This window comes from Fructilactobacillus sp. X7R9C1 (genome assembly GCF_059901005.1).
This window is the reverse complement of sequence record NZ_JBWXVG010000001.1, coordinates 115,343-173,013: the sequence shown is the minus strand read 5'-3', so window position 1 is coordinate 173,013 and position 57,671 is coordinate 115,343. Positions and strand designations below refer to the sequence as shown.

Here is a 57,671-nt window from a genome sequence, read left to right as displayed (position 1 = left end):
GTAATGTAGCCAAAATGATGGATAACATCAAAATTTATCCTTTTAATTCTGGAATTACTGTTGATCCAATGGCTGCTTTAGTGAAATATGCAGCTAATTTAGCACAAAATAATGTTCCTCCAGAAGAAATTATTCAAAAACTTAAACTTCTTCGGTCAACCATTGATGAGTTAATTGTTGTCGATGATTTAGATAACCTAGTTAAGGGTGGGCGTTTATCAAATGCAACAGCGTTTGTAGGTGGACTATTAAACATAAAGCCCATTTTAACTTTTGATAACCAAACTGATGAGATCGTAGCATTTGATAAAGTTCGTTCTAAGAAAAAGGCACTTAAACGTGTTGAAGATTTATTTTCTCAAGCAGTATCAAAAGCCAATTATCCAATTGAAGTTGCTGTAATTGATGCCAATAACCCCAAAGAAGCTGATGTTTGGCAGAAATCCATTCAAGAAAAATATCCAAATATGAAAGTTACCCGCGGATCATTCGGACCAGCAATTGGAACCCATTTAGGTAGCGGAGCTCTTGCATTGGGATGGATCAAAGATATTAATAGATAAAATAAGTTGGAAATTAAAGAACACCAAAAATGGTGTTCTTTTTAATATATATTTATAGAGGGAAACACTTAATTATTTATTCTTTTTTCTAGTTTACATAATATATATTATACGAAGTAGACTTAATATTAATAAAAGAGCAATTCATACTTATTTTAGATTATCATCATTTGTATAACTTTAAATTGATTTTGCAACTTCATCATTTGGATTCAAAATAATTTGATCTGACTGTAGATTCATCTACTTTTAAAAGTTTTCGCGAGTAATTCTTGATCGTTACTATCGTTTCCAAACGCAATCTAGTTTCTAATAGTTGCTATCGGTTATAATTCTTAACGTACTGAATTTGTTAATATTTTGAGCTGTCAGATCAATATTCTTTTCGCCAAAATGACGTATTTTGTTTAATGAATACTGTATTTTATCAATTAAGTCACTATTTATGTCCAATAAAATGATTTTAACGGCTTTTTTGATTGATGAGATAGCTACATTTTCAGCTAATTGATTTGAGTCTAGTTGCTTAAATATTGGATTTAAAGCGCTTACTTTATCACTGTAATTCCAATTATCATCAATTATGTAATTTAAATCGTATTTTTTAATGATATTTTTAGTCAATTGTATATCACAATTACTAATGGGTTTTATTGAATAAGTATGACCATTTCTTGATACAAGCGCCCCGTTTGCACCTACTAATGTCTTATTTTTAAATGTTGGTACGCTTGAAATTAGATATCTGATTGGCCTGGTTTAATCAAAGATAATTTCATTACGTTTTGCTAGTTGTTTAATTGCATTTACAATTTCTGAATTTATTTCAACACCATTAAAGCTCAACGTTCGGTCAACATCAAAGTCTTATTTAAATAGTTTCTATACTCAATGATACGCTAATAATGAGTGCTTTTAAATAACCTTCATTATTGGCTTGCTTTCAAAAAAATAACAACAGCATTTGTTGTTATTTCATCGATTAAATTTTTGATTATTTTCAGTGGTTAAAACGGTCTAATCTAAATGGTTCTAAGTTATAAGGATTTGATTTTCCAAGAGCTTGATCACTTAATAGTTTACCAAGTACACTGGAAAATTTGAATCCGTGTCCACTTAATCCAGTTACAATTTGAATCTTATTCATGGATGGAATCCGGTCAATAATAAAATCACCGTCAGGAGAAAGATCATACGAACATGTACCACCATGGTCAATACCATCAGTCCCTGTCAAATGATGCTTTAGTAATGGATCGATTTCATCTAAATCTTCAGAATAATCGCCAAAATTGCCCCTTTCTTTTCTATTTTTAATCTTTTGACCACCCTGGTGACGTCCAATTTTAATGGTGCCATTACTTCCTGGGAAACCGTAATACTGAATAGCATTTGCAAGTTCTACCGTAAAAGCTGGGAACCCTTCATTTTCATTTAAACCGTTATCGGCGACGTTAAACCATGCAAATACCTTTCTTGTTGGCGTGATTGGTAAATTTGGCAATAGTTGTTTGACCCAGGTTCCTGCTGATAAAATGACATTTTTGGCATAAAAAGTATGATCTTGTGTTTTAATCTCAACAATTCCATTGTCTTGCTGATCAATCTTTCTAACAAAACTATCAAAGCTTTGGGTAACGCCATTATTTTTAGCACCTTCGATATATGTTTTAATAATTTCCTCTGATTCTAAATACCCTGCACCTGGCTCTAAAATCCCTTCGTATTGATCGTTAAAATTCCAGTTATGCCATTGATCGTGAATTTCAGTTGAAGTATAAGGAACAATATCAATATCGTAGTCATTGGCAGACGCTTTGATATTATTTAAAAATGCTGAATCTTTTGGCCCAACGGTCAGAACGCCAGTTTTATGGAAAAGACGTTTGCCCGTCTGTTTCTGGAGTTTATCCCATAATCTTTGAGCTTCTAGTAGTAGCTGGATATACTTCTCTCCCTCACCATAGGCATGCCGGATAATTCTAGTCTGCCCGTGATGTGATCCTAGTGTATGTGGGGGTTTAGCAATATCCAGCTCTAAAATATTGCTATTATTTTGACTGGCGTAATATCCTGCCGCCGAACCAACTGATCCTGTTCCAATGATTGCTAAATCAAAAATATTATCAGACATATTATGCCTCCGTTGTTTTATTATATTAAAAGAAAATACAAAAAAGCCCTTGAAACTTTTGTTTCAAGAGCTTGGACGAATAAACGCGGTACCACCGAGCCTTGATTGTCAGTTTTCTGCCAATCCTCAGTAACATTGCTAATTATATCTAGAATAAATTAAGCAGTGTATAGCGCTCTAATGGACGCCATCCAAATATGACTTGTAAATAACTTGTCTATATATGCTCCAAGACCATTTTCCTAAATGCCAATATGCAAGCATCTCAGCGTCGCTTGCTTCCTGTATCATGGTTGGTTCATTACTCATCTTTTCTTAGCATTTTCTTTAGACAGTACATTATGCTTAACCAACGTTTTTGTCAATAATAATTAATAAATAATTTTTAAAAATTTACTGATGACTAATTCAAATCCCCATCAGCAATATTTTCAAGCATTGGTCTTGAAGGAATGAAAAACGTTTGACCAGTCAATAAGGTTGAGAACGTTAACAAGAAATCATCTTCATCAACCATCTGTTGAAGCATACCCTTAATAACGTGCCAGTATCGTGAATACGCAATAAAGTAAGTTCCTGTATCATTATTAGCAGGATCAGAATAAGGAACATTCATTCTGACAATTTTTTGTTCAACTCCGTCAACGGATGTGTTTGAAGTTACATTATGGGCATTTTTAAATTTTTCTTCATCTGGTAATTCTAAGTCAGAAAATTTTTCTCTCCCAATGGCTTTATCTTGAGTAGTAGTATCTAGGTGATTCCAATAGTCCATGTTATGGTGCCATTTTTGTGCAAAAGCATATGAACCATTGATAAATTCAGGATCTTCATCACCAATAAGCGCGTATGGAGCAACATCTTCAACTTGTGGAACTTCAGTCCCATCAATGAAACCGATAATAGCTCTTCCCTCTAAATATCTAAAACCATGAGTTTCGTTCACTACTTTAGTAAAATCTCTTAAAAAGAGCATGAATTGAGTAGTAACTTCGTATACAACGGCTTCAGTATTAGCACGAATATGAAGAAAGATGTCTCCTTCAGACGATGGCATCGAATAGTTTGGACCTTTAACACCAGTAAAATCTTCTAATTCTTTAGGTTTATTAGCCTTCGGAAACAAGTAGTCCCAAGCTTTGCTACTAAAGCCAATGGAAACTCGAAGGTTTGCTTCAGGTTCTCTAATTCTCATTGATCTAATAATGGATTGTGAACGATCAGCAAAATCTTGGATTCCTTCTTGAGCCGCCTTTTGATCTTTTCTAGTTAGCTCTAAAGTGGCAAATTCAACGTTTTCACCGGTATCTTTCCAAACGTCTTGCGATTTATTTGGTCTTATCTTTTCTTCAGTCATTATAATACCTCCCAGAATATACTCAGTATTAGTATGAGATTAGAATCACTTTATTACTAATCTCATACCACTTTTATTTTACTACATATAACTAGTCATTAAAAAAGAATGTCAAATTGACATTCTTTTTGTTAACTTATTTACTTCTTCCAATGATCATCAATGAATTTTTTCCGTCCGCCACTTTCTTCGATGGCGTATCGAAGTGGATTCTTCTTGTAGAAGTCTTGATGATAGTCTTCAGCCGGATAAAACGGTTGAGCGTCTTCAATTTTCGTTACAATTGGTTCATCAAACTCGCCACTATTTTCTAACTCTTTCTTAGATTCTTCAGCAATTTTACGTTGTTCGGGACTATTCACGTAAATTACGGGACGATAAGAATCACCACGGTCCTGGAATTGCCCCATTGCGTCGGTTGGGTCAGTTTGATGCCAATAGATTTCAACTAATTTTTTATATGAAATGATGCCCGGATCAAAAGTAATTTTAACTGCTTCGGTGTGACCAGTAGTACCTGAAGCAACTTGCTCATAAGTTGGATTTGGGACATGACCACCTGTGTATCCAGATACAACGGAAATAATTCCTGGCATCTGATCAAATGGTTGGACCATGCACCAGAAACAACCACCGGCAAAAATTGCTGTTTCTTTTTTTTCACTCATTAATAAAGACCTCTATTTCAGTTATTTGTATTATTCAACAAACTTTTTGTATTTGCCATACCCTTCTTCGTCCATCTTATCATAAGGGATGAACTTAAGAGCAGCAGAATTAATACAGTAACGTAAACCACCCTTATCTTGCGGTCCATCTGGAAAAACATGTCCTAGATGGGACTTAGAGTCTGCGCCACGAACTTCTTGTCTAATCATACCAAAAGAAGTATCAGTATCATTCTTTAATTCGTCTTCACTAATTGGTTTAGTAAATGATGGCCAGCCACAACCAGCGTCATACTTATCAGCAGAACTAAATAATGGCTTACCATTTACAACATCAACATAGATTCCCTTTTTATAAAAATCATCATATTTGCCAGTAAATGCAGGTTCAGTTCCAGCATTTTGAGTTACGTTGTACTGCTCAGGTGTTAAGCGGTTTCTCAAATCATCTTTATTATTTTCAGCCATAATATAAACCTCCTATTTGTTTCTATATTTAATTTATATCTTATCCAATTAAATAGCAAACAATTTGTTTTAAACCAAAAAATCCACAATTAAGTGGATTTTTTATAACTATTCTTTTTCTAATGCATCAGTTAATGGGGGGACAACTTGCTTCTTTCGAGAAACGACTCCAGGCAAATTCATAATGTCATCATCATTGAATTTGTTATCAAAAGCTTGTTCGACCACACTCTTTGGTTTCCCAACAACAATTAGTTCTGAATTACTATCAAGAATATTGGTTACAAGCACTAAGAATAAATCATAGTCCTTATCCTTAGATTCGGCCTTCATAGCTTTCTTAATATCATCAGCACGTTTGGTAATATCGTCTAAATCAACAACGTTAATTTGGTCGATCCTGACATTTTTACCACCTAATGTAAATGACTTAGCATCTCCGTCAATAAGCTGTTGGTCAGTTTTTGCGTCAACGTTAGTCCCGGCCTTAAGCATTTTAACGCCATAATCTTCATAATCATCGATTCCGGCAATGTCCGCTAAAGCTTTGAGTGCATCGCGATCAAAATCAGTAGTAGTCGGTGATTTTAACAATAAAGTGTCAGAGATAATAGCTGACAACATTAAACCGGCTAATTTCTTGGGAATTTTAATACCCTCTTCTGAAAACATCTTAGTAATAATTGTACTGCAGCATCCATAAGGTGCAGCACGATAATACAAAGGTGCAGCAGTGTTAAAACCATTAATTCGGTGATGATCAACAACATCAGTTACAGTTAATTGATCAATATCGCTTACACTTTGTTGAGGTTCGTTGTGGTCGACTAGCATTACTTTATCAACTTCAGGTTTTGCACGTTCAATCACACGTGGTGCTTTAGTATCAAAGTAATCAAGCACATACTTAGTTTCAGCATTGGGATTACCTAAAGCGACTGCTTCTACATCATACCCGTCTTGTTTCTTCAAATATGCGAGTGCCATTGCAGCCACAATTGCATCCGTATCCGGTACTTTATGTCCAAAAACTAGTTCTTTACTCATGATTCTCTCTCCTCTTTTTCCATATTTCCAAGAGTCTCTGACGATCTCTAACTTCTATATTAATACTACTTAAGTATACATCTTTAGCCTGCTCATATTCTCCTACAAAACCACTAAATTCGTCAAATAATTTATTTAACCGCGGAATACCATCTTTAGTATCACGATAGACGGCAACGGCTTGAAGAGAAAAATCAGGAATAATATCAGTATAATAAGTATTCTTTTGAGCCATTTTAGTTCGATCACGTGTCATCATAAAGGTCTTCGGTAGAATGGTATTTAACCCAGATGATAAAGCAAATTCTATGATTTGTACTGGTCTTGTAAAACATGCTTCCATTTTTGGCATTTCATAGCGCTTGGCGCTGTAAATGTTCTTTAAAAATTGATTAAAGTAATAACCATTGGGAAAACCTACCATTGGTCCAACAACTTTTTTAAGATTGATTTTACTTCCAATTTTACTTTTATCATGATGAACATAGCACAAAGTATCGTGAGTAATCGGTTTAATGGCCATTCCCTTCCAATTATGCAATTTCTCGTTTGGTAGGTACATAATGGCTAAATCAATTCTTCCACTTTCAAGATCAGAGATTAATGTTTGTTGAGTCAACATGTACATTTCAATTCGCAAATCTGGATTCTTTTCATAGAAATATAGGGCAAAATTTTCAAATATTTCATCTTCAATTGCAGAAAGAATTCCAACCTTAATTGTTCCACGGATTGAGCTTGAATATGATTCAATTTCATCAGTAGCATTATCAAGGATTCCATATACTTCCTCGGTAGCATTTTTTAAAGTATAACCCGCATCAGTTAAATGAATTTGTTTACCAACAGAATAAAATAAGTTAGCATGGAGCTTATTTTCTAATTTTTTAATTTGTTGGGATAGTGCAGGCTGTGTAATTCCTAAAATACCCGCAGCTTTTGTATAGTTCAGCGATTCAGATAATTGTAAGAAATATACCAAAGCCTTGGATGAAAATAATGATTCCCTCTTAGATTCTCTCAAAACTAATACCTCGCACTAACATTTATTATTATATTGTGTATATTATCACGAAATCACTATATTTACTATAGCAAATTATCAACTTGAGATTGTTTTAAAGTGTCATGAGCAATCAAAATTGGAGTTCCAATCATCTTCGTATTCATTACGGACGATCCGTTTGACAAACGACCAGATGTTCCATAGTCACCCAAGACCACTTCGTGTGAAGTCGCGTGATCAGTATAAATTTTAAGCGTTTCATCACTAGAATCAATTTTGATAAAATCAGCTAACAGGTTACTTTTGATTTTAAATTCTTTTAAAACTTTAATTCCTTTTCGTGCACGGCTAGTCACTGGAATGTCGCTTACTCTCATCTTTTTAAAGTTCCCATTTTGGAAAACAACTCCAATTTCAGACTCATCATTTACAAATTGCATGTTAACGACGTGATCATCATCAGCTAAACTAATTGCTTTCACTCCTGTGGTCCTCGGACCATTCAACGAAACTTCCTGCAAGTCGTATCTAAGGGCCATTCCCTTTTCTGTCATCAATAAGACACTACCAGGATCTTCAACCCGATTGTATGAGACATTGACTACTTTTGATAGCGGCCCCTTCAACTTTTCATACATTGCAGCACGACTTTTATAGGTACGACTAGGAAGTAATTTGCTAAATTCAGTGCGCTTAATATGGCCAGCACTAGTTGTAATTACAAATTCACCATCTTGTTTACTTAGATCAGAGAAGTCATAAACAGCAATGATTTTCTCATTGGCATCAAGCCCATTCATTCTTGAGATATGTTCTCCCGTGTCTTTCCACTTAACGTCTTCGACTTCATAAACACGGCGATAAATCATATTACCCTTGTCAGTGAACATAAACAGCGAATCACGAGTGTTTAATTCATTTAAGTAAACGGCATGGTCATCGTCTTTTAAGCCGTTATCAGTGATCTCAGACGCATTAAATGAGCGAAGACTACTGCGTTTTAGATAACCATCATTACTTACCATTACCATTACATTTTCATCCGGAAGCGTAACTTCCTCACTAACTTCCAGATTTTGAATTTTGTCTTCAATTTTAGTACGACGTGGATTACGGTAACGTTTTGCAATATCTCTAAGTTCGCTTCTTAAAACAGAGTCAAGTTCATCTGGACTCGCTAAAATAGTCTCATATTCAGCAATTTTAGCTGCCAAATCAGCGTTTTCTTTTTTTAATTCAGTAACATCTGTATTAGTTAAACGATACAATTGTAAGGCAACAATCGCATCCGCTTGTTTTTCGGAAAAGTCGTATTCAGAAATTAAATTATTTCGCGCATCTTGTTTATCTTTACTAGCACGAATGGTTTTAATCACCTGGTCTAGGATTGATAATGCCTTAATCAAACCCAAGACAATGTGTTGTCGTGCATTGGCTTTATCTAAATTAAATTTAGTTCTTTTAGATATAACATCGCGTTGATAATCCAAGTAAGCAACTAAGATTTCTTTTAGAGAAAGCCTTTTTGGTGCCATATTGCTAATAGCAACCACATTAAAATTATACGAAATTTGCAGGTCAGTATTTTTGAACAAGTAATTTAAGATACTAGTACTATCAACGTCTCGCTTTAACTCAATTGCAATCGTCAATCCTTCGCGATCTGATTCGTCTCTTACTTCGGCAATTCCATCGATTTTTTTGTTGATCCTAACTTCGTCAATTTGTTTGACTAATTGAGCCTTATTAACTTCATAAGGAATTTCGGTTATCTTGATCATCTGTTTATTTCCACGTAATGCTTCGATTGAAGTTTTAGAACGGATCATGATGCGTCCTTTACCAGTTTCGTAGGCCTGTTTAATTCCGTCAAGTCCCTGAATGATTCCGCCAGTTGGAAAGTCTGGTCCTTTAACGTACTTCATCAGACTATCAAGTGTGGCATTTGGATGCTTTTGTAGATAAATTAATGCATCAATTACTTCACCGAGATTGTGTGGTGGAATTTCGGTGGCATATCCCGCTGAAATCCCAGTAGCACCATTTACTAGTAAGTTAGGAAATCTAGAAGGAAGAACGACAGGTTCATACTCCGTATCATCAAAGTTTAAAACCCAATCAACGGTATCCTTATCGATATCCCGTAACATTTCATCAGATATTTTACTTAAGCGAGCTTCTGTGTAACGCATGGCTGCTGGAGGGTCACCATCCATTGAACCATTGTTTCCGTGCATCTCAATCAACGGTTCCCGTAGTTTCCAGTCTTGACTCATACGAACCATAGCTTCATAGATTGAACTATCGCCATGAGGATGAAAATTACCCATGACGTTACCAACTGATTTAGCTGCTTTTCTAAATCCCTTAGAAGAAGTATTGCCATCCTTATTCATGGCATACAAAATCCGTCTTTGAACGGGTTTAAGCCCATCACGGACGTCTGGTAATGCTCGCTCTTGAATAATTGATTTAGAATAACGACTAAACCGTTCGTCCATAACTTCTGAAAGAGTTAAATCTTTAATTTTAGATCTATGTGCCATTTCATCACCTCCAAGCTAATTTTTCTCAGTATTATCTAAAATACTTCCGTCTTCTTCGAGATTAAATTGAACGTTATTTTCAATCCATTTTCGACGTGGTTCTACTTTATTACCCATTAAAGTTGATACTTGTCGTTCTGCATCAGCTGCATCATCGATTCGAACTCGAATTAAAGTCCTTTTGGCAGGATCCATCGTAGTTTCCCATAATTGATCCGCGTTCATCTCGCCCAAACCTTTGAAACGCTGTAACGAATATCCTGATTTAAAATCTTTAATGTCTTGATCACGTTCTTCATTGGTCCAAGCATATTCTACTTTGGATCTCTTCCCTTTACCATGTTGCAATTTATAAAGTGGCGGTAACGCAATATATACCTTACCTGCTTCAATCATTGGCCGCATATATTTATAGAAGAAAGTCAGAAGGAGGATCTGAATGTGGGCACCATCATCGTCCGCATCTGTCATGATAATGATTTTGTCATAATTTGATTCCTCGATCTTAAAATCAGTTCCTACACCCGCTCCTACTGTGTAGATAATCGTACTAATTTCCTCATTTTTCATAATATCGGGAAGTTTAGCACGTTCAGTATTTAGAACCTTACCACGTAACGGTAAAATTGCTTGATGCTTTCGATCTCGTCCTTGCTTAGCGGAGCCTCCGGCCGAATCTCCTTCAACTAGAAATAATTCGTTTTCACTCGTATCTTTTGACTGAGCTGGGGTCAGTTTCCCAGAAAGGAGTCGTTCTCGTTTCTTTTTCTTTTTACCGTGTCGACTCTCTTCCCGAGCCTTTTTAGCAGCCTCACGCGCTGTGCGCGCATTAGTGGCCTTTTTAATCAAAGTTTTAGCGAAGTCGCTATTTTCCATTAGGTAGTAGAGTAATTGTTCTGAAACAACACTATCAACAACTGACCTTGCAATCGGGGTTCCCAATTTTTCTTTAGTTTGACCTTCAAATTGGAGCAGTTCTTCAGGTACTTTTAACGCTACGACAGCAGTTAACCCCTCACGAACATCGTTTCCCTCCAGATTTTTGTCCTTGTCCTTTAATAAATCGACTTTACGGGCATACTCATTAAAAGACTTGGTCCATGCACTCCTAAAGCCAGCTTCATGACTTCCACCATCTTTAGTTCTAACATTATTAACAAATGAAAGCATATTTTCGGTATAGCCGTCATTGTATTGAGCAGCAACTTCAACTTCAATGCCATCTTTTTTCCCATCGAAATACATAACTTTTCCAAGTGTACTTTTGCCTTCGTTCAGATAGTCAACAAATTCCTTAATCCCATCTTTGAACTGAAATTCATCTTCACGAATCTTTCCGGGTCTTTCATCTTTAAGCGTTATTTTAACGCCCTTCAGCAAAAAGGCAGACTCACGAAGCCGTTCTGCCAAGATATCATAATTATAAGTTGTAGTAGTAAAGATGTCCGGATCAGGTTTAAATGTGACAGTCGTTCCGGTATGTTTATTGGTTTTTCCAATTTTTTTTAAGGTTCCAACAGGATGCCCACCATTCTTAAAATCTTCTTGATAAAGAGTACCATTACGGACAATTTGAACCGTTAAATGAGTTGAAAGTGCATTAACAACACTTGACCCAACTCCGTGCAATCCCCCCGAAGTTTTATATCCTCCTTGGCCAAATTTCCCACCAGCATGAAGAACCGTTAAAATTACTTCAGGAGTTGGTTTTCCAGAAGAATGCATTCCAGTTGGCATACCACGCCCATGATCAACCACTGTGATACTATCATCTTCGTGAATGGTGACGTTGATTTCATCACCATAGCCAGCTAATGCTTCATCGACTGCATTGTCAACAATTTCGTAAACTAAATGGTGCAATCCCTTTGAATCAGTAGAACCTATGTACATACCAGGTCGTTTTCGAACTGCTTCTAAACCATGTAAAACTTGAATTGAAGAGTCATCATACTCTTGCTTTTTTGCCTGTGTCATTAGGAAAGACTCCTTCTTTTAGTCATCGTTTTTAATAATAACCTATTTAAACTTGATTGCAAAGACGTTTTAAAGTTAGCTCATTTTCCCAAACTAAATTTTAAAATCATCTTTTTAATGATAAAATAAACTTTTGGGACTTATATATTACATTAATAATACGGAGGAAGATATGGTTAAATTTATTATTCTCCTAATCTTTGCTTATTTATTGGGATCAATTCCCAACGGAATTTGGATTGGCAAAGTATTTTTTCATATCGACATTAGACGACATGGCTCCAAAAATATTGGCGCTACCAACACTTATCGGGTACTAGGATGGTTTGCAGGAACCATTGTGATGATTCTTGATATTGCTAAGGGCGCCATTGCTACTTGGTTACCAATGCAGTTTGGAATCCATTCATGGTACCCACTCATTTTTGGACTGGCAGCGATCTTAGGCCATACTTATTCAATTTTTGATCATTTTCGTGGTGGTAAGGCAGTTGCAACTAGTGCCGGGATGCTTTGGGCATATAACTTCGTCTTTTTCTGCATTGCGGCCGGAACTTGGATTATCTGTATCTTTGTTACTAGTATGGTAAGTCTTGCTAGTATGCTAGGCTTTACCATTATTGTTATTGCATCATTATTTGAAAACGATCCAGCACTGACAATTCTAGCAATTTGTTTAACAATCTTTACTTTCTATCGCCACCGTAACAACATCATTAAGATTATTCATGGAGATGAAAATCTCGTTCCGTTTGGTCTTTATTACTGGTACTTAAAATACGTAAAGAAATCCATTCCTTCAAAAAAACAGCATAAATAAGGGGGCACTCAACGAGTGTCCCTTATTTAATTTAATCTTATTTAGAAGAAAGTAATATCAAAATTAGCATTTAAGCTTTCGTTCGGGTCAAGTTTGCTTATATCGGCCTTATCTTTTAAAAATCCAGTACTGCCTTCCTCATCAGCAATTCCCCACCATGGTTCTAAACACACAAAGGGAGCATTTTTAGGATAAGTTGACCAGATACCAATGTACTTACAGTCGTAAGCAGTCAAAGCGACTCCATGCTCGGTGACATCTGATTGGAGCATAACGGTAGTTTGCTCATTATCAGATACATCAAGCACCTTTGCATCATGAATAAATAGGTCACGATTTAACTGTAGTGGATTGTTCAGCGTTTTTTCAATTGGATGTTTAATATTACTGTATCCATTCTGATCAATTCTAACAGTTTTATAGTCATGCTTTGGAGCAATCGAGACCGAATAATCATCAAATGTTTCTTTCTTAGGAAACAATGGGACGTTGAATCCTGGATGAGCTCCTAATGAGAAATACATTGGATCTGGATTGATATTTTCTACTACCATTTCAACCGCAATGGTGTGTTCATCTAGCTCATAGTGAATGGATAAATTAAAGTTAAAGGGATAAATCTTTCTAGTAGCCGCACTCGAATGCAACATAAAATTGACTTCGGTTTGGTTGTGAGATTCGATCTCAAACTCACTATCTCTAGCAAAACCATGCTGATACATATGATAACTGTTTCCATCGTAAATATAATCATCATCTTGAAGTCGACCAACGATTGGAAACAAGATCGGTGCATGACGCTTCCAGTACTTTTTATTAGCACCCCAAATATATTCAGTACCGCTTTGATCCTTAACCGAAACAATCTCAGCACCTTTTTGATTAATTCGAACCGTTAAGTAATCATTTTTTAGTGTAACTGGCAATTTAATCCCTCCCTTTCTTTATATATTATTTCACAAAATGTAGAAACTATAAAATATATCGTGCTATATTTTCATCAGCCGCAAGATTACCAACTTTGTCTTCAACGTATTGTTGGTTAATCGTAATATCACCCATATGCATATCTGGTCCTTCATACAAAATATCTTCAAGTAATTTTTCTAGAATTGTGTGAAGCCGTCTAGCCCCGATATTATCAGTATCATGGTTAACAGAATATGCAATATCAGCAATTTTTTCAATTGCTTCCTTAGTAAAAGTTACTTTAATATTATCCGTCCCAATTAATGCTACATATTGCTTAATTAATGCATCACTCGGTTCAGTTAAAATTTTAACAAAGTCATTCTTACTTAGATCATTTAATTCTACTCGAATTGGGAATCGACCTTGCAGTTCAGGAATTAAATCTGAAGGCTTACTATCAGCAAAAGCACCGGAACCGATAAACAAGATGTGATTGGTATTTATGACTCCATACTTAGTATTTACATTTACACCTTCAACGATTGGTAAAATGTCTCGTTGAACACCTTCTCTTGACACTTCTCCACGAGTTTGTTTGTTTCCACCAGTCAATTTATCAATTTCATCTATAAAAATAATCCCGGTATTTTCGGCACGTTTAATTGCTGAGCCATTCACTTTGGCATCGTCAATTAGTGTTTCTGATTCTTGATTGATTAATGCTTCACGAGCTTCTTTTAACGGAAGTACTCTTTCAACTTGCTTCTTTGGCAGCATACTCTCTAATCCCTGCAAGTTAATTCCCATTTGTTCCATTTTGCCGTTGTCCGCGTTTAGTGCAGCCGCTGGGTCATCAATGGAGATTTTAACTTCATGGTCCTCTAACTCGCCTTTTTCAATTTGATTTAAAATTTGATCGGCATCGTTTTTAATTTTATTCTTTTCGTCATTATCCATGAAGGGATCTTTTTGAGTTAACCAAGATAGATCTATTGGTTTCCCCTTCTTAAACGCCTTATTAAATTCTTTAACCGTATCTTCTAATTTTTTATCATTATTTGCCATTGCTTCTGGATCATCTACGTGGTTTTCTTCGCGTGAAATGATCTCAGCCAAGTCCTTATTCGCTTTCTTTTCAGCTTCACGTCTAACGTTTTTAAACTCAATTTTCTTTTCCATTTGAACTGAGCTCTCAACTAAATCACGAACCATTGAATTAACATCTCCACCAACGTATCCAACTTCAGTGAATTTGGTTGCTTCTACTTTGACAAATGGAGCGTCTACAATCTTAGCCAAACGACGTGCAATTTCTGTCTTACCAACTCCAGTGGGACCGATCATCAATAAGTTTTTAGGAGTAATGTCCTCTTGCATCTGTGGGCTTAATTGAAGACGACGGTAACGATTACGCAACGCGATTGCTACAGACTTCTTAGCATCGTCCTGTCCAACAATATAATTATCTAATTGGGAAACAATTTCTTTTGGTGTCATTTGTTCTTCTTTTGTCATTAATTAATACCTCGGTTTATAGTTCTTCAGAAATTACATTGTGATTAGTAAAAATATCAATGTCAGCAGCGATGTTAATAGCAGCTTTGGCAATTTCTTCAGCTGACATTTCAGGCGCCTTATGTTTCATTGCAGTGGCTGCTGCTAATGCAAAATTACCACCAGATCCAATTGCTAAAATATCATCGTCTGGCTCAATTACTTCTCCTGAACCAGATACTAAAAGCAAATTATCATGATCGGCAACAATTAGCATGGCCTCAAGTTTTTGTAACTGTTGATCGCCGCGCCATTCTTGAGCTAATTTTACTGAAGCTCTTTTTAAGTTGCCGCTATATTCTTTCAACTTTTTTTCAAACTTTTCTTCTAGGTTAAATGCATCAGAAACACTTCCAGCAAAACCGACTCCAACTTTCCCATCAAAGATCCGACGGATTTTATGTGCGGTTCCCTTCATGATAACTTTTTCTCCCATAGTAACTTGACCGTCACCAGCTAGTGCAACGTGACCATTATGTCTGATGGCGCAAATTGTGGTAGCTTCAAATTTTACTGTCATAATTAAATTCCCTTCAAAAGTTAGTTTGGATTATCTTCATCAGGACGCTTAAAGAACTTCTGGTAGTTCTTAAGTAGTCCTTCTTTGGTAACATGAGTATAAATTTGGGTTGTAGATAAATCAGAATGACCAAGTAATTCCTGAACAGTTCTAAGATCAGCTCCATTATTCAACATTTGAGTGGCAAATGTATGACGAAGCATGTGAGGATGAATTGAACTATTAAGACCACTTCTTTTCATAATTCCATCTAAAATGTATTCAATACCGCGGCTTGACAGTTTATCACCATGCTGATTGATAAATAAGTAAAGATGGTCTTTATGATATTTACGCATAATTGGCGTTCGGCATTTCTCCATATATCGTAAAATAGCACTTTTAGCATACCTTCCAAATGGCAGATAACGTTCCTTGTTTCCCTTACCTAAAACAAGCATGATTCGATTATCAAAATCAATGTCGTTAATATCAAGATTGGAGCACTCACTGACTCTCATTCCCGTCCCGTATAGAACCTCGAGAATGGCACTGTCACGAGTAGCAATTCGTTTGTCTTGATTACTTGCGGCTGTTTCAAAAAGAATGTCTAATTCTTTTTGATAAAAGAATCTTGGTAAATGCTTATTATGCTTTTTTATGTGAACATATTCAAACGGATTGTCCGAAATTAGTTCATTGTTTAGCAAAAAATTAAAAAAAGACCTTAATGAAGAAATTTTACGAGCGATGGTGCTATTCTCATCTCCTCTATCGTGCAAAGTACCTAAGAAAACTTCAACGTCAAAATTGTCGATATTTTTAAAGCTTTTAGCATTTCCTGACGTCTGTAGAAATACATTAAATTCCTCAAGATCGTCTTCGTAAGCTTTAGCCGTGTCTTTTGAATATTGACGTTCGTTTACAATATATTTTACGAATAGTTCGATTAGTTTTTTGTTTTGCATTATTTTTTCCTAAGTTAAAGTAACTTTTTACATTTTACCTTATAAATAAAACCGTTCCGAGGAACAGCTATTTTAATTATTTCTGAATGTCTTCTTTATAATCGCCGTTTGGACAAATAACTTGCATGCCACCACGAACCTTTTTTTCAACCAAGAAATGACCACACTTTGGACAATCTCTTCCAATTGGCTTGTCCCAAGAAACAAAGTCACATTCAGGATAACGTGAACACCCATAAAACAACCGATTCTTTTTTGTTTTACGTTCAATAACTTGGCCCTTCTTACACTTCGGACAAGTTACACCAATTTCTTTGACAATTGCTTGAGTATTGCGGCAATCAGGAAAGCGTGAACAAGCGTAAAACTTGCCATACTTACCCATCTTTACGACCATCGGCGCACCACATATCTCACAGTTAAACCCGGCTAATTCATCCTTAATTTGAACATCTTCCATAAGCTGTTCCGCATGATCCACTTCTTTTGAAAATGGTTGATAAAAGTGATCTACAACTTCAACCCATTTTTCTTTAGCTTCTTCGATCTCATCCAATTTTCCTTCGACATCAGCCGTGAAATCAACGTTGACAATGTCAGGAAAGTACTCTTCAATAATTTTATTTACAATCTCACCGAGTTCGGTTGGTTCAAATCGTTTTCCAACTAGTTTAACGTAATAACGTTTTTGAATTGTACCTAATGTTGGCGAATAGGTAGATGGACGTCCCACTCCATTCTCTTCTAAAGTTTTAATCAGATTGGCTTCAGTGTATCGAGCTGGTGGTTGAGTAAAGTGTTGGTCTGGATTATTTTTAGATAATTTAACGGTGTCACCACTATTTAAATCAGGCAAGATATTATCTTTCTCTTTCCCATTTGAATAGACTTTCAAAAAACCTTCAAATTTCATCTTTGAGCCGTTAGCACGATACGTTACACCATTTTGTTCAATGGTTACTGTTTCAGTATCCATAATTGCTGGAGTCATTTGACTAGCTACAAATCGTGACCAAACTAAATTGTAAAGTTTATATTGATCCTTAGTAAGATATTGTTTAATGCTTGCAGGAGTCCGATAAACGGATGTAGGTCGGACTGCTTCGTGCGCATCCTGAGCACCCTCTGGCATTTTCCCCTTAATTGGTTTATTAGCAGAGTATTCTGCCCCATACTTTTCATGAAGAAAGGTAGCTGCCTCATGCTTAGCAATTGATGAGATTCTTGTTGAATCAGTTCTCATATAGGTAATGAGACCCTGGCTTCCTTCTTTGCCAATATTAATTCCCTCATAAAGTTGCTGGGCAGCCATCATTGTTCGTCCAGTCTTAAAATTTAATTTCCGGTTGGCGTCTTGTTGAAGAGTACTGGTTGTGAATGGTGCGTTTGGTTGTCTCCGTCGTTCTTTTTTAGTGACTTTTGTAATATCAAAATCAGCTTTTGGATCAATTTGTTTTAAAACTTTTTGCACATCATCATTATTCGCAAGTTTCGCTTTCTTGCCATTAAGACCGTAGAAACTGGCTTTAAACTTTGAACGACCAGACTTAAATTCAGAATCGATTGTCCAGTATTCTTCGGGCTCAAATTTTCTAATCTGACGTTCCCGATCAATCACTAACCACAATGCCACTGACTGCACCCGTCCGGCACTTAAGCCCTTTTTTACTTTTTTCCAAAGCAGTGGAGAAATTGAATATCCCACTAATCGATCCAAAACCCGACGTGCTTGTTGGGCATCCACGAGATTCATATCAATCGTTCTTGGATGTTTGAAAGCATCCTTAACGGTATCTTTGGTAATTTCGTTAAAGACCACCCGATTTTGATCATTAACGTCAAGATTCAATACGTGAGAAACATGCCAGGCAATTGCCTCACCCTCACGGTCAGGGTCAGATGCTAAATAAATCATCTTCGACTTCTTAGCCTCAGACTTTAGCATTTTAATTACGTCACCCTTCCCCCTAATTGAAATGTAATCAGGTTTAAAATCGTCTTCAATGTCCACGCCCATCCTACTCTTAGGGAGATCACGAACGTGTCCTTTACTTGCTACGACCTTATAGGTACTTCCTAGATACTTTTGAATTGTCTTTGCTTTAGCTGGCGATTCGACAATCACTAACTTTTTCTTTCTTGAACTTGCTTTACGTTTTTTTGTTTTAGTTGTTTTCTTTGTCTTTGCTACAGAAGTTGTGGCCATTAAAATTATCCTCGTTATTTTTTTCTTCATTAATACATGATAATTTCCGTTTAAATTTCTTCCATATCATATTGCAGTTTTAAAGACCTGTCAAACTAAAGAATCTTCCAAAACATCATTATCACTCAAACAAGGACGTGCTCCAGAAGCAATTAATTGATTACAACCCTTAGAAAGTGGAGAAGTAATATTACCTGGTATGGCAAGGACATCCCGATTTTCGGTCAAAGCCAAACTAGCAGTAATTAAACTTCCTGACCTTTGCTTTGCCTCAACAACAATTAATTTTTCGCAAAGACCAGCAATAATGCGATTTCGTTCCACAAAATGGTATTTTAAGGGTTTACTTCCTAATGGATACTCACTGATAACCAGGTTGGTCCTCATCAAATTATCCTGAAGCTGCGTACATTCAGCGGGATAAAAACGGTCGAGGCCTGTTCCAATCACCGCAATGGTACGGCCATCATGTGCTAAAGCGCACTGATGACTTAAACAATCAACTCCCTTAGCCAGACCAGACACAATCGTAAACTTTTTAAGTACTGGACGCGTAATAATATCCTTAATTGCTGCGATTGAATAACTTGTACACTGTCGTGCACCTACCACAGAAATCGAACGTGTTGTAAGCAACGACACATCTCCAACGTAAAAAAGCACAATTGGCGCACAATAAATATCAGCAAGTTGTTCAGGATAACCATCATCAAGAATGGTCATCCAATGACACTTTTGGTTCAAACGAAAAGATCGCTCTAACTCACTACTTAAAAATGAATTCTTAAACTTCGTTGTCTGCAAATGATGACGTTTTAATAGATTGATTAATTCACCTTCAACCTCAGATAAAGACATGTTTTCAACTGAAGTCCCCTTAACCCACCGTGCAAGAATTGCTTCGCCTTTAATCCCAATCCCACGACATAACTTGATTCTAAGCAATAATTTCCGTTTATCCATTTTCTACCTCCTGGTTTGTCTATGGATAAATACGTAAATTAATGATTGATTGTTTTTAATACTGGTGAAAAAGTCTTGCGATGAATTGGGGTCGGACCAAGTTTATCTAAAGCCCGTAAATGTTCTTTGGTTCCATAACCCGCATTTCGTTCGAATCCATATCCAGGATACTTACGAGCGTATTCATTCATTAAATCGTCTCGAAAAACCTTAGCAAGGATACTAGCAGCAGAAACACTAACTGATTTTGAGTCTCCCTTAATCAACCTAGTCTGCGGAATACTGTCATCAATTGCCATGGCGTCCACAATAATATGATTTGGCTGTGGATCTAACATACTAATTACGTTTTTCATGGCAATTCTAGTTGCTTCATAAATATTGACTTGATCAATCATCTGACTTGAAACCGCAAAACAGTTGTAAGCAATCGCTTCCTTTTTGATTTTTGGAACTAGTTCTCGTCTTTTTTCATCACTTAATTTTTTGGAATCATTGACGTCAATAAGATCAAAGTCAACTGGTAAAATTGCCGCACCAGCGACTACTGGACCAGCAAGCGGCCCTCTGCCCACTTCATCAACGCCAGCAATATACTTCACCCCGCGTTGCCATATTTCTTTTTCATATTTAAATCTGGTTAAAAAATCACGTTTTTTCTCGGTCTGGGTATTAATTCGCTTCAACGTTCTCTTAATAATTCTTTGAACTCCAATTCGTGGATCATCCCCAAAGCGGACAAAAAGCGGATCACTAACATTATCAACGTTAGCAAACCGCTCAGAAATTTCTCTAATCGTCATTACCATACTCATTTCTTTCCACCAGTTCAAGGGAATCTAACGTAAAACGTCCTAATTTTCCCTTTTGAACATCATTAATAATCCTGACGCTGGCTCGGTCGTAATCGTCTTTCATTCCAATCTTTTCAGTAATTTTAAGTAATAACTCAACATCACTTAGGTTTAAATCGAACGGACCCAAATGATAACGTTTCAAGATCTCGTCGCTATGGTGACTACGAAAAAAATGAAGCGCAAATAAAGCAATATCATCAGGATGATAAATACTCTCCTTAATTGCTCCCGTTAACGCTAATTTATCAGCAATCTCTTGATTTTGAAACTTTGGCCACAATATTCCGGGAGTATCCAATAATTCCATCGTTTTACTGGAGGTTAACCATTGTTGACCCTTAGTTACTCCCGGACGATTGCCAACCGCTGCTGATCTCTTACTAACTAACTGGTTCAACAAAGTTGACTTACCAACGTTCGGAACCCCAACACAGACAGCCTTAATGATATCTTTTTTTAATCCCTTTGCTTGCGATTGTTCTAACTTATCCTTCAGAACTTTCCGAGCAGCAGTCTCAATCTTATTTCTGACCCCACGTGATTTTGAATCGATTGAGATGGCCGATAATCCCGTACTATTAAAGTAATCTAACCATTCTTTAGTCATCTTTGGATCAGCTAAATCAGATTTAGTTAAAATAAACAAGCGTGGTTTACTACCTGATACTCGCTTAATCTCTGGATTAATCGATGAATACGGAATCCTTGCATCAACCAATTCAAAAATAATATCAACAACGTGGACATTTTCCTCAAACTGACGAATAGCTTTCGCCATGTGTCCAGGAAACCATTGTATATTACTTCCCATTTACTGCTCCTTTATCGTTAATCGAGGTAGGCAAGATACTCTTTCCATGCATCATCAAAAATTGTCATGGATGGTAAATAACCAGCATTTTCCTCCAAGTACTTAGAAAGCCTTTCAAAATTATCCTCTTGCTTTGGAAATAATTGATCAAAGAACGCATTATTAGCAAACTCCGCAATCGGATCGGAACTCCCTGGATGTCTTCTAGTCATTAAAAATTCATAAAAACTTTTTCTCAATTTCTTACCTCTTATTTCTTACGCTTAAATATCTCAAAAGTATGCGGATAAACATTATGTTCATCAACTTTTCCAGAAATCTTCTTTTCTAATTCAAATTGAGAATAATCAATATCAATCATTTTAACATCCCCATCAAAATCATGATTGATACTAGTGCGATACAGATAATCAACAAACGGCAACAAATCTTCAAATACAGACGTTCCGCCAACCACAAAAATCATTTCATTAGGGTATCTTTTTGCATACTTCAAAAATTCATCAACCGTTTTAAAGGTCACAACCCCACTCGGAAAATCACTCTGCGGGCGGTGAGTCAAAACCAAATTTTTGCGTCTTGGTAATGGTCTTTTAAAACTATCATACGTGGTTCTACCAGCTAGAATTTGATGATCGATCGTATTACGTTTAAAAAATTGCATGTCATCCGGCAAGTGCCAGGGTAATTTACCATCTTTTCCAATGACATGTCCATTTGATTCTGCCCAAATATAAGCTAACATAATAATCTCCTATACTGCCACTGACGCTTTAATTGGCTTGTCATGGTGATAATCAACCACCTTAATATCATCCATATCATAATCAAAAATACTTTCCTTATTGGGATTTAGCCATAGATGTGGAGCTGGGTGTGGCTTTCTCGTTAACTGCTCTTTGACTTGATCAATGTGATTACTGTAAATATGAGCATCACCCAACGTATGGACAAAGTCACCAGGAATTAATCCGACCTCTTTGGCAATTAAACTAGTAAGTAAAGCATAACTTGCGATATTAAATGGAACTCCTAAAAAAATATCACCACTACGCTGATACAGTTGACAACTTAACTTGCCATCGTTTACGTAAAACTGAAACATTACATGACAAGGTGGAAGAGCCATACTAGAAATATCTTCTGGATTCCAAGCACTCACAATCATTCTTCTGGAATCAGGATTAGTTTTAATGGTACTAATAACATTTTTAATCTGGTCAATCGCCTTACCATTGCTCGTTTTCCAGTTACGCCATTGACTCCCATAAACTAGGCCTAGATCGCCATATTTTTTGGCAAAATCATCGTCATTTAAAACCTGCTCACAAAATATTTTTTTCTGCTTTTGGTATTCTTCATTAAATTCGGGATCACTTTGTGAACGCAAACCAAAATTAGTCATATCGGGTCCATGATATTCGTCAGAATTAATCCATTTTTCAAACGCCCATTCATCCCAAATATGATTATTATGTTTAAGTAAATAACGAATGTTAGTATCACCCCGCAAAAACCAGAGTAATTCTGATTTAATCAACCGAAAGGGAACCGCCTTAGTGGTTAAAAGCGGAAAGCCATCCTGTAAGTTAAAATGCATTTGATACCCAAACGTACTAATGGTTCCGGTACCAGTTCGATCTGACTTTTTATGACCATTCTCTAAAACGTAACGTTCTAGATTTAAATATGCATCCTCTAACATTTTAATCTCTTCCTTTTTTAATAAAAACAACTACTCATCAACGTACTGGCTCAAATATTCCCATCGGTTCATTAATTGATCCGATTTCTGATTTAATTCATCAAGATTTCGTTGTAACTCTGCTAACTTATCGTAATCCGAACTATTTTCTTGCATCTGTTTTTTTACATCTTTAGTCTGGCGATCTAAAGAATTAATCTTGCCATCGATCTTATCCCACTCAATTCTTTCAGCATACGTTAACTTGGTTTTCGATTTCGTGCTTTTTTTCTCGGAAGTGCTATCTTTAGCTTCATCTAATCGGCTATTGGTTTGGTTCTTACTATCATGATGAACCTGTTTCCTTTGCATTTTCATTTTTTGTAGATAATCAGTAAATTGACCAGTATAACGCTCAATTTTAGCATTCCCATCAAAAATCAATAATCGATCAGCTACTTTATCAAGAAAGTAACGATCATGAGATACTGTAATCGTTGTCCCATTAAAGTGCTTGATGTAATCCTCTAGAACCGTTAAGGTCCCAATATCGAGATTATTAGTTGGCTCATCAAGAAGAAGCACATTTGGTTGCTCCATCAATAATTTCAGTAAATAAAGGCGCCTTTTTTCTCCACCTGAAAGCTTGCGGATCAAAGTTCCATGCATAAATTTAGGAAAAAGGAACTGTTCTAATAAATTAGTAACGCTGACCTTATTTCCATCCTTATCAACCACATTTTCACCGATATCAGTTAAATAACTAATAACACGTTTGTCTTCCGGGATTTTCTCCATTTTTTGTGTATAATATGCCATTTTAACGGTTTCACCAATAGCAATGGTACCGGACTGAAGTGGAAGCTTTCCAGCAATTACATTTAAAAAGCTTGATTTCCCGGCACCATTTTCACCACTAATTCCGATTCGTTCACCATTTTGAATTAACATGCTGAAATCTCTTAGAATTGGCTTATGAGCAATTGTTAAGTTAGCGTGTTTAATGTCAATCACTTTTTTACCAAGCCGTTTTTGACCCATCGTGATATCGACATCTTCATCGATTGGATTGCCCTGATCAACATCAGCTTTTAAATCGTTAAATCGATTAATGCGGGCCTGTTGCTTAGTGGAACGAGCTTTAGCGCCTTTTTTCATCCACTTTAACTCTTGTTTGTAAAGCCGTTGCTGCTTATGAGAGGCAGCCTCTTGCTCTTCATCAAGTTCAGCTTTCCTCTGGACATAATCTTGATAATTACCGGGATACTTATAAAGTTTACCAAATGATAATTCCCATATTTGATTAGCAATTTGATCCAAAAAATAACGATCATGGGTAACAAATACTAAAGCTCCCTTGTATTTACTCAAAAATCGTTCCAACCAGTCAATCGAGTCAAAATCCAAGTGATTGGTAGGTTCATCTAATAAAAGTAAATCAGGTGACTGAATTAAAACCTGAGCTAATCCAACTCGTTTCTGCTGGCCACCCGACATGCTTCCCACCTTTTGATCTAAATCGGTAATTTTCAGTTGATTAAGGATGTTTTTAACGTCCACTTCCGCCGTCCAGGCATCCTCTTCATTCATTTTTGCTTCTGCATTCTCAAACTTTTTTTCAAAATCTGAATTTTCCGGATGCTTAGAGTAATTTTTAAGTGCATGTTCATAGGATCTGATGATTTTAAAAATCTTTTGATCACCAGCAAAAACAGCGTCAATAACGGTTAGGTTTTCATCTAAATCTGGAACCTGCTTTAGGTATCCAATTGTGTACGACTTAGAAGTGGTAATTGTCCCATTAACATCATGATCAATTCCAGAAATAGTATTTAAAAGGGACGATTTACCACTTCCATTCGTTCCAATTAATCCAATTCGGTCATGTTCATTGATAATAAAGTCAAGATTTTTAAATAAAGTCTTTTCACCATACGTCTTCGTCAAGTTTTCTGCTTTTAGTGTTTGCACAATATCTGCTCCAATTATTTTTAATCATTATTTATTTGCTTCGATGCAGAAAGTAGTGAATCTGAATCATTTTTAATTTGGCCACTTATAACGGAACGTTCCAGTTGATTAAGAACATTTCCTAATAATGGACCTGGTTTAAAACCTCTATCAATCAACATTTTACCGTTAATTTTTAGTTCACTTTTACTTTTAATCGGAAGGCGATCATATTCATTTTCTATTTGGTCAATATTGACTACCTTACCTAAGGTCATGGCTACTTGACATGCGTTATCAAGATTGATGCGACCAACTTTATACGACGTTACTGGATCTAAAACATCACTTACAATCTTGTAAGTTGCTTTAACCGTTAGTTTAACGTTCTCGGTTAACCTATTTGATCCCTTCCAACTCTTCATCAGATGTCCAATCTGTTCACTATTTAATTCGCACTGACATGCAATTAAGGACCAAACCTGAACTTCGTTATTAATGTATTCTGAAATGGGACGTGACCCTAACCTAGCTATTTCAGAAACATAATCACCCAAGACGGGAACATACTTAATTAAATTCGTTTGGATCATCTGTTTAAGCCCCCTGCCAGGAGCCATCCCTAGCATCATCTTTACAAATTCCACGTTAATTCGTTCCACAGCAATCTTTTTTAATAGATAACTATGTTTACTAATCGCGTTAAAAGTGTTCTTTTCAATTGCAAAATCCAGTTTACTAGCAAAGCGAACAGCACGCATCATTCGTAAGGCATCCTCATTAAAACGTTGTTCTGGATCTCCAACAGCCTTAATTAGATGATTTCTTAAATCATTTAATCCACCAAACAAGTCAATGATTTCACCATTTTCTTTCATGGCAAGCGCATTGATAGTAAAATCACGACGCTTTAAATCATCTTCAAGTGATCGAACAAAGGTAACTTGATCGGGACGCCGATAATCTTGGTATCCTGATTCAGTCCGAAACGTCGTGATTTCATAAGATCGACCATCGTGCACCACCGTAACGGTTCCGTGTTCAATCCCAGTATCAATTGTCTTCTTGAAAATGGTTTTAATTTCTTCAGGATACGCACTACTTGCGATATCAACGTCATGAATTGGTGAATGCAAAATAGTGTCACGGACTGATCCGCCAACAAAATAAGCTTGAAATCCCGCTTCTTCAATTGTCTGAAGAACCCTTCTAGCATCATCAAATTCACTTGGTAAGTTGTCTATTTTCATGATCCACACACCTTCACTGATTTCATTTTACCAAAATTATCATATAAAAGTTAGGCTTGTGTCTGGTTCTTGTGTTATGATTAAGTTAAAGTAACTTATTACAGGAGACAAATCATGAGTAACAATTATCCATATCAAGATCATTTTGAACGTTATCTAAGAAAAAAAGAACTCTCAAATGTAACCATTCGAGAGTATTCCAAAACCTTATCGGATCTTTTTAATTATTTATCTAATTTCAACGTGGGATACCAAGCGGATCACCGAGTTAGTCAAATCTTTGATCGAGACATCGAGCAATATCTAGATATGATCATTTCTAAGCGTAATAACGGAAACAATACCTATAACAAGGTTTTATCTCAGATCAACGTCTACTTTAAATTCTTATTTAACAACCACCTTAATACCCATCTTCCTACAATTAACATTAAAAGTAAGGAAAAAAACGAACATAATTCATACATTACCAAGTGGATCTATTCTTTACCAACTATCCTCGAAGATCCTGAGGTTCACTATTACACTAGAATGACGCTGTTACTTATCAGTAAGGGATACCAATCTTCAGAGTTTCTCTTACCTGGCTTTTATCATGAATTAAACCACGTTGACTTTTCACCTGAAGAAAAATCCTTTTTATCTAATTTTCAAAAATTTGTTACCCCGCTTCAAATTCGTCATCATTCAAAGGACCTCTTTTTAAAGCAAAGAATCGCTTCCAACTGCCATATTACATCTGCAGGTCTTCACAAATACTTAAAGCCAGATAGTGAATACCTAGCAATGAATCTTAATCCCAAATCACTATACCAAGCATTCGTCGTTAACTACCTCAATCAACATCCAAATGATAGTGACAAAACTCTTGCACAGGATTTAAGAATGGATCCAGCGTCACTAATCTATTATCAAAAATTAGCACAAAAATAAGGATCAGAGTATCAAATCCAACTCTGATCCTTATTTTGTTACTCGTAATCTTCTAAATCTTCAAGCATGTATGCCATTTCATCATCAGTCGGGACAAGTTTCACATAATGTTTTAACAGTTTAATGGTTTCCTTAATTTGACCATTCTCTCTGAACAATAAAATCGCCTCACGTAAAAAATCAGGATTATCATCAAAGTACGGAAGAGCTCGCTCATAGTACTTTTGAGCATCATCATACTTTTCAAGATGAGCATAAGACACCGCCAAATTCCAGTAAATTTGTGGATCGGTTTCTTCTTCTTTTACGTATGGGCTCAAAAAATCAACATTTTTTTGATATTCGCCCTGCTTAACGTACAAATTAGATAACTTAATAATTAATTCCATGTTATCCGGATCAACCTGATGTCCCTTATTAAGATACTTCAGGGCTAGGTCTTCTTTTGAAAGTTTAGCAGCAACGTCTGCGGCTTTAATGTACATATTGACATTATACTGATCAACACTCATACCCTCCTGATAAACCTTTAAAGCATTTTCAGGTTCATTCATTTGAATGTATGCTTCCCCTAAGTAAGGATACAGTGAGGCATACTGAGGATCCTCTTCTCGCAACTGCTTGAACATCTCAATCGCTTTAGCGTAGTTTTTCAACTGTAAGTAAGTAAAACCCGTTTCAAATTTGACGTCTGGCGTCATATCAATGGGCTTAATCTGTTCAAGGTATCCAATAGCCTGCTCAAAATGACCTGCATTAGCATATGCCACCCCTAACCTTTCAACCAAATTAACTGAAGAAATGTTCAAAACACCTTGTTTAATTATTCCCAAGTATATAGGAATGGCTTTATCAAATTGTCCGGTAGAAAAATACAATTCAGCCAGGGCAAATTTAATTACGTTTTCGTCTGGATCAATTTTTTCAGCTTCAAGTAATTTTTGTTCACTAACGTTATACATTTCCTGAGTTTGATAAAGATCAGCTTCAACCATCAAAGCATTAACATAATTTGGGGAATCAGGTTTAATCTCACTTAAATAATTAAGCGCTTTATCAATCTTGCCTTCAGAAATCAAAATATCCGCAATACTTGTTCTTAACTCGTCTTCCTCAGGATATTTTTTTAAAAGATCTTTATATATATCAATCGATTCGTTTAAAAAACCTAATGAATAAAGTTCTTCTGCTAACGAATAAATCATATCATCACTATCATTTACCTTGGCTTTTTTGATGTCATCATTAAATTGACTCATATCACCCTTTTTTAGGGCGTCTAAGGCTTGCTCTGAATAAGTCATTACACATGTCCTCCTACTAATAAAAAAACCAGTACGCATAAGCGCACTGGTTAAACTATTAAATAAAACTATTTAACAGCTTCCTTTAAAGCCTTACCGGGTTTAAAGGCAGGTACTTTACTTGCAGGGATTTGAATTTCTGCACCAGTTTGGGGGTTACGTCCCTTACGAGCGGCACGATTACGTACTTCGAAATTACCAAAACCGATCAATTGTACCTTTTCACCGTGAGTCAACTTGTCTTGGATTGAGTCAAAAACTGCATCCAAAGCTGCGGTGGCATCTTTCTTAGTTAAACCAGTTGCCTTTGCGACATCATTAACTAATTCTGCTTTGTTGGCCATGTGTATTCACCTCCTGAATAGATGTTTTTTATGTAAAAAACACCCAATAAGTTAAAGATTAAGCCAGGGGAAATGATGTACGACTACATCATTTCTAGTCTTAATTTAGCATAAGAATGGTGTCATTGCAACAAATAATGGAAGTATAATTAACATTTACTAAAAAAATTTTAATATAATTATGATTAGAAGGTTGTTACCATTAGTCATTACTTTCGACGCCTTGCTATCAAGTGAATTGGTGTCCCAGCAAAGTCAAAATTTTTTCTAATTTGATTTTCCAAATAACGTTTGTACGAAAAATGAAGTAGTTCTGGATCATTTACAAACAAGACAATCGTTGGCGGTCCAACAGCAACCTGGGTAGCATAGTAAATCCGAAGTCGCTTCCCATTTCTGGTTGGTGTTGGAGTAATTGCGATTGAATCCATGATAACATCATTTAAGGTTGACGACTGGATTCGACGTTGATGGTTTTCGTTAACTCGTTTAATCAAAGATGGTAACTGACTAACATGTTGTTTGGTCGTTGCGGATACAAAAATAATGGGTACGTAAGCCAAATACTGAAATTGCTCACGAATATCAGCTTCAAATTGTTGTTGCGAGTGATTATCCTTTTTTAAAGCGTCCCATTTATTAACGACAATGATGACACCCTTTCCAGCCTCGTGCGCATATCCAGCAACCCGCTTGTCTTGCTCTCTAATGCCTTCTTCTGCATTAAGAACCATCAATGTCACATCACTTCCATCAATTGCTCTCATAGCTCGCATTACGCTGTATTTCTCGGTCTTTTCATAAACCTTACCACGTTTCCGAATTCCTGCGGTATCAACAATGGTGTACTCTTGACCATCATTTTCAAACTTAGTGTCAATCGCATCGCGAGTAGTGCCAGCTACATTTGATACGATCACCCGATTCTCTCCTAAAATAGCATTGACAAGTGATGACTTGCCAACATTTGGTCGGCCAATCACACTAAACTTAATACTATCATCGTCAGCTTCGTTAGTATTTTCTGGGAAATTCTTAACAACAGCATCTAACAAATCCCCTAAACCAAGTCCGTGAGATCCCGAAATGGGGTATGGGTCACCAAACCCCAAAGCATAGAAATCATAAATGTCGGCCCGACTTTCGGGATTGTCAATTTTATTAACCGCCAATACAACTGGTGTATCAGATCGATACAATAATTGAGCCACTCGTTCATCAGCGTCAGTCATTCCCTGCTTACCATTTACCATAAATATAATTACATCAGCTTCATCAATCGCAATTTCTGCTTGATCAGTAATTTGCTTAATAAATGGTTCATCAGCAACTTCAATTCCACCAGTGTCGATCAAATTAAAATTGTGACCAAGCCAACTCCCATGAGCATAAATACGATCACGGGTCACTCCAGGAGTATCTTCAACAATTGAAATTCGTTCACCAGCAATTCGATTAAAAATTGTTGATTTACCAACGTTTGGTCTTCCAACAATTGCTACAGTAGGTTTTGCCATTTTATATCACCTCTTATTTTTGAGAATAAAAAAAATCCTTCATAAATATGAAGGATAATTTTCTAATTACTCATTGTCATCATCATTTAATTCATTTCCAACAATGTCACCTAACGTAAAACCATTCTCTTCTTCAGGAGCATTATTAGTTGAATTATCACTCACATTTTTCTTTGGAGTTTTTTGATCATCTCTGGGGTCTTTTTCGAGAGCTTTCATTGACAATGCTAATCGATGTTCTTCAGGTTGAACGTCAAGGACTTTAACTTTAACGTCTTCGCCAGACTTCAAAACATCACTCGGCTTGTCAATATGCTTATGTGAAATTTGTGAAATGTGAACTAATCCTTCAACACCAGGGAAAACTTCAACAAAAGCACCAAAATCAACTAAGCGCTTAACTTTTCCATCAAGGACACTTCCCTTAGGAGCTTTTTCTTCAATGTCACTCCAAGGACCTGGTTGAGTTTGTTTAATTGATAATGAAATACGATTACGATCAGGATCAACTGAAAGAACTTTAACCTTAACCTCTTCGCCAACCTTCAAAACATCACTTGGTTTGTTAACATGTTCATAAGAAATTTCTGAAACGTGAACAAGTCCATCAATCCCACCAAGATCGACAAAGGCACCAAAGTTAGTCAAACGAGCAACTTTCCCTTCAACAACATCTCCGGGTTTTAGTGTGCTCATAATTCTATCACGAGCTTCTTTACGTTCTGCTTCAGCAATCGCTCTATGTGATAAAATCAAACGATTCTCTTCAGGGACAACTTCAATAATCTTAACTTCGAGTTCTTGACCTTTAAATTGATTTAAATCATCAACAAAGTGATCAGTAATCATGGAAGCTGGAATAAATCCACGAACTCCGTCAGCATTTACCACTAAACCACCTTTTACCGCACGAGTAACAGTAACTTTGATGGTGTCACCCTTATCAGCTTTTTCCTTGATGTCATCCCAAACCTTGAGAGCCTCAAGTCTTCTGATTGAAAGAAGGTAACTTCCACCTTCCTTATCATCACCAATTCGAGATACAACAACAACCTTAACTTTGTCTCCAACTTTGTAGTTTGAAGTTGGGTTATCTTCCCTTTGTGCGGAAATTTCTTTCCTTGGAATAACTCCTTCAACACCAGCGCCTTCGATTCCCACGACTAATTGCTGGTCATCATCAATGGCCAAAATTTCACCATTAACAACATCACCAACGTTTACCTGCTTAATATTATCGAGAGCGGCTAATAAATCTTTGTTTGCATTAGTATCGTTTTCACTCATCAAACATTTCCTCCTTGCAACAACTCTAATTGCTATTTTATCTTAGTTGGAAATAAAATACCAGTTAATCGGCTTTATTATTTGAAAGTTGTTGAATTTTATTTTCGATTAATTGCGAAATTGCCGCAACCACGTCATCAATCGACATTGAAGTGGTATCAATTTCAAAAGCATCAGATGCTTTTTTTAATGGGGATATCTTTCGATGGGAATCCTTATAATCCCGTTCCTCAATATCTTTTTTAAGTTTATTGAGACTAACCGAAATTCCCTTTGCTTGATCCTCTTTATATCTCCGCTCAGCTCGCTCCGTAACACTGGCAATTAAAAAGACCTTTACATCTGCCTTTGGTAGAACCGTCGTGCCAATGTCTCTACCATCCATAACGATTCCACCATCTTTTGCCAAATCCTGTTGTCTTTTAACTAATTCGAAACGAATTGATCCAAGTGCTGAAACTGCTGAAACATTGCTAGTTACCTGAGGATTACGAATATCATTCGTAACTTCTTTACCGTCAACAAAGACCTTTTGAACTGGATCACCCGGTTCAAAAGTAATCGTGGTTTTTTTTAAAAGATCAAGAAGGGTCTTCTCATCATTTAAATCCAATCCTAGTCTAATTGCTTTTAACGTAATTGATCGATACATTGCACCGGTATCACAATATATGTAATGAAATTTTTTTGCAACTAGTTTAGCTACCGTGCTTTTACCTGCTGAAGCAGGCCCATCGATTGCAACTTGTAAGCCGTTCTTACCCAAATGTAATCAATCCTTATCATTTATTTGTAATTATTTAACCCTTAAACTTTGTCCTGGATGAATCTGGCTGGATGAACTAAGTCCATTTAATTTTAATAACTGTTGCATACTAATACCCGCATTAGTAGCTACGCGATAAACTCCCTGACCCTTTTGAACCTTAACGTAATCATTACTACCAGCATTATCAGTGCCATTCGTTGTTTGGGCTGGTTTTTGTTGCTGCGAGTTATTAGCAGTAGACGATGAATCACTACTTGGAGTCGTACTACTTTGGTTACTTCCCATTTCGTTTTGAACGGATGAAGATGAAGCCTCTTCAGATCCAGCACCAGATGAAACAGTATTATCATTTGTAGTATCCTCACTTTGAACACTACTTGAGTTTGCTTTCGGTTTCTTTGATTTCTGATCTTTATTCTTTTTGGGTTTTTCGTGGTGCACCTTACTACTCTGAGTCTTTTCACTGGTACTCCCATTTCCAACCGCACGTTCCTTAGAAAGCCCAAAAACAAGTGCAACAAGGGCAATAATTACAATAACAGAAACCAGCATAATCACGACTAATGAATTACTACGGTGGTGCTTACGGTACTCTGTCCTTGAAAGATTTCCATCTGGATCGGTGTCATCTGAAAATGAATCATCCCATGGATCATTTTTTTTGTTATCTTTATGTTTGTCGTCCCTCATAAATACATCCCTCCAAAACTTCTATGGTGATTATATCATTTTTTGCGCCTAATTATTATTAAAAAAGTTTGTCCAAAATCTCATACCAAGTACCAGTTAAATTGGACTTTTCACTATTAACGTTTTTTAACAAACCAAGACTCATTAAATCAAACTTTTCACTTCCAAAGTCACAACAATCATCAGTGTGGTCATCAAAGTTCACATCAAATAAAGAAAGCAGAAGTTTTCGCCGACAGCCAGTATGATTAATGTACCGGACAACTTGCTTTAAACTTTGATCCTTTTTAAGGGTGACCTCAGAAAAAATCTGTTTGACGTCATCATTACCATACCCATGATTTAAATAGAACTGAAGGAGTCTCTTATTCTGCTCACTCATTTTAGCTTTGGGATTTGAAAAGAAATTATCAATCTGTTGATCATTAGGAATGGACCTAACAATTAAGCTCTGTGCAATTTGTTCATCACCATTAGAGTAAAGTAACACAGCGATACTCTGTTTACCATCTCTTCCAGCTCTACCAATTTCTTGAACATAACTTTCCATATCAGTCGGCATATGGTAATGGACTACAAATCGGATGTCTGATTTGTCAATCCCCATTCCAAAGGCGCTGGTTGCACAGATAACCTGAAGCTCATTATCCATAAATTGATGCTGAATCCGATACCGATCATCGTTACTAAGACCGGCATGATAAGCTGCCACTTTGATATCAGTTTGTTCTCTAAGTTTCAAAGCAACTTTTGAAGCCTTATCTCGACTAGAGAAATAAATTATACCCGGATACTTGAGTTTTTCAATTAAATTAAAAAGATAGGCTTGCTTATCTTTTTCACTTGAACTTTTATGAACCGCAAGGAAAATGTTAGGCCGATCCACATTTTCAATTATTTCTTGAACGTCAGTTAACTTCAAATAATTAATGATATCTCTTTGAACTTTCTTTGAAGCAGTTGCCGTTAGCATTAGTGTTTGCGGATGTCCTAACGTACGAATCACCTGTCTTAATGACAGGTAATCAGGACGAAAATCAAGCCCCCACTTAGAGATACAATGTGCTTCATCAATCACCAATAAGCCAATTTTCAATTGCTTAACTCGGTTAAGCACATCAGAATTAGATAATAGTTCTGGAGAAACAAAAATATAACGAAACTGATCAAGATGATTCAATAGCCGGTGTCGCTTCGACCAATCGTTCATTGAATTTAAAGCACACACCCGCTTTTCTCCCATAAAGTTCATTCGACCAACCTGATCTTCCATAAGAGAAATAAGTGGCGAAACAATCACAACCGGACGCTTAACTAAATACCCATATAACTGGTATATTAATGATTTACCTGCCCCAGTTGGCATGACTGAAAGAACATTTGCGCCATTTAATAGTGCAGAAATGGTCTTATCTTGACCAGGCTTAAAATCACTAAAGCCAAACTTGTTTTTTAATATTTGTTTAGCAAGTTTCATCTTGTTCATTATTAATTCCCTGTTTTGTCTGTTTGATTTCAAGTAATCTAAATTGAAAAAAACTAAACTGCTCTAAAACGTCAGTTGGTAATTGATGATAGTCCCAGTCATCAACGTCCGTTCCAAGTAGAATACGCCTAACTTTTCTTTCCATTTGAAGGGAAATGAAATTTCGATAAGGAAACTTGTCATAATCAACGTAAATTGCAACTTCCAGAAGATGTTCTAGGACAGTTGACTCTCGTAGATTTCGCAGTTGTTCAACCTTTTTTATATTACCCAATCGTTCATATTCATCAAAAGTCCTTTTAGCACTACCAGAAATTGGATTTTTGAAAAGACCATTAAGTAATGGAACCATTACAGATTGATCACTTTGCTCAACAAAGTTCGCCAATTTTGCATAATTGATAAAATCAGCAATATAACTTTTGACTAACGATTGGTTTAAATTATGCGCAATCTGCTGGATTGTGAATCCATTAGTACTAAATCCAACTAATCCTTGAGCAAATAAATCAGCGTCATTTAGATCGAGTAAGGATAAAAATCGTTTCAACTCTTTCTTTAAATCTGTGCCAACTTGCTTGCGATCAATCAGTCGATAATATTTTTTAATAAAATCTTTATTAACTCCATCAACATTGACTGGATAATAGTGTCTAACGTTATGGACATGCTCTGATATAATCTGAACAAACAACTGCAATCGTTGCTTAAAACTAACTAAATCAATTCTTTGAAAAGTATGTAATGAAAAAGAAAGATTAGAATCATCAATCATTTTAATTAATTCTGCTCTTTCTTTTTCTCCTTCAGACGTTAATTTAAACTGACCATGTTCAACTTCTTCCAGCAAGTTCGCACTAATCAGAGACTTAACATCTAATTCGTTTTTATTAAAATATCGTCCAACTCCAAGAAGGTCTAAAAGACCATATCTCATCGCCCAGTATAAGGTGGCTACCGTTTTCTTGCCTAACAGTAAGTTTTCAATTAATCGAGCCCTTCGTTTTTGGGTTGCACTAAAAACGAAAAGACCAAGAGCTTCATTTGTATTATTAATCATTTTTGATAAGATCGCTTATTAATCCATTTCTGCATTTGTTTTGCAATAATCACAAAAATTAGTCCAATCACAATACCCTTGATTAAGTTAAAGGGAACTACTCCGTAAAGAATCGTTTTGGCAAGCGAAAAATCTAACTTTAAATTTGTTAGTTTCACATACAGTGGAGTACTAATGAACAAATTGGTAATACTCATGACAATTGTTAACGCCAGCGTTTCAACCAAAACAATCAAAAAGTCAATCCAGTGACTTTTAAATAAATATTTTCTCAAAAAGTAAAACACCAAAATCATTGTTAATGAGGCTAAAAGAGAGGTGGTCAACCCAATTAACTCAAGTGGTGAAAAACCCATCACCATCCAGTAAATAAATAGTTTAAGTATCACAGCTTCAATGGCTGCACCCGGTCCCAATAATAACAAACAAATCAAAATTGGAATATCCGAAAAATCCAATTTCAAATAACTCATGTATGGGATGATTGGAAATGAAATCAACATTAACAAAAATGAGATCGCACCAATCACGGCAGTTATAGTAATTCTTTTAATTCGGTCGTTTTTAGCTATCATCACAATTCCTCCAATTAAACGTTCTTCAAAGTCAATTAGGGTAAATTGCGCCATAAAAAAACTCATCTTCTTTATACCAGACTTTACTGTCGGCAATGGGATTTCACCATCTCAACCAATTTTCATTGGGTAGTGGGCTGTAACCACCGATTGGGAATTTCACCCGACCTTGAAGACGTTTTATTAATTATTTAGTTAAAGCATACAAATCTCGTATTTCTCTTTTTCGGAGCCTACGAAACTCACCAGGTTGTAAGTTTTCTAAACCGATCCCAGCAAACTCTTCCCGTTTTAATTTTTCAACAGGATGACCAACTGCTTTCAGCATATCTTTAACTTCATGATTCTTACCCTCGTGAATCGTCAAACGTAGCACCGAATTATTCTTTGAATTACCAGCCTTATAAATCACCTCAACTTCCGCGGGTGCACTCTTATACTTGCCATTAATTAAAACACCCTTTCGAATTTTATTCAACTCATTGTGATCGAGTTTCCCAATCACCTTAACTAAGTACGTCTTTTTTACTTCATATTTAGGATGAGTTAACTGGAAATCAAGCGTTCCGTCGTTAGTTAAAATAATTATCCCACTCGTATCATAATCTAATCGTCCAACCGGGTATATTCGTTCAGGAACCTTTTTAAAAAAGTTCAAAACGGTCTTTCGATCCCTTTCATCCCTCACAGAAGAAATTACCCCACGTGGCTTATACAGGGCAAAATATACTAGATCTTCTTTTCTTAACGATGTTCCATCCACCTCAATCTTGTCAGTGGGTTCAACTTTTATCCCTAACTGATTAACAATCTTACCATTAACCTTCACATGTCCAGTACTAATAAGTTCCTCAGACTTTCGTCTCGAAGCCACCCCATCATGCGCCATAACTTTTTGTAATCTTTCACTCATTTCGCTGATCCTCCAATGGTTTCATTTTATCATCAAACATCTGACCATAATCTTTTGGATCTCTTTCTGCGTCTAAAGCTGGTAAATCATTAATGCTTTTAAGGTTAAAAGCGTTTAAAAAAAGGTCGGTAGTAACATATAGCTTAGGTTTGCCTGGTTCATCACGCTCACCCTTGATGGTAATTAAATTTTGTGCCAAAAGATTTCTAATTGAAATCAAACTATTTACGCCCCTCACTTCATCAACCTCAACGCGCGTTATTGGCTGTTTATACGCAATAATCGTAAGCGTCTCAAGTGCCGACTGCGTTAACAGCTCTTCATCGGATTTAACAAACTTTTGAATTACTTTTGAATAATCCTTTTTAGTTGTCATATGGATAATGTCACCATTTTGTAAAATGCAGATGCCAAATCGATCACTTGAATAACGCTCACTCAACGAAGCAATACAGCTCCGAATGGTGGAATCATTTGCGGAAGTTAATTTTTTCAACCGTTCAATTGTCATTCCAGACTCTCCCGAAACATACAAAAGAGCTTCAATTTCTGCCATTAAATTCATTAATTAGATTTCCTTAATAAGATTTCTCCGTCATTACTGGTTTGCACAACCATAATACGATGATGTTTAACCATTTCCAAAAGTGCCAAAAAATCGGTCACTAATTCTTCTAAAGGAGAATTGGCCTCAAATAACTTGGAAAAATAGATTTCATGACTACTAGCTCCATTTATTCGTCTCATAATTACTTCACTTTGCTCATTAACACTAAAATTCCATTCTGAAACTTGTTGAACTGGCGGTTTAGAAGTTAACTGATGTCGTTTAATGATCTTATTCCATGCTTGTTCCAACAAGCTAATTTCAAACTCATTTTCACCAATTGCAATCTCTGACTTATTAAAAGAACGAATCCTAGAATGATAATGATTTCGTTCTACTTCTTTTTTTTGCAACTTTTTCGACGCTTTTTTATACCGATTATATTCAACCAACTGATCAACCAGATCGTCTCGTGGATCATCACCTAATTCATCATCAGTTTCTTTAGCTAACAACATTTTAGATTTAATTCGCATCAAATTAGCCGCCATTACAAAGAAATCACCAGCAATATCAAAATTTAAACGTTTCATTTTATTTAAATATTTAAAATATTGCTCAGTAATATCCTTAATGTCAATATCATAAATATCCATCTTTGCTTGTTTGATTAGATGCAGTAAAAGCTCTAGTGGACCATCAAAGTCATTAACGTGAATCTGTAGATTGTCTCTGTTCATGACCTAACTCCCATTTACTAATGACATCTTGCGTATTAAACGTTCCCATGATTTTTTTGTCGGGATATTCATTTTCAACACTATCAAGAATTCGAAATTCATTAAAAATATTGTTAGCATCTGGCGTAAGGGTAATCCTTCTAACAACCACGTTTTTCGGGTTGGTTTCAACTCCTACAATTCCAGCCCAATTTCCAAATCGATCCTTCCAAAGAAAAATGTCACGATTGTCAGCATTTCGATACCAATTCATTTCTTCCACAAGATGTTTCGTTTTATCGTTACTTTTAGAAAGTGACAACATCCCCATCACAATCTTTTCATAATCATTTCGATACCTGAATAGCATCGACATCACCTCAATTACTTGCTGTCATTACTCCATCTCATTTTATGCTCTTGGATGATATTTATCATACACCTGACTTAACCGCTCGTGGGAAATATGAGTGTAAATTTGCGTCGTGGAAATATCAGAATGTCCAAGTAATTCCTGCACAGTTCTAAGATCGGCTCCATTTTCTAAAATGTGCGTTGCAAAAGAATGTCGTAATGTATGTGGAGTAACGTTCTTTTTAATGCCAGCTAAACTAACGTAACGTTTAATCTTTTCCCAAATGCTTTGTCGACTAATTCGTCCACCATGCGCATTCAAAAAAACGTACGGAGATGTCCGGCGCTTAAGTAACTGTAATCGACTATCATTTAAATACTTAAATAGCCAATTCTGAGCAACTTCTCCAATTGGAACAATTCGTTCCTTATCTCCCTTTCCGATGGTCTGAATCAGATTCATTTCTAAATGAAGATCAGATAACTTTAAATTAATCAATTCAGATACTCGAAGCCCAGTAGCATACATCACTTCTAAAATGGTTCGATCTCTTACCCCATACTTGGTGTTCACATCCGGCATTTTAAGTAATCGATCAACTTCATTAACGGATAAAACATCGGGTAAGTGCTTGCCCTTTTTAGGAGTATCAATCTTGTTCATGGGGTTCTTTTTAATCACCTTAAATTCCATTAAATATTGAAAAAATTTACGAAGCGTTGATACAAATCGAATGATTGTATTACGAGACTTACCACTATTTTTCATTGTTTCCATGTAATTTAAAATTGTATACTGATCGACATCTTTAAACGAACTGATGTGATTTTTTTTTAAATCCAACTCAAATTCCCTTAAATCTTGTCGATAACTTTTAATGGTATTGTCAGATAATCCTCTTTCTACTAGTAAATAGTGAAGATAATCTTCAATTTGATCATTCACTTACTTTCATCTCGTTTCAGTTAATTTAATTCCATCTGGGGTTTCGGAAATAACATGAGCCTTTAATAAATGCCCCAGGGCTCGTTTAAACTGAGATTTGCTGATTCCAAAGTAATCCTTAATTACTTGAGGGTCACTTTTATCGTTATAAGGTAATTCATTATTAGGCTTATGCTCAAGAATTGTCTGAATCATCTTGGCGTCCTCACCAATCACTTCATAAGATCGTGGTCTAAGTGATAAATAAAGCGTTTTATTAGGTCGGATTCCAATAATCCTAGCGTTTACTTTCTCTCCTAGTCGTGGTTGTTCTTCCTCTTCTGATTTGTCAATGAACCCTAAATTGTAGTGATCCGTTATTACTTGCGTTCCCATCAGTTTAGGGTTAATGACCCAAGCATTAACATCCCGATTTTTCAATTTTGGATCATTAACTGGTTGGGAAATCGCTTTATATATCTGAGGATCAGCTAATTTACCCCAGATTCGATTCTTACTATCCTTTTTTAAAGCAATTAAAAGTTGGTCACCAACTTCTGGCCATAATGACTTAATATCCGGCAAATCATCAAGAGAAACAGCAACATCCTTATCTGGTAAACCGATGTCAACAAAGATTCCCAATCCAAATTTAATTCCAACCACTTTTCCCCATGCATAGCTGTCAATTCCAACATCCGGAACGTTTCGCGTGATTTTCATTTGATGCTTTTCATTTTCGTAGACAAATCCTTTAAAATTTCCACCTAATTTAATTGGCTTTTTTAACTCGCCCTTGTTTAAAGAATAGGTAATTCCGTTATTTTGAATGAAATACTCCTTATCGTTTTCATCAGTGACTTTTCCCGTAATTACGGTTCCCAAATCTTCATTCATATTAATTCTCCATCCCAGTGCTTTTAATGAATATTATACCAAATAAAAAAAGCATCCGATAATAATCGAGTGCTTCATTCTTAATAATTATTATTTAGCTTTTGATTGGTTTCCAGCGTAAACAACACCGCGACGACCGTCAACAGTAACTAATTGACCATCTTTGATGTTTTCAACTGCATCAGTAGCACCCACAATTACTGGAATGTTAAGGGAGATACCAACGACAGCAGCGTATGAGGTCAAGCCACCGTTTTCAACCACGATTGCACTTGACTTCTTCATTGCTGGTAAGTAGTCCTTGTTTGTATCCTTAACAACTAGAACGCCACCATCAACGGCTTTATCGTTAGCTTCCTTAGCATCTTTAGCAACTACTGTCTTGCCAATGACAGTTTCACCACCAACACCTTGACCTTGAGCTAATTTAGTACCAATCAACTTAACACGAATTGTGTTAGTAGTCCCTTGATCACCTAATGGTACACCTGAAGTAATCAAGATCATGTCGCCTTCCTTAGCGAGTCCAGTTTCAACTGCCTTTTTAGCAGCCAATTCGAACATTTCATCTGGATTTGATGGTTTATCAACTAAGATTGGTTGAACACCATAGTTAACCGTCAAGCCACGACGAACACGATCGTTAAACGTTAAAGCAAGAATATCAGCGTCTGGATGATATTTTGAAATCATTCTTGCAGTGTAACCTGAACCGGTTGCAGCTACAATTGTGTGAATTCCCATATCCTTAGCAATCCGTGCAACTGCTTCACCAAGTGACTCAGTGACGTCACCAGTACCGAACTTAGGACGTGGAGTACCAAATTCAAAGAAGTGTTTGTCAGCTTCGATATCAATCTTGCTCATCATTGCAACTGACTTAACTGGGTAATCACCGTTAGCACTTTCACCTGAAAGCATAGTTGCATCAGTACCATCATAAACAGCATTAGCAACATCAGATACTTCGGCACGAGTAGGTCTTGGTTCTTCTTGCATGGAATCAAGCATTTGAGTAGCAGTGATAACTGGTTTACCTAAATCATTACAGATCTTGATTAAATGTTTTTGAACGGTTGGGACATTTTCTGGTGGAATTTCAACTCCCATGTCACCTCTGGCAACCATCAAACCATCAGATACTTTGATGATTTCGTTAAAGTTGTCGATTCCTTCTTGTGATTCAATCTTAGGAAAAATTTGAACGTCTTCCATATTCTTGCTTTCAAGTAAGGCACGGATATCTAGGACATCTTGTGGCTTTCTAACAAATGAAGCAGAGATATAGTTAATACCATGGTCACATCCGAAAAGGATATCATCAGTATCTTTTTCAGTAATACCAGGTAAGTTAATTGAAACTCCTGGAGCATTAACACCCTTACGTGAGCCCAAGACCCCGTTATTTTGGGCAGTAACCACTAACTCTTTGTTGGCATCATCTTTTTTGTCAATCTTGGTATCCAAAAGACCGTCATCAAACAGAACGTGTCCGCCAACTTTAACGTCGTCATACAAGCCTGGGTAAGAAACAGCAATCTTGTCTTTAGTTCCCTCAAGGTTACCATCCATTGAAATTCTAAATTGATCACCAGTGTGGTATTCAATCTTTCCGTCTTTTTGTACCGTGGTTCTGATTTCAGCACCCTTAGTATCTAAGACAATTCCAACAACCTTACCAGTTTTCTTTTCCGCTTCTTTTACTTTATTCATCCGGTCTAAATGTTCCGCATGGTCTCCGTGTGAAAAATTGAAACGAAAAACGTTTGCTCCTGCTTCAATAAGCTTAGTGATGGTATCAACATCAGTACTTGCAGGACCAAGTGTACTTACGATCTTTGTTCTCTTCATAAGTAAAGCCTCTCCTTTTTGCATGGCACACATCTGTGCACCAAGCATTATTTGATTTCAAGTGTATTGTATCACTTTTTATAAGGATTGTCGTTAGTTTCACAGGCAAAATTTATCATTGTGTAACAACGTTTCCCGCTCCTAAAATGTCACGTAGATCATGCATTAAATCAGAATTAATGGCCACGTTATATGCTTTATCTAATAGTTGCTTTCGATCATCGGAAGCTCGATAAAGCAAAATTGGTGTTGAACCAGGATATCTTTTTATTATCCGGATTAAATCCTGATAGATTGAATCTCGATCATGATCTAACGCAATCTTTAAATAAAGCTTTTTTTGATGATCAACTTTTTTTAAAGACTGATGAACGACATTAGCAGCTGGTTCAATTGAATTTGCCACTAATTGAAGTCCCCGTTGAACCTCAATGTTTCCAGACACCAAAACCACTATTCCACTTTTTATCCATCCACTAATTTTAGCGTAAAGATTAGGAAAGATGGTCACATCAATATCACCAAACTGATCATTACCATCTATGAAAGCCATAAGTTGCCCTTTTTTCGTTCGGATCGTCTTTACATGAGATACAAACAAAATCATTTTCACGTTTTTACTGGGCTCATGAATATCATTAGTAGTTAAAGCATGAACTTGTTCTTGTAAATCAGTATAGTGGCCAACTGGATGCCCGGTTAAATAAGTTCCAAGGTACTCATTTTCCTTGTTTAGTTTCTCCCAATCAGAAAAATCATCAGTTCTTTTAATTTTGGGAGCCAACGCTTGAATTAATTCAATTGAGTTTCCACTTAATTCAGTAGAACTAATAAATTCTGGAATTGCATTAATTAATTCTTTTCGGTTATACCCAAAACCATCAAGCGCCCCTGAATAAGCAAGTGCATTTAAAAGATCAATTTTTTTAAACCTGGGATCGATTCGACTGATTAATTCCTGTAAATCATGAAAATTACCATTTTGTTTTCGTTCTTCCTCAACATTCTTAATAAAATCGGTTCGTAATCCTTTGATGGTACGAAGTCCAAACCTGATTTTACCATCCTGATAAGTATAAACATCTTTACTCTCATTGATATCTGGACGCTCAACTTGAATATCTGATTCTTTGGCTTCTTGAACGTAATTCTTGGTCTTACGTGAATTACCGATCACCGAATTTAGCAACGATGTAAAAAATGGACCAGGAAAATGAACTTTTAAATAGGCCAACTGAAACGCCATTTTGCTATATGCAACTGCGTGAGACTTATTAAATCCATAGTCGGCAAATCGTTCCATATAGTCAAACGTTGTTTTTGAAACGTCTTTAGAATATCCTTTTTTACTAGCGCCATCAATGAACTGGATCTTCATGTTATCCATTTCTTTTTTATGCTTTTTGCTCATCGCACGGCGCAAAATATCAGCTTGTCCCAGTGTAAAACCACCCATTGCCGATGCAAGTTGCATAACCTGTTCCTGATAAACAATAATGCCAAAGGTTGAACCCAAAATGTTTTTAATGGTTTCATTTGGATAGTTAACCGTCTGAGTCCCATTCTTTCTGGCAATAAACATATCAATATTCTTAATGGGACCGGGTCGATACAAAGCATTCACGGCTGCCACCATATCAAAATCATTTGGTTTTAATTTACGTAACACGTTTTGAATCCCAGATGATTCAAATTGAAAAACCCCATTAGTCTTACCAGATTGAAAAAGCTTCAAAGTATCCTGATCATTTAAATTGATGTCAGTTATTTCAAAATTACGATCAACTTTTGAATGAATAATTTCTAAAATGTTAGCCATTGTAGAGAGGTTTCTCAAACCCAAAAAATCAATCTTTAAGAGCCCCACGCTTTCAACATAATACTTGGAGTACTGGGTCATCAACAATCCATCATTTCCGGATTGAAGTGGAGCACGATCAACGATGGGATCTTCACTTAAAATTAAACCAGCAGCGTGAGTGGAAAAATGGCGTGGTAGTCCCTCTAGTTTTTCAGCAATATCAAATAGCAACCGATTGGTTTTACTATCAGCTAATAAATTTCTTAATTTCTGTGATTCTGATTCGGCCTTAGCCAGGGATTCATGAAGCTGATTTGGAATTGCAGATGACCACTTTGCCATTTGAGTTGGAGTCATCCCAAATACCCTGCCAACATCTCGAAGAGCTTGTTTGGCAGCTAACGTTCCAAAAGTCACAATTTGAGCAACATGTTCATTTCCATATTTTTGATGAACATACTGTAAAATATCATCACGCCGATTATCAGGAATATCTAAATCAATATCCGGCATCTGTGCTCGTTCTTCGTTTAAAAATCGTTCAAATAGCAAATTATACTTAATCGGATCCACATCGGTAATTTTTAAAGTGTACGCAACTAATGATCCCGCTGAAGATCCCCGACCAGGTCCAGTTATAATTCCTTGGTGATGAGCAAAATTTAAAACATCCCATACAATCAAGAAATAATCATCAAATCCCATCCGATTAATAACTTTTAGTTCAGAATCTAACCGGTCCTGATACTCATTACGATTAAGATGCGATTCATCCTTCAATCTTTCCTTTAAACCAAGTTCACATAATTGACGTAAATAGTCCATTGAAGAAAGATTATCTGGAGCTTTAAACGTCGGTAGTTTAGGTTGCTCTTTGGGAATCGCTACGTCAACTTCATCAACCATTTTCTGGTTATTTAAAACCGCTTGATCAAGCCCTAGATTGTGATACTGAGTCTCAATATTATGACGATCCTTCAACCATTTTGTTCCAACCTGGTGCCGTTCTTCCATTGGATTTTTGATCACGTCACCAGTTCCAATCGACTTTAAAACTTCATTTGAAAAATAATCATCTGCATCAAGATATTCAACCGAATTAAGCGCCACTAAATCAACATCAGCTTGGACCCCTAGGTTCTTAAGCTCATTTATAATTATCTTAGTTCGATTTAAGCTAATTCCAACTTTTACTGCATTTGAATCGCTAACGCTCTTTACTTTAGCAATTAAGGTTTTAACCTCGCTCATTCTTCCTACTTCAATCAGTTTATTTAACTCACTATTCTCTGGAAAAATGACAAATAGATGGTGGAGTTTATCCTTGATTTTTTCAATAACATTAGTTTGCTCATTACTCATCAAAAGTGATGAAATTTTCATCAAATTCTTGTACCCATCCTGATCTTTAGCAATCAAAATCAATTCGGACTTGTTTTCTTTAAAAAACATCCCGTCCAAAACTGCCGTTAAACCAATAATTGGCTTAATACCCTGCTTTTTTGCCTCATTATAAAAAGCTACCGACCCATACATCACATTCCGATCAGTTAGTGCCACACTTTGATAACCACGCGCACGAGCTTTTTCAATTAACTTAGGAACCGTATTGGTACTTTGAAGCAAACTATACGATGTAATGTTTTGTAACGGATTGTATCCCAAAATTTGTCATCTCCTTTCCTAATTTCATATTCATTATAGCAAATGGACCCGATAAATTTTATTCGAAGTTTGTAATTGATTTTTTCTACTGTAGTGATAAACTACTGGTATTGAGAGGTGTTAATTATGAAGACGTTTGCTGCTAACTTAACTGGTGCTTTCTGGGGATTTGTATATGGCGAAATTATTGGTTATATTGGATCAGCCTTGGTTGGCGCACCTTATAATTGGATTCAAGTTGGAGTAATCGGCGCTGTTGTTGCCCTTATTGCCTTCAACGGAATTAAACTAATTAGTCGTTAATTAGAAATAAAAATAACCTGCAGGTTGAACCTGCAGGTTATTTTTTTAGTCTTTTGCAACATCCTCTGAAATCTTAATAATTAAATCGACAGCCTTTTCCATCGTTTGAAGCGACACATATTCAAAGCGGCCATGCATGTTTTCTGGTCCAGCAAATAGGTTGGGAGTTGGGATCCCAAGAAAAGAAATCTTAGAACCATCAGTACCACCACGAACCGGATAAATATTTGGCTTAATGTTAACTTCATTCATGGCATCCTTAGCAATGTTGATGGGTGTCATATCTTTCTTAATGATTTCCGCCATGTTGTAATATTCATCATGCATCTCAAGTTCAACTCTCCCATCACCATATTTATCATTAAACTTATTAACTAAGTTTTGAATGAATTGCTTGCGTTCGTTGAACTTACTCTTATCATGATCACGAATAATGTAATCTAATTTAGCATGATCAGTTACCCCATCAATCGCAAGCAGATAATAAAAGCCCTGACGATCTTTGGTATTTTCCGGTCGTTGGTCCTTTGGTAATTGATTATGAAAATCAATCGCAAGCTGAGAGGCATTTACCATCACACCATAGGCGTCACCAGGATGAACATCAGTTCCGTTGAATTTTATTGTGGCAGCCGCCGCATTAAACGTTTCGTACTCTAAGTCTCCAAGTGGACCACCATCAACCGTGTATGCAAAATCAGCACCAAAATCAGTAACGTCAAATTGATCGGCTCCGGTACCAATCTCCTCATCTGGTCCAAACCCAACTACGATATCGCCATGCTTAATTTCGGGATGATCAACTAAGTATTTCATTGCCGTCATAATTTCAGCCACTCCCGCCTTATCGTCAGCTCCTAAGAGAGTTGAACCATCGGTAGTAATTAAAGTTTGACCAGCATACTTTTTAAGGGTTGGGAATACGCTCGGATCCAGCTGGTATTTGCCATCTTTATCAAGTTTAATAATCGATTTTCCATCGTAATTTTTAACTACTTGTGGATTGACGTGTTCTGAATTAAAGTCTGCAGTGTCTATATGAGAGATAAATCCAATCTTAGGAACTTTTTGCTTAACATTACTTGGTAAATCAGCAAAAACATAACCACTTTTTTCATTGGTTCGTACGTTTTCCATCCCAATATCCTTTAATTCATAAGAAAGTTCGTTTAAAAAATCAACTTCTTTAGGATCAGACGGAATTGTGTCAGAATTCGGATTAGATCTCGTATTCACCTTCACATATTTCAAAAAGCGATCCAGTAACTGCTTGCTATCAGCCATAACTATTCCTCCTATATAAACTCAAACGGATCCGTGTTTAGTTGCGATGCAAATACATTGATATCCCAACGATTTTCATCAGACCAGCGCGTAAACATTTCAGCTAACTTATTTTTACATATACTTTCAATATGGTGCCCGGGATCAATCGCAGACAGACCACTTGAAAGCATCTCTTGAGAAGTATGATAATACAAATCGCCAGTAATATAAACTTGAACGCCTTGTTCAATCGCTTGTCGATAGAACTTGCCACCGTCTCCACCTAAGATAGCAATCCGCTTAACACGCTCTTGATCATCATTTGTTACTATTCGTAAACCACTAATTCCAAACACTTGTTTACATAGTCGACCTAAATCAATGATTTTCATTGATTGTTTCAAGTTGCCAACGCGTCCCATCGAATAATTAGTAGGAAAACCATTAGTATCCAAATGGGGTACCAACCCCACGGTATTTTGAAGACCGATCGCATCTGCTAGCCAGTCATTCATTCCACCATTTGCATTATCCAAATTCGTATGAGCCGCATAAACGGTAATATTATGTTTCAAAATATTAGCGTACATTTGATTTTGGGGATCAGCTAAATCTAAATTCTTTGCAGGATGAAACATCACGGGATGATGGGCAAAAATAAAATCAACGTTCTTGTTGATCGCTTCATCAACCACTTCAGGTCTAACGTCTAAAGTGGTCATGACGTTTTTAATACTTCGCTTTTTAGAACCAATTTGAAATCCAGTTGGGTCTTTTGGGTCAGCAAGTGAAAGTGGTGCGAATCGTTCAAATCTAGTGATTAAGTCATTAACGGTTGTCATCTAAAATCTCCTCTAATTCTTCGTTAATCTTTTGGATGCGTTGAATTTTTTCAAGAGGTGGATTAGTAGCATTATGCAGATTATCCAAAACAATCTTATTTTTCCGCATCCGATCAGTCCATTTTGCAAGAAATGCTTGTTTTTGTTGTTTTAAAAGAATCGGTCCAAACCTTAGTTCCTGATTAGAATACTTAACTGGATTCGTTGATGGAGTTGCCAAGATCATTTCATAAAAATGACCAGCATCAAAAACAATGTTTTCAATATCAATCTTATACTGATTTATAACTAACCAACTTCTTACCCGAATTTCATCAACGTTTGGTTGCAGAATTAGGGCCGTTTGTTTAGAAAGTTTCTCTTTGCCACGTTCAAGGATCTGAGTGATTAATTCACCACCCATCCCAGCAATCACAATTGCATTCACGTGGTCACTTGATTTAATCACATTAAGTCCATCTCCCAACCGGGTCACCATTTTATCACCTAAGTGTTGTTCTTCCATTTCCGATGTTGCGTTATGCAGTGGTCCAGGAGCAACCTCACCGGCAATCGCAAACTTAATCAAATTCCGTTTTAACAAATAAGCCGGAACATAAGCGTGATCCGAACCGATATCAGCTATTGTTGCCCCATTAGGAACTAAATCAGAAACTGCTTGTAAACGTGGCGATAACTTTTTTGCCGTCATCGTTTCCCTCCTAATCCAATAAAAAAGCAGCGATCCAGTTGGATCTCTGCCACATCTTTAATCTAAGAAATCTTTTAATTGTTTACTGCGTGATGGATGTCTCAGTTTTCTTAATGCTTTAGCTTCAATCTGTCGAATTCGTTCTCTAGTGACACCAAAGACTTTTCCAACCTCTTCTAAGGTTCGAGTTCTTCCATCATCTAACCCAAACCTAAGTCGTAAAACGTTCTCTTCACGGTCAGTTAACGTATCTAGGACACTTTCAAGTTGTTCTTTTAAAAGCTCATAAGCAGCATGATCAGCAGGACTAGTGGCATCTTCATCTTCAATAAAGTCACCTAAGTGGGAGTCATCTTCTTCACCAATTGGAGTTTCAAGTGAAACTGGTTCCTGAGCAATCTTAAGGATCTCTCTAACCTTTGAAGTTGGCATATCCATCTCAGCACCAATCTCAGATGGTAACGGTTCTCTGCCAAGGTCTTGGAGTAATTGACGCTGAATTCGAATCAGTTTATTGATGGTTTCAACCATATGAACGGGAATTCGAATGGTTCGAGCCTGATCCGCAATGGCTCGAGTAATTGCTTGTCTAATCCACCACGTAGCGTACGTTGAAAACTTAAATCCTTTACGGTAATCAAACTTCTCAACGGCCTTCATTAAACCCATGTTCCCTTCTTGAATCAAATCAAGAAATTGCATGCCACGGCCAACGTAACGCTTGGCAATTGAAACAACTAATCGCAAGTTTGCTTCAGCTAATTCTTGTTTAGCTGTTTCATCACCCTGCTCGATTCTGAGAGCTAATTGTACCTCTTGATCAGCGGTAAGTAATGGAACTCGACCAATTTCCTTTAGGTACATTCTGACCGGATCATTAATTTTAACTCCCTTTGAACTGGAAGCATTTTTTAGTTCTTTTTGAGTAACTTTTTTAGCTGCTTTTAAAGCTCTGGGATCTGGCTCGCCACTTTCATCAACAATACTTATTCCTGAGTCTTCAACCTTTTCCATCAATTCGTTCATTTGTTTTTTATTCAAACTAAATGGAACCTGGAGTTCTTCCTCTAAGACCCCATAGGTGATGTGACCAACCTTCTTGTGCTTCTTTACAACGGCGTCAAAAACCTTCTTATATCCAGTTTTATCAAATTTTTCTTTACTCGTTGTCTTCTTTGCTCTAGTTGCCTTAGTTTTAGTCGTTTTCTTTGCAGTAGTCTTTTTAGTGCTCTTATTTTTAGGAGCACCGCTCTTTTTGGGAGCTGCTTTCGCAGTCTTATTTGTGGAATTTACTTCATTTTTCTTAATGTCTTTTTCTGCCATAAAAATTGCCTCCCATTACTGTATTCTTATTGATACTTCTTTTGCAGGTCCTGGTATTCTTTACCCAATTGGGCAGCCTTATCAGTATCACCAAGTTTAACTGCATCTAACATTTCTTGATACTTTGATTTAAGGGATACCCCACCAGTTAAAGCCTGCTTTATTATTTTAACACAATCGTCAACTTCTTTTTCACTTGGCTCATTAGATAAAGCAGCCATTTCAATATTAGCGAAAGTTGATTGCAAATCAGATTCCTTCAAAAAGTCACTAAATTCAGCAGGAACGTACTCGTCATGCGACTGAAAATAATGTTGTGCAAGTAAATAAATCGTTTGATACCCATCATGAACAAAACTAAAATCAGGATCATCGGTCACCTTTAGCCAAACATCATGATTATTCAACATTCGTGACAAAAGTAACCGCTCCGCACTTTCAACTTTAGTAATCTTCTTTGGATTTCGATTCAAAACTTCAGGAGATGAGTCAGTCTTCAACCTACGAATTTGTTTTCTTTGCTGTTTATTGATGAAGGTCAAACGAATTTGTTTACATTGAACCGACAAAGCATTGATATCCAAGTCAAACTCATCAGCTAAATGTTTTAAATAAACACTACGTTCAACGGGTTTGTCAATTTTTGCAATCACATTAACGGCTTCATCTACATAATTTAGTTTTTCTTCATCATTACTTAAATCATACTGCGTTTTAAGAAAATGCAATTCAAAGGAAGTTGTGGTTTCTCGAGCACTTTTGATAGCATCTTTAAACTTGTCATTTCCATTTTTTCGTCGATACTCATCAGGATCAACCCCGTTGGGCATTTGAATCACGCCAACTTTAAACTTACCTTCACTACTTAAAAGGCTAATCGCTCGCTTAGTAGCCTTCTGTCCAGGTTCATCGCCATCATAACAAACGTATATCTGATTCGTTAACTGATTGAACTGATAAATTTGTTCGTTCGTCAAACTCGTTCCCATTGAAGCAACGCCGTTTTTAACCCCGGCCTGAAAAGCAGAAATAACGTCCATAAAACCCTCAAACAGAATTAAATTTTGCTCATTTCGAATACTAGACTTGGCAAGATCGAGATTATAAATAATCCTTCGTTTATTAAAGATGCTAGTTTCAGGACTATTTAAATATTTTGGAAGATCAGGATCTCGATGTAAGATTCTACCGGAAAATCCAATGGTCTTAGAATTAGGATCCCTGATAGGATACATGATCCGATTCGAAAATCGATCATTCAATTCACCACTCGAATTTTCAACAAACAATCCCGATTTTCGTAAAAGTTGAAAATCAGTTTTTTTGTTCTTAAAGAACGGTTTTAAGAGTCTTTGGCTAGGGGCAAATCCTAAGTTAAAAGTTTCAATCATTTCATCCGTTATTTTTCGTTCATGCAGATATTTTAATGCGGGAACTCCAAGCTCAGTGTTAACCAATACATGATGATAGAGTTTACTGGCTTCCTCATGAAGATTAATGAGGCTGTTCTTTTCTGAATTTACTGGAGATTTACTATTATCATTTTGAACTGAGTCAGGAAGAGTAATTCCCTCATCTTCTGCCACAGCAATAACAGCTTCTGGAAAGGAAATTCCTTGCAAATCCATGAGGAATTTAAAAACATTTCCACCGCGTCCACAACTAAAACAATGAAAAATCTGTTTACTTTCTGACACAGAAAAGGATGGTGTTCTTTCCTCATGGAACGGACACAAACCGAATAAATTATTTCCTGACTTCTTTAGATTGACATACTTACTAACAACGTCAGTAATGTTAGTCTTACTTAAGACATCATCAATTACCGTTTCAGGAATTTTTGCCATGAGATCACCATCCTTTCTCGGAAATCTATTCTAATATTAATTTTTTTATTTAACAATTATTTCGTCGACATCAGCAAAGTGATCAATCATTCTTGCTAAATTAGCCAATTCTGCCAGACGATTATTGCGAACTTTCGTGTCGTCTGCCATTACCATGGTTTTATCAAAATATTCATCAATGAGTGGCTTTAAAGAAGTTAATTCATTAAAAGCTTGGTTAGCATTCAATTCATTAAAGTTTGGGCTGATAAGTTTGATTTTATCATTAAGGACTTTCTCTGAATCATTTTCAAACAACTTTTCATCAACTTTAACACTACCAGCTGGAAAATGACCTTTTTGAGCAATCCGAACCACTCGTGTCAGTGCTTCAATTGATTCTTTAAAATTAGGATCATCTTTATGATCATTTAATGTCATTGCGGTTTCAACGTTAAAGTAAATATCACTGTCAGTTGATCCCACCGCCGCATCAATTAGATCATAGCGAATATCTTTCGACTTGAGTTGTCGTTTAATTCTTTCTTTAATAAACGCAACCACGTCAGAAACAATCTTAGTTTGATCTACTTTTGGTAAGACCGCTTTAGCTTTCTCTTCAGCAATCACTTGATTCATTAATGGCATAAGTGGTACTCGCCACTTTTCACTAACAACAATTCTAACAATTCCAGCTGCCTGCCTTCTTAATGCATACGGATCATTTGAACCACTAGGAATCATATCTGCAGCAAAGAAGGTCATCACACTGTCAAGTTTATCTGCCACTGACAAAGCAGCACCTACTTTAGTTTTGGGAAGTTCCCCGTCGGATGAAATGGGAAGATAATGTTCACGAATTGCAGTAGCAACTTCCGGATCTTCACCCGCAAGCAATGCGTATTTTTCACCCATTACTCCTTGTAATTCAGCAAACTCTCCAACCATCCCGGTAACTAAATCAAATTTATAAATTTCTGAAGCACGTTGTAAGTGTTTTAATTGAGTTTCATCTAATCCAACATCTTTCCCAATTATCTGGGAAATAACTTGAACCCGTTGCATTTTATCGTATTCAGAAGAAATCTTATCGTGAAAGCTAACTGTTTTGAGCTTATTAACATAATCGTCAATTGATTGCTGTTGATCCTCATTATAGAAGAAATCAGCATCATCAAGTCTAGCAGTCAAAACTTTCTCGTTTCCGGCAACCACGTTATCAAGATGATTCTCATCCCCATTTCTAACGGAGACAAAATAAGGTAAAAGATTACCATCCTGATCTTCAACGTAGAAGAATCGTTGGTGGTTTCTCATTGAAGTAATCAATACTTCACGTGGAATTTTTAAGAAACGGTCGTCAAATTTTCCAGCAAAACTAGTTGGCCATTCCACTAAATTATTAACCTCTTCAAGAAGATCATTATCAATATTGACCTTCCAATTGTTCTTTTTAGCAATTGCTTCAATCTGTTTACGAATTAAATCTTTTCGCTTGTTAGCATCGGCAATCACGTGTTGGCTGGTTAAAGCTTCTTCATAATCATCGGCATTTTTTAACTCGACGTCTTTTCCAAGAAAGCGGTGTCCCCAGGTGGTCCGTCCAGAATGAACATCAACAATCTGCATTGGGATCACTTCATCGTCCAGTAAAGCCACAATCCATTTAATGGGGCGAATAAATTCAAACTTGTTGGTTCCCCACTTCATTAACGTTGGAAAAGTCATTGATTTTACAACATCATTAAGACCACTTAATACTTCTTGAACTGGTTTTCCCGCTACGTGTTTTTCAACAAAAGCATACTTAGTTCCCTTAACATCCTTAAAGACGATATCATCAGGCGTTAATCCTTGTCCTTTAGTAAAACCAATTGCCGCCTTACTCCAATTGCCATCTTTGTCCTTTGCAATCTTTTCGGCCGGACCTCGAACCTCTTTATCAACATCTGGTTGTTTGTTAACTAAGCCAGTAATTTGAATTGCCAGTCTTCTAGGAGTAGAGAATTTTTTAATTTGGTCATAAGAAATTCTTTGATCTTTTAAATACTGAGCCGCTTTTTCTGCCAATTGATTAACACTTGGCGTCACGACATGAGCGGGCATTTCTTCTAATCCAATCTCCAACAAAAATGTCTTAGCCATCTACTTATCCCCCTTGCCATCATGATGCTTTTTGTTTTTCTTCTTACTATTTTTTGAATCATCTTTTAAAAGCTCTTGTCGTTTTTGCTCATCCTTAATAAGTGGAAAACCACGCTTTTTACGCTCAGCAACAAATGCTTTGGCGATCGCGTGTGCCATTTTTCGAATTCGTGAAAGGTAACCAGCACGTTCAGTGACAGATACGGCTCCTCTTGCATCTAGTAGATTAAAAGTATGACTACATTTCAAAATATAATCATAGGCTGGGTGAACTAGTCCAAGTGATATTAATCGTTTGGCCTCTTTCTCGTAAGCATCAAACATTTCGTGCAACATTTTTTGGTCTGATTCTTCAAAACTATACTTAGAATGCTCATATTCGGGCTCTTTAAAGATGTCACCATACTTAACTCCGTTACCCCATTCCAGGTCAAAAACATTGTTGACGTCTTGAATGTACGAAGAAAGCCGTTCCAATCCATAAGTGATTTCAACCGCAACTGGATCCATAGTTAATCCACCGACAACCTGAAAATAAGTAAACTGAGTTACTTCCATGCCATCGAGCCATACTTCCCATCCAACACCGGCACATCCCATTGATGGATTTTCCCAGTTATCCTCAACAAACCGAATATCATGTTCAAGTGGATTAATTCCTAGTTGTTCAAGCGAATTAATGTACAATTCTTGGATGTTGTCCGGAGATGGCTTCATTAATACCTGAAACTGATGATGCTGATAAAGCCGATTAGGATTTTCTCCATACCTACCATCAGCTGGACGTCTTGATGGTTCAACGTAACAAACATTCCATGGCTCTGGTCCAATCGCACGCAAAAAAGTGTACGGACTCATTGTTCCCGCACCTTTCTCAGTATCATATGATTGCATCCGCATGCAACCAAGCGAACTCCAATATGACTCTAGAGTACTGATAATATCTTGGACTGATAGTTTTTCTGTCATTAACTTCTCCTCCTAATCAATAAGCAAATAAAAAAAATCAATAAGCAAATAAAAAAACCTATGCAAAAGTACAATGACTTTCACATAGGGACGATTTATTCGCGGTTCCACCCTACTTCTGAACTTAATCAGCAACTCGAGATTAAATGGCTCCGAAAGTGCCAATTTATACCCACATTAACCATTTCCCACTAACATGGTTTCACTGAAATGTGATAAGCATAAAACTTCCTTCATCAACACCAATTATTTAACTACTATAATTATAAAATTATCACACAAAACAGTCAACGGTTAACCATCAATTAAGGTTGATTTTCCAATTGTTCATCTGATCTAAAAATTTTTTACTCTTTAAATTTAGTCCAACAGAACTATCGTAAATTTTATCAATCACACTTCGAATTTTCTTTTTAGTTTTGCTATTAACCTGAATGTTACCGATTTTTTTCAGGTCAATCGCAGAAAACAAGCGAAGATAGTAAATTGTTTTTTGGTCGAGATGCATTCGATGAGGATCAAGATGAAAATGATCCTCACAAATAATTCCTCCATACTCTTCTGAATAATCAAACTTTTTATTGGTTTGATGACAAATAACACAGGATTTAAATTCAGGTGCTACCCCAAAAGCAGGAAGAAGTTGAATCTCAATGATATTGGTAATTACTTCAGCATCAAAACCACTGTTAATCATATTTAAAGCATAGTATAAACGATTAAACCAATCGTTTATCTTAACTCCCTCAGGAAATGCCGCATCCACTAACGTCATAATGTAAGTAGCGTACGCATCTAAATAAATATCATTTGCAATCTGTTCAAAATGCTTAACCTCATTACCACTACTAATGTACGACAATCCTTCTGATTTGAGCGTGCCCTCGTACGTACCAAAGCTAAATGGCAAAATATCACCTGCCATTTTAAAGTTCGCTTTATTGGCTCCTCTAATAAAAAACATTTTGAGCCCAGCTTCTGCCGTCAAAAATTTCACCAACATATCGTGCTCGCGATAGTTCTTACGATACAATAAAATTCCGTGAAAAGTTTGACTCCTTGGATTTACTGACAAAATATCACCTAGTAACTATCTTTTCGGTACCCTAATTGTCTTAAAGCTGATTCTTTTTCACGCCAACTTGGTTGAATTTTTACCCACAATTCAAGATAAACTTTGCTTCCAAGTAGAGTTTCAATCTCTTTTCTGGCCAATGTCCCAATCTTTTTCAGCATTCCACCATTCTTCCCAATCAAGATCCCGCGTTGGCCCTTTCGTTCAACAATAATATTAGCGTCAATATGAACGTTTCCATTATCTTGGGTCTTCATTTTTTCAACTTCAACTGCAACAGAATGTGGAATTTCTTGCCTCGTTAGTTCTAAAACTTTTTCGCGAATTAATTCGGAAACGATGAAACGTTCGGGATGATCGGTAATTTCATCGTCAGGATAATACTGCGGTCCTTCTGGCAACTTAGAAACCAAAGTAGTCAGTAATTCATCAACATTGTTCCCTTGAAGAGCAGAAATAGGAAACACATCAGCCCATTTATAAGCTCGTTTGTACGTGTCCATGATTGGTAATAAACTGTTTGGATTGACTTCATCAATCTTATTGATAACTAAGTAAACTGGACAATCCACTTTTTTTAATTGATCGATGATGTAATTATCACCAGCACCACGAGTTTCAGTAGCACTAACCATAAAAAGGACTGCATCGACCTCCTTTAAAGAAGAGAGAGCAGCGTCGTCCATATAATCATCCAACTTGTTTTTTGGTTTATGAATTCCGGGAGTATCAATGAAAACAATTTGTGCATCATCAGTGGTATAAATTCCCTGAATTTTGTTACGAGTGGTTTGTGCCTTGTCAGACATAATCGCAACCTTTTGCCCAATCACTCGATTTAAAAAGGTTGATTTCCCAACATTTGGACGTCCTACAATTGCTACAAATCCTGACTTATACTGTGCCTTTTCTGCCATATTTTCCCCTTTAGCTCATTAATTCAATAATTTTTGGAACGAAAACAATTAAACCTACAATGATCGCAAAAATTGCCGTTAAAACAACGCCACCAGCCGCAACGTCTTTAATTACCTTAACTCGTTCGTCGTAATGATGGTCCGCTATAAAATCCATGATCCTCTCAACAACGGTGTTAAGAATCTCACCCACAAGGACTAAAATAATTGCGGTAAACAGCCACATAAATTGTTCCAAACTAATTTTCAAAAGAAACCCAATTATTAGAGTAATAATGGCACTAGTTATATCAAACTTAAAGTTTCGTTCATGAACAAAAACCCATTTAATGCCATCAAACGCATGTCCAAAAGCCTGAAATATATTTTTATTTTTCCCAGTCTGTTTATTATTTTGTGAGTCCATAAGAGTCCATAATCTTTCTTTGAAGTGGGAA

Annotated in this window: 54 protein-coding genes and 1 riboswitch (2 of these 55 running past the window's edge); of the genes, 4 read left to right on the top strand and 50 right to left on the bottom strand. The window is 36.4% G+C overall.

Annotated features, from left to right (window positions below):
- Nucleotides 1–563, top strand: partial view of a DegV family protein gene (locus AC6UD0_RS00870; protein ID WP_500695648.1) — the 3' portion only. The gene continues 301 nt to the left of window position 1, outside the view; only the last 563 of its 864 coding nucleotides appear in the window; its start codon lies beyond the left edge, outside the window; the stop codon is at nucleotides 561–563.
- Nucleotides 564–872: 309 nt separating this feature from the next.
- Here AC6UD0_RS00870 and AC6UD0_RS00865 read toward each other — a convergent pair whose 3' ends face one another.
- The 9 genes from AC6UD0_RS00865 to parE all read right to left on the bottom strand — a co-directional run bounded on the left by AC6UD0_RS00865 (nucleotide 873) and on the right by parE (nucleotide 11,766).
- Complete coding sequence (locus AC6UD0_RS00865) at nucleotides 873–1,187, bottom strand: hypothetical protein (protein WP_500696687.1); 315 nt, start codon at nucleotides 1,185–1,187, stop codon at nucleotides 873–875.
- A gap of 376 nt (nucleotides 1,188–1,563) precedes the next feature.
- On the bottom strand, nucleotides 1,564–2,697 hold the full coding sequence (gene solA, locus AC6UD0_RS00860) for an N-methyl-L-tryptophan oxidase (RefSeq protein ID WP_500693755.1): 1,134 nt from the start codon (nucleotides 2,695–2,697) through the stop codon (nucleotides 1,564–1,566).
- 403 nt (nucleotides 2,698–3,100) lie between these two features.
- Nucleotides 3,101–4,054, bottom strand: coding sequence for a Dyp-type peroxidase (locus tag AC6UD0_RS00855; RefSeq protein WP_500707840.1), 954 nt, complete (start codon nucleotides 4,052–4,054; stop codon nucleotides 3,101–3,103).
- Between the two features lie 140 nt (nucleotides 4,055–4,194).
- Nucleotides 4,195–4,722, bottom strand: a complete 528-nt coding sequence (gene msrA, locus AC6UD0_RS00850) for a peptide-methionine (S)-S-oxide reductase MsrA (protein ID WP_500707839.1) — start codon at nucleotides 4,720–4,722, stop codon at nucleotides 4,195–4,197.
- Between the two features lie 30 nt (nucleotides 4,723–4,752).
- Nucleotides 4,753–5,190 carry a peptide-methionine (R)-S-oxide reductase MsrB gene (gene msrB / locus AC6UD0_RS00845; protein WP_500693758.1) on the bottom strand — a complete coding sequence of 146 codons (438 nt, stop codon included), beginning with the start codon at nucleotides 5,188–5,190 and terminating at the stop codon, nucleotides 4,753–4,755.
- Nucleotides 5,191–5,298: 108 nt separating this feature from the next.
- On the bottom strand, nucleotides 5,299–6,237 hold the full coding sequence (locus AC6UD0_RS00840; protein ID WP_500707837.1) for a manganese-dependent inorganic pyrophosphatase: 939 nt from the start codon (nucleotides 6,235–6,237) through the stop codon (nucleotides 5,299–5,301).
- Nucleotides 6,230–7,261 carry a LysR family transcriptional regulator gene (locus AC6UD0_RS00835; RefSeq protein ID WP_500695642.1) on the bottom strand — a complete coding sequence of 344 codons (1,032 nt, stop codon included), beginning with the start codon at nucleotides 7,259–7,261 and terminating at the stop codon, nucleotides 6,230–6,232. The genes AC6UD0_RS00840 and AC6UD0_RS00835 overlap by 8 nt, the downstream gene beginning before the upstream one ends.
- A gap of 65 nt (nucleotides 7,262–7,326) precedes the next feature.
- The gene (gene parC, locus AC6UD0_RS00830; protein ID WP_500707836.1) at nucleotides 7,327–9,789 is read right to left on the bottom strand and encodes a DNA topoisomerase IV subunit A; all 2,463 of its coding nucleotides are present in this window, start codon (nucleotides 9,787–9,789) and stop codon (nucleotides 7,327–7,329) included.
- Between the two features lie 15 nt (nucleotides 9,790–9,804).
- A complete protein-coding gene (gene parE, locus AC6UD0_RS00825; RefSeq protein ID WP_500693762.1) occupies nucleotides 9,805–11,766 on the bottom strand; it encodes a DNA topoisomerase IV subunit B in 1,962 nt (653 codons plus the stop codon).
- A 172-nt stretch (nucleotides 11,767–11,938) separates the two neighbouring features.
- On the opposite strand from parE, the gene plsY reads away from it, so the two are divergent.
- Nucleotides 11,939–12,586 (top strand): glycerol-3-phosphate 1-O-acyltransferase PlsY, encoded by a 648-nt coding sequence (plsY, locus tag AC6UD0_RS00820; protein WP_500693763.1) that lies wholly within the window; start codon nucleotides 11,939–11,941, stop codon nucleotides 12,584–12,586.
- 41 nt (nucleotides 12,587–12,627) lie between these two features.
- On the opposite strand, the gene AC6UD0_RS00815 is transcribed toward plsY, so the two are convergent.
- The 13 genes from AC6UD0_RS00815 to AC6UD0_RS00755 form a co-directional block, all read right to left on the bottom strand.
- On the bottom strand, nucleotides 12,628–13,512 hold the full coding sequence (locus tag AC6UD0_RS00815; RefSeq protein ID WP_500696681.1) for an aldose 1-epimerase family protein: 885 nt from the start codon (nucleotides 13,510–13,512) through the stop codon (nucleotides 12,628–12,630).
- A gap of 46 nt (nucleotides 13,513–13,558) precedes the next feature.
- Nucleotides 13,559–15,013, bottom strand: coding sequence for an ATP-dependent protease ATPase subunit HslU (gene hslU, locus AC6UD0_RS00810; RefSeq protein ID WP_500707835.1), 1,455 nt, complete (start codon nucleotides 15,011–15,013; stop codon nucleotides 13,559–13,561).
- A gap of 16 nt (nucleotides 15,014–15,029) precedes the next feature.
- A complete protein-coding gene (gene hslV / locus AC6UD0_RS00805) occupies nucleotides 15,030–15,572 on the bottom strand; it encodes an HslVU peptidase proteolytic subunit (protein ID WP_500695638.1) in 543 nt (180 codons plus the stop codon).
- A gap of 20 nt (nucleotides 15,573–15,592) precedes the next feature.
- On the bottom strand, nucleotides 15,593–16,519 hold the full coding sequence (xerC, locus tag AC6UD0_RS00800) for a tyrosine recombinase XerC (protein WP_500707833.1): 927 nt from the start codon (nucleotides 16,517–16,519) through the stop codon (nucleotides 15,593–15,595).
- Nucleotides 16,520–16,595: 76 nt separating this feature from the next.
- Entirely contained in the window at nucleotides 16,596–18,725 is a 2,130-nt protein-coding gene (topA, locus tag AC6UD0_RS00795; RefSeq protein ID WP_500693768.1) for a type I DNA topoisomerase, read from the bottom strand.
- Between the two features lie 90 nt (nucleotides 18,726–18,815).
- Nucleotides 18,816–19,688: a DNA-processing protein DprA gene (dprA, locus tag AC6UD0_RS00790; protein ID WP_500707832.1), complete on the bottom strand. Its 873-nt coding sequence runs from the start codon at nucleotides 19,686–19,688 to the stop codon at nucleotides 18,816–18,818.
- A 38-nt stretch (nucleotides 19,689–19,726) separates the two neighbouring features.
- Nucleotides 19,727–20,491, bottom strand: coding sequence for a ribonuclease HII (gene rnhB, locus AC6UD0_RS00785; protein ID WP_500707830.1), 765 nt, complete (start codon nucleotides 20,489–20,491; stop codon nucleotides 19,727–19,729).
- Complete coding sequence (gene ylqF, locus AC6UD0_RS00780) at nucleotides 20,481–21,356, bottom strand: ribosome biogenesis GTPase YlqF (RefSeq protein WP_500699466.1); 876 nt, start codon at nucleotides 21,354–21,356, stop codon at nucleotides 20,481–20,483. The genes rnhB and ylqF overlap by 11 nt, the downstream gene beginning before the upstream one ends.
- Before the next feature lie 17 nt (nucleotides 21,357–21,373).
- On the bottom strand, nucleotides 21,374–21,595 hold the full coding sequence (locus AC6UD0_RS00775; protein WP_500693772.1) for a YozE family protein: 222 nt from the start codon (nucleotides 21,593–21,595) through the stop codon (nucleotides 21,374–21,376).
- A gap of 11 nt (nucleotides 21,596–21,606) precedes the next feature.
- Nucleotides 21,607–22,101 (bottom strand): dihydrofolate reductase, encoded by a 495-nt coding sequence (locus tag AC6UD0_RS00770; protein ID WP_500693773.1) that lies wholly within the window; start codon nucleotides 22,099–22,101, stop codon nucleotides 21,607–21,609.
- A 9-nt stretch (nucleotides 22,102–22,110) separates the two neighbouring features.
- The gene (locus AC6UD0_RS00765; protein WP_500707828.1) at nucleotides 22,111–23,061 is read right to left on the bottom strand and encodes a thymidylate synthase; all 951 of its coding nucleotides are present in this window, start codon (nucleotides 23,059–23,061) and stop codon (nucleotides 22,111–22,113) included.
- A 30-nt stretch (nucleotides 23,062–23,091) separates the two neighbouring features.
- Entirely contained in the window at nucleotides 23,092–25,011 is a 1,920-nt protein-coding gene (locus AC6UD0_RS00760) for an ABC-F family ATP-binding cassette domain-containing protein (RefSeq protein ID WP_500707827.1), read from the bottom strand.
- Nucleotides 25,012–25,031: 20 nt separating this feature from the next.
- Complete coding sequence (locus AC6UD0_RS00755) at nucleotides 25,032–26,240, bottom strand: CCA tRNA nucleotidyltransferase (protein ID WP_500707826.1); 1,209 nt, start codon at nucleotides 26,238–26,240, stop codon at nucleotides 25,032–25,034.
- 114 nt (nucleotides 26,241–26,354) lie between these two features.
- Here AC6UD0_RS00755 and AC6UD0_RS00750 point away from each other — a divergent pair, with 114 nt between their 5' ends.
- The gene (locus AC6UD0_RS00750; protein ID WP_500693777.1) at nucleotides 26,355–27,173 is read left to right on the top strand and encodes a site-specific integrase; all 819 of its coding nucleotides are present in this window, start codon (nucleotides 26,355–26,357) and stop codon (nucleotides 27,171–27,173) included.
- Between the two features lie 38 nt (nucleotides 27,174–27,211).
- Here the strand turns inward: AC6UD0_RS00750 and AC6UD0_RS00745 are convergent, their stop codons facing one another.
- From AC6UD0_RS00745 to dnaE, 17 genes are all read right to left on the bottom strand, one after another.
- A complete protein-coding gene (locus AC6UD0_RS00745; protein ID WP_500707825.1) occupies nucleotides 27,212–28,477 on the bottom strand; it encodes a tetratricopeptide repeat protein in 1,266 nt (421 codons plus the stop codon).
- A 68-nt stretch (nucleotides 28,478–28,545) separates the two neighbouring features.
- The gene (gene hbs, locus AC6UD0_RS00740) at nucleotides 28,546–28,821 is read right to left on the bottom strand and encodes a non-specific DNA-binding protein Hbs (RefSeq protein WP_010021419.1); all 276 of its coding nucleotides are present in this window, start codon (nucleotides 28,819–28,821) and stop codon (nucleotides 28,546–28,548) included.
- A 209-nt stretch (nucleotides 28,822–29,030) separates the two neighbouring features.
- Nucleotides 29,031–30,338: a ribosome biogenesis GTPase Der gene (der, locus tag AC6UD0_RS00735; protein WP_500707823.1), complete on the bottom strand. Its 1,308-nt coding sequence runs from the start codon at nucleotides 30,336–30,338 to the stop codon at nucleotides 29,031–29,033.
- Nucleotides 30,339–30,404: 66 nt separating this feature from the next.
- Nucleotides 30,405–31,625, bottom strand: a complete 1,221-nt coding sequence (rpsA, locus tag AC6UD0_RS00730; protein WP_500699464.1) for a 30S ribosomal protein S1 — start codon at nucleotides 31,623–31,625, stop codon at nucleotides 30,405–30,407.
- Nucleotides 31,626–31,689: 64 nt separating this feature from the next.
- Nucleotides 31,690–32,391: a (d)CMP kinase gene (gene cmk, locus AC6UD0_RS00725; protein ID WP_500699463.1), complete on the bottom strand. Its 702-nt coding sequence runs from the start codon at nucleotides 32,389–32,391 to the stop codon at nucleotides 31,690–31,692.
- Between the two features lie 30 nt (nucleotides 32,392–32,421).
- Nucleotides 32,422–33,084, bottom strand: coding sequence for a LysM peptidoglycan-binding domain-containing protein (locus tag AC6UD0_RS00720; RefSeq protein ID WP_500707821.1), 663 nt, complete (start codon nucleotides 33,082–33,084; stop codon nucleotides 32,422–32,424).
- Nucleotides 33,085–33,142: 58 nt separating this feature from the next.
- Nucleotides 33,143–34,570, bottom strand: a complete 1,428-nt coding sequence (locus AC6UD0_RS00715; protein ID WP_500707820.1) for a RecQ family ATP-dependent DNA helicase — start codon at nucleotides 34,568–34,570, stop codon at nucleotides 33,143–33,145.
- Nucleotides 34,548–35,630: a helix-turn-helix domain-containing protein gene (locus AC6UD0_RS00710; RefSeq protein WP_500707819.1), complete on the bottom strand. Its 1,083-nt coding sequence runs from the start codon at nucleotides 35,628–35,630 to the stop codon at nucleotides 34,548–34,550. The genes AC6UD0_RS00715 and AC6UD0_RS00710 overlap by 23 nt, the downstream gene beginning before the upstream one ends.
- The gene (locus tag AC6UD0_RS00705) at nucleotides 35,627–36,271 is read right to left on the bottom strand and encodes an ECF transporter S component (RefSeq protein WP_500696664.1); all 645 of its coding nucleotides are present in this window, start codon (nucleotides 36,269–36,271) and stop codon (nucleotides 35,627–35,629) included. Before AC6UD0_RS00705 ends, AC6UD0_RS00710 begins: the two co-directional genes overlap by 4 nt.
- A riboswitch (FMN riboswitch) is annotated at nucleotides 36,266–36,386 on the bottom strand. Its footprint overlaps the gene before it by 6 nt.
- 6 nt (nucleotides 36,387–36,392) lie before the next feature.
- Nucleotides 36,393–37,118: a pseudouridine synthase gene (locus AC6UD0_RS00700; protein ID WP_500696663.1), complete on the bottom strand. Its 726-nt coding sequence runs from the start codon at nucleotides 37,116–37,118 to the stop codon at nucleotides 36,393–36,395.
- Nucleotides 37,111–37,683 carry an SMC-Scp complex subunit ScpB gene (gene scpB / locus AC6UD0_RS00695; protein WP_500696661.1) on the bottom strand — a complete coding sequence of 191 codons (573 nt, stop codon included), beginning with the start codon at nucleotides 37,681–37,683 and terminating at the stop codon, nucleotides 37,111–37,113. The genes AC6UD0_RS00700 and scpB overlap by 8 nt, the downstream gene beginning before the upstream one ends.
- The gene (locus AC6UD0_RS00690) at nucleotides 37,683–38,405 is read right to left on the bottom strand and encodes a segregation and condensation protein A (RefSeq protein ID WP_500707818.1); all 723 of its coding nucleotides are present in this window, start codon (nucleotides 38,403–38,405) and stop codon (nucleotides 37,683–37,685) included. The genes scpB and AC6UD0_RS00690 overlap by 1 nt, the downstream gene beginning before the upstream one ends.
- Entirely contained in the window at nucleotides 38,374–38,754 is a 381-nt protein-coding gene (locus AC6UD0_RS00685; RefSeq protein WP_500695617.1) for a riboflavin biosynthesis protein RibT, read from the bottom strand. The genes AC6UD0_RS00690 and AC6UD0_RS00685 overlap by 32 nt, the downstream gene beginning before the upstream one ends.
- Nucleotides 38,755–38,796: 42 nt before the next feature.
- Nucleotides 38,797–39,684, bottom strand: coding sequence for a site-specific tyrosine recombinase XerD (gene xerD / locus AC6UD0_RS00680; protein WP_500707816.1), 888 nt, complete (start codon nucleotides 39,682–39,684; stop codon nucleotides 38,797–38,799).
- A gap of 6 nt (nucleotides 39,685–39,690) precedes the next feature.
- Nucleotides 39,691–40,560 (bottom strand): CvfB family protein, encoded by an 870-nt coding sequence (locus AC6UD0_RS00675; RefSeq protein WP_500693791.1) that lies wholly within the window; start codon nucleotides 40,558–40,560, stop codon nucleotides 39,691–39,693.
- 90 nt (nucleotides 40,561–40,650) lie between these two features.
- A complete protein-coding gene (gene pyk / locus AC6UD0_RS00670) occupies nucleotides 40,651–42,411 on the bottom strand; it encodes a pyruvate kinase (protein ID WP_500695614.1) in 1,761 nt (586 codons plus the stop codon).
- Between the two features lie 115 nt (nucleotides 42,412–42,526).
- The gene (gene dnaE / locus AC6UD0_RS00665; RefSeq protein WP_500707814.1) at nucleotides 42,527–45,877 is read right to left on the bottom strand and encodes a DNA polymerase III subunit alpha; all 3,351 of its coding nucleotides are present in this window, start codon (nucleotides 45,875–45,877) and stop codon (nucleotides 42,527–42,529) included.
- A 126-nt stretch (nucleotides 45,878–46,003) separates the two neighbouring features.
- Here dnaE and AC6UD0_RS00660 point away from each other — a divergent pair, with 126 nt between their 5' ends.
- Nucleotides 46,004–46,180 (top strand): YjzD family protein, encoded by a 177-nt coding sequence (locus AC6UD0_RS00660; RefSeq protein ID WP_500693794.1) that lies wholly within the window; start codon nucleotides 46,004–46,006, stop codon nucleotides 46,178–46,180.
- 45 nt (nucleotides 46,181–46,225) lie between these two features.
- On the opposite strand, the gene pepT is transcribed toward AC6UD0_RS00660, so the two are convergent.
- From pepT to ybeY, 11 genes are all read right to left on the bottom strand, one after another.
- Nucleotides 46,226–47,464: a peptidase T gene (pepT, locus tag AC6UD0_RS00655; protein WP_500707812.1), complete on the bottom strand. Its 1,239-nt coding sequence runs from the start codon at nucleotides 47,462–47,464 to the stop codon at nucleotides 46,226–46,228.
- 11 nt (nucleotides 47,465–47,475) lie between these two features.
- On the bottom strand, nucleotides 47,476–48,288 hold the full coding sequence (locus AC6UD0_RS00650) for a Nif3-like dinuclear metal center hexameric protein (protein WP_500707811.1): 813 nt from the start codon (nucleotides 48,286–48,288) through the stop codon (nucleotides 47,476–47,478).
- The gene (locus AC6UD0_RS00645) at nucleotides 48,275–48,979 is read right to left on the bottom strand and encodes a tRNA (adenine(22)-N(1))-methyltransferase (RefSeq protein ID WP_500707809.1); all 705 of its coding nucleotides are present in this window, start codon (nucleotides 48,977–48,979) and stop codon (nucleotides 48,275–48,277) included. Before AC6UD0_RS00645 ends, AC6UD0_RS00650 begins: the two co-directional genes overlap by 14 nt.
- Before the next feature lie 57 nt (nucleotides 48,980–49,036).
- Nucleotides 49,037–50,302, bottom strand: coding sequence for an RNA polymerase sigma factor RpoD (gene rpoD / locus AC6UD0_RS00640; protein WP_500693798.1), 1,266 nt, complete (start codon nucleotides 50,300–50,302; stop codon nucleotides 49,037–49,039).
- Between the two features lie 26 nt (nucleotides 50,303–50,328).
- Nucleotides 50,329–52,149 (bottom strand): DNA primase, encoded by a 1,821-nt coding sequence (gene dnaG, locus AC6UD0_RS00635; RefSeq protein ID WP_500707808.1) that lies wholly within the window; start codon nucleotides 52,147–52,149, stop codon nucleotides 50,329–50,331.
- Between the two features lie 45 nt (nucleotides 52,150–52,194).
- Nucleotides 52,195–54,273, bottom strand: coding sequence for a glycine--tRNA ligase subunit beta (gene glyS, locus AC6UD0_RS00630; protein WP_500707087.1), 2,079 nt, complete (start codon nucleotides 54,271–54,273; stop codon nucleotides 52,195–52,197).
- The gene (glyQ, locus tag AC6UD0_RS00625; protein WP_500696652.1) at nucleotides 54,274–55,242 is read right to left on the bottom strand and encodes a glycine--tRNA ligase subunit alpha; all 969 of its coding nucleotides are present in this window, start codon (nucleotides 55,240–55,242) and stop codon (nucleotides 54,274–54,276) included. It abuts the gene before it with no gap.
- Between the two features lie 301 nt (nucleotides 55,243–55,543).
- Complete coding sequence (recO, locus tag AC6UD0_RS00620; protein WP_500693802.1) at nucleotides 55,544–56,317, bottom strand: DNA repair protein RecO; 774 nt, start codon at nucleotides 56,315–56,317, stop codon at nucleotides 55,544–55,546.
- 8 nt (nucleotides 56,318–56,325) lie between these two features.
- Nucleotides 56,326–57,234 (bottom strand): GTPase Era, encoded by a 909-nt coding sequence (gene era, locus AC6UD0_RS00615; protein ID WP_500693803.1) that lies wholly within the window; start codon nucleotides 57,232–57,234, stop codon nucleotides 56,326–56,328.
- A 10-nt stretch (nucleotides 57,235–57,244) separates the two neighbouring features.
- Nucleotides 57,245–57,640, bottom strand: coding sequence for a diacylglycerol kinase family protein (locus AC6UD0_RS00610; protein ID WP_500707807.1), 396 nt, complete (start codon nucleotides 57,638–57,640; stop codon nucleotides 57,245–57,247).
- Nucleotides 57,624–57,671: the end of an rRNA maturation RNase YbeY gene (gene ybeY / locus AC6UD0_RS00605; RefSeq protein WP_500696650.1), read on the bottom strand. The gene runs 435 nt beyond the window's last position; only the last 48 of its 483 coding nucleotides appear in the window; the start codon falls outside the window, past its right edge; its stop codon occupies nucleotides 57,624–57,626. Before ybeY ends, AC6UD0_RS00610 begins: the two co-directional genes overlap by 17 nt.

What these genes read in the sequence shown, in the direction of transcription:
- AC6UD0_RS00745 (WP_500707825.1), bottom strand. Translation starts at nt 28,477, where the DNA reads ATGACTTATTCAGAGCAAGCCTTAGACGCCCTAAAAAAGGGTGATATG.
- dprA (WP_500707832.1), bottom strand. Translation starts at nt 19,688, where the DNA reads ATGGATAAACGGAAATTATTGCTTAGAATCAAGTTATGTCGTGGGATT.
- pyk (WP_500695614.1), bottom strand. Translation starts at nt 42,411, where the DNA reads ATGAAGAGAACAAAGATCGTAAGTACACTTGGTCCTGCAAGTACTGAT.
- AC6UD0_RS00840 (WP_500707837.1), bottom strand. Translation starts at nt 6,237, where the DNA reads ATGAGTAAAGAACTAGTTTTTGGACATAAAGTACCGGATACGGATGCA.
- msrB (WP_500693758.1), bottom strand. Translation starts at nt 5,190, where the DNA reads ATGGCTGAAAATAATAAAGATGATTTGAGAAACCGCTTAACACCTGAG.
- parC (WP_500707836.1), bottom strand. Translation starts at nt 9,789, where the DNA reads ATGGCACATAGATCTAAAATTAAAGATTTAACTCTTTCAGAAGTTATG.
- AC6UD0_RS00660 (WP_500693794.1), top strand. Translation starts at nt 46,004, where the DNA reads ATGAAGACGTTTGCTGCTAACTTAACTGGTGCTTTCTGGGGATTTGTA.
- AC6UD0_RS00715 (WP_500707820.1), bottom strand. Translation starts at nt 34,570, where the DNA reads ATGAACAAGATGAAACTTGCTAAACAAATATTAAAAAACAAGTTTGGC.
- rpoD (WP_500693798.1), bottom strand. Translation starts at nt 50,302, where the DNA reads ATGGCAGAAAAAGACATTAAGAAAAATGAAGTAAATTCCACAAATAAG.
- AC6UD0_RS00650 (WP_500707811.1), bottom strand. Translation starts at nt 48,288, where the DNA reads ATGACAACCGTTAATGACTTAATCACTAGATTTGAACGATTCGCACCA.
- AC6UD0_RS00755 (WP_500707826.1), bottom strand. Translation starts at nt 26,240, where the DNA reads ATGAAAATAGACAACTTACCAAGTGAATTTGATGATGCTAGAAGGGTT.
- AC6UD0_RS00685 (WP_500695617.1), bottom strand. Translation starts at nt 38,754, where the DNA reads ATGCTATTCAGGTATCGAAATGATTATGAAAAGATTGTGATGGGGATG.
- plsY (WP_500693763.1), top strand. Translation starts at nt 11,939, where the DNA reads ATGGTTAAATTTATTATTCTCCTAATCTTTGCTTATTTATTGGGATCA.
- hbs (WP_010021419.1), bottom strand. Translation starts at nt 28,821, where the DNA reads ATGGCCAACAAAGCAGAATTAGTTAATGATGTCGCAAAGGCAACTGGT.
- pepT (WP_500707812.1), bottom strand. Translation starts at nt 47,464, where the DNA reads ATGGCTGATAGCAAGCAGTTACTGGATCGCTTTTTGAAATATGTGAAG.
- rpsA (WP_500699464.1), bottom strand. Translation starts at nt 31,625, where the DNA reads ATGAGTGAAAACGATACTAATGCAAACAAAGATTTATTAGCCGCTCTC.
- scpB (WP_500696661.1), bottom strand. Translation starts at nt 37,683, where the DNA reads ATGAATTTAATGGCAGAAATTGAAGCTCTTTTGTATGTTTCGGGAGAG.
- parE (WP_500693762.1), bottom strand. Translation starts at nt 11,766, where the DNA reads ATGACACAGGCAAAAAAGCAAGAGTATGATGACTCTTCAATTCAAGTT.
- AC6UD0_RS00700 (WP_500696663.1), bottom strand. Translation starts at nt 37,118, where the DNA reads ATGAGTGAAAGATTACAAAAAGTTATGGCGCATGATGGGGTGGCTTCG.
- AC6UD0_RS00750 (WP_500693777.1), top strand. Translation starts at nt 26,355, where the DNA reads ATGAGTAACAATTATCCATATCAAGATCATTTTGAACGTTATCTAAGA.
- AC6UD0_RS00690 (WP_500707818.1), bottom strand. Translation starts at nt 38,405, where the DNA reads ATGAACAGAGACAATCTACAGATTCACGTTAATGACTTTGATGGTCCA.
- AC6UD0_RS00770 (WP_500693773.1), bottom strand. Translation starts at nt 22,101, where the DNA reads ATGTTAGCTTATATTTGGGCAGAATCAAATGGACATGTCATTGGAAAA.
- era (WP_500693803.1), bottom strand. Translation starts at nt 57,234, where the DNA reads ATGGCAGAAAAGGCACAGTATAAGTCAGGATTTGTAGCAATTGTAGGA.
- glyS (WP_500707087.1), bottom strand. Translation starts at nt 54,273, where the DNA reads ATGGCTAAGACATTTTTGTTGGAGATTGGATTAGAAGAAATGCCCGCT.
- topA (WP_500693768.1), bottom strand. Translation starts at nt 18,725, where the DNA reads ATGGCCACAACTTCTGTAGCAAAGACAAAGAAAACAACTAAAACAAAA.
- hslV (WP_500695638.1), bottom strand. Translation starts at nt 15,572, where the DNA reads ATGACAGTAAAATTTGAAGCTACCACAATTTGCGCCATCAGACATAAT.
- der (WP_500707823.1), bottom strand. Translation starts at nt 30,338, where the DNA reads ATGGCAAAACCTACTGTAGCAATTGTTGGAAGACCAAACGTTGGTAAA.
- AC6UD0_RS00645 (WP_500707809.1), bottom strand. Translation starts at nt 48,979, where the DNA reads ATGACGGCAAAAAAGTTATCGCCACGTTTACAAGCAGTTTCTGATTTA.
- AC6UD0_RS00720 (WP_500707821.1), bottom strand. Translation starts at nt 33,084, where the DNA reads ATGAGGGACGACAAACATAAAGATAACAAAAAAAATGATCCATGGGAT.
- solA (WP_500693755.1), bottom strand. Translation starts at nt 2,697, where the DNA reads ATGTCTGATAATATTTTTGATTTAGCAATCATTGGAACAGGATCAGTT.
- hslU (WP_500707835.1), bottom strand. Translation starts at nt 15,013, where the DNA reads ATGACAAAAGAAGAACAAATGACACCAAAAGAAATTGTTTCCCAATTA.
- msrA (WP_500707839.1), bottom strand. Translation starts at nt 4,722, where the DNA reads ATGAGTGAAAAAAAAGAAACAGCAATTTTTGCCGGTGGTTGTTTCTGG.
- glyQ (WP_500696652.1), bottom strand. Translation starts at nt 55,242, where the DNA reads ATGACAGAAAAACTATCAGTCCAAGATATTATCAGTACTCTAGAGTCA.
- xerC (WP_500707833.1), bottom strand. Translation starts at nt 16,519, where the DNA reads ATGCAAAACAAAAAACTAATCGAACTATTCGTAAAATATATTGTAAAC.
- AC6UD0_RS00710 (WP_500707819.1), bottom strand. Translation starts at nt 35,630, where the DNA reads ATGATTAATAATACAAATGAAGCTCTTGGTCTTTTCGTTTTTAGTGCA.
- AC6UD0_RS00675 (WP_500693791.1), bottom strand. Translation starts at nt 40,560, where the DNA reads ATGAATGAAGATTTGGGAACCGTAATTACGGGAAAAGTCACTGATGAA.
- AC6UD0_RS00610 (WP_500707807.1), bottom strand. Translation starts at nt 57,640, where the DNA reads ATGGACTCACAAAATAATAAACAGACTGGGAAAAATAAAAATATATTT.
- ylqF (WP_500699466.1), bottom strand. Translation starts at nt 21,356, where the DNA reads ATGGGAAGTAATATACAATGGTTTCCTGGACACATGGCGAAAGCTATT.
- AC6UD0_RS00855 (WP_500707840.1), bottom strand. Translation starts at nt 4,054, where the DNA reads ATGACTGAAGAAAAGATAAGACCAAATAAATCGCAAGACGTTTGGAAA.
- dnaG (WP_500707808.1), bottom strand. Translation starts at nt 52,149, where the DNA reads ATGGCAAAAATTCCTGAAACGGTAATTGATGATGTCTTAAGTAAGACT.
- AC6UD0_RS00765 (WP_500707828.1), bottom strand. Translation starts at nt 23,061, where the DNA reads ATGTTAGAGGATGCATATTTAAATCTAGAACGTTACGTTTTAGAGAAT.
- AC6UD0_RS00705 (WP_500696664.1), bottom strand. Translation starts at nt 36,271, where the DNA reads ATGAGTTTTTTTATGGCGCAATTTACCCTAATTGACTTTGAAGAACGT.
- rnhB (WP_500707830.1), bottom strand. Translation starts at nt 20,491, where the DNA reads ATGACGATTAGAGAAATTTCTGAGCGGTTTGCTAACGTTGATAATGTT.